Here is a 54,900-nt window from a genome sequence, read left to right as displayed (position 1 = left end):
AGTTCGCCAACGGTCTGGCCGCCTCGGCCGACGAGTCGTTCCTCGTCGTCGCGGAGACCGGTGCGTTCCGGCTCGTCCGCTACTGGCTCACCGGGCCGCGAGCGGGGCGGTCCGAGACCTTCGCCGACGACCTCCCCGGCCAGCCGGACAACCTCTGGCGCGCCCCGGACGGCCCGATCTGGGTGGCCCTGGCGGGCCCCCGCGTCGGCGCCCTGGAATACCTGCACCGCCGGGGCCCGGCCGTCCGGCGCGCCGCGGCCCGGATCGCCGTGCGCGCGCCCTTCAGGCCCCCGGGCACCACGGGTGTCCTCGCGGTCGACGACGACGGCACCGTCGTGCACCACCTGGAGAGCCGCCGGGCACGGTTCCGGATGGTGACCAGCGTCTGTGAGTCCGAGGGCCGGCTGATCCTCGGGAGCATCTGGGAACGGGGCCTCGCGGTCTGTGACCTTCCGGGCGCCACCGGCTGAGCGGAGCGCCCGGGGCCGGTCGGAGCGAGGGCCAGGCGTGCGCGGCCCGCGTGCCCGGCGTTACCCTGGTCACCGGCCGCGATCTTGCAGCGCGGCGCGGCGGTGGGGCCCGCCGTACCCGAACCGCGGCACGGATGCCGCCAACGGTCCCTGCTTGCGATGCCGTGCGCCCGCACCGGCCCGGCGAGTAGGAGCCCGGAAACCATGACAGTCCCGCATCCCGAGCGCGTCGGCGAGTCCGGCACCCCCGCACGCGCGCCCGCGCGCACGGCGTCCCCCTGGCACGGCCAGGGCCCGGTCGTCGCGGCGGTCTCCCTGGGCGGCGCCATCGGCGCCTCGGCCCGCTACGGCGCCGGACTGCTGTGGCCCACGCCGGACGGCGCCTTCCCCTGGACCACGTTCACGGTCAACGTCGTGGGCTGCGCCGTCATCGGCGCGTTCATGGTGCTGATCACCGACGTGCGGGCGGTGCACCGCCTCGCGCGTCCCTTCTTCGGCACCGGGGTCCTCGGCGGCTTCACCACCTTCTCCACGTACGCCGTCGACATCCGGAGGCTGGTCGGCACCGGCCACCCGGGCACCGGGCTCGGCTATCTCGCCGCGACCCTGTGCGCGGCGCTCGCGGCGGTGTGGCTCGGGACGACGACGGCCCGCCGCGCCCTGGCATGGAGGCGGCGATGACCAGGCTGACCGGCGCCGCCCTGAGGCTGACGGTTCTCATCGGCGAGAACGACACCTGGCACCGCAAACCGCTCTACGCGGAGATCGTGCACCGCGCCCACGCCGCGGGCCTCGCGGGTGCCAGCGTCTTCCGGGGCATCGAGGGCTTCGGCGCCTCCTCCCTCGTCCACACCTCGCGGCTGCTCTCGCTGAGCGAGGACCTGCCGGTCGCCGTGATCGTCGTGGACACCGAGGAGCGGGTCCGGGCGTTCCTGCCGGAGCTCGACGAACTCGTCACCGAGGGTCTGGTGGTCCTCGACCCCTGTGAGGTCATCCGCTACACGGGCCGCGGCGCGGCACCCGACGACGTCCCCGGCATGACCGGCGGCGACCCGTCCGGGGAAGGCGGGACGCCGCGGTGAACTGGCTGCTGGTGATCATCGGCGCCGCGGTCGGCGCACCCCTGCGGTACCTGACCGACCGGGCGGTACAGCGGAAGCACGATACGGTCTTCCCCTGGGGCACCCTCGTCGTGAACGTGACAGGGTGCCTGATCCTCGGTCTGCTGACCGGTGCCGTCTCGGCGGGGCAGGTGTCCGGACACCTGCAACTGCTGATCGGGACCGGTCTGTGCGGGGCGCTCACCACGTACTCGACGTTCTCGTACGAGACCCTGCGGCTGACCGAGACAGGGGCGGCGTTCTACGCTGCCGCCAACGTGATCGTGAGCGTGACGGCGGGCCTGGGCGCGGCGTTCGCCGGGGTCTCGTTTGCACAAGCTTTGTGGACCTAGGTGTCGGGCGTCCTCGTGGATACGTAACACTGTCTCCTGCACCGTCTACAGCACTGTCGACCAACTTTCAGAACTGGATCCCATGAGCGTCATCAACGTCGGTCAGGCCGTCGTCCTCGGAGTCGTCGAGGGGGTGACCGAATTCCTTCCCGTCTCCTCGACCGGCCACCTCAAGATCACTGAGGGCCTGATGGGAATCCCCGTCGACGACGACGCCGTCGTCGGCTTCTCCGCGGTCATCCAGGTCGGCGCGATCGCCGCCGTGCTCGTGTACTTCTTCAAGGACATCGTGCGGATCGTCTCGGCCTGGGGCCGTGGCCTGCGCGACAAGAACGAGCGCCAGAGCCACGACTACAAGTTCGCCTGGTGGGTCATCTACGCGACGATCCCGATCGTGGCCGTGGGCCTCGCGGCCAAGCCGCTCATCGAGGGTCCGCTGGCCTCCCTGTGGGTGGTCGCGGGCTCGTTGATCGCGGGCAGTGCCGTGATGTGGGCGGCCGACCAGATGGGCCGCCACAAGCGCGGTGAGGACGACGTCTCGTTCAAGGACGCGATGCTGGTCGGCAGCTCCCAGATCCTCGCCCTGCTCTTCCCCGGCTTCTCGCGTTCCGGCGCCACCATGTCCACGGGTCTCATCCTCGACCTGGACCGCGTCGCCGCCACCCGGCTCTCCTTCTTCCTCGGCATCCCGGCGCTCACGGGCGCGGGCATCTACGAGCTGAAGGACGCCCTGGGCACCGGTGTGGGCGCCGCTCCGCTGATCGCCGGCACCGTGGTGTCCTTCGTGGTCGCCTACGGCTCGATCGCCTGGCTGCTGAAGTTCGTCGCCAAGCACTCCTTCAACGCCTTCGTGATCTACCGGATCGTCATCGGCCTGCTGCTCTTCGGGCTGCTGGGCACGGGGGTCCTCGAGAGCTGACACCGCCCGCGGCGCCGGTACGAACCGGCTCCGGGCACGAACGGTCCGTTCACAGGGGGCGCGAAGCCGGATTCCGGCTCCGCGCCCCCTGTGCTGTTCCCCGCGCCCCGTCCGACCGGGACACCGGGCCCCGTCCGACCGGGACACCGCGCCCCGTCCGACCGGGACACCGGACCGCATCCGACCAGGACACCGGGCCGCTGGACGGGGCGGGCGGCACAATGGCGATCATGCCCGGGAAATCGCCGTACCCGTCCTCCCAGACCTTCCAGCCGATCCTGGAGCGCATCGCCACCGAGATCGCGCAGACCCCGGGACGCGGCAGGCCGGCCGACTACATCCCGGCGCTGGCCGCCTGCGATCCACGCCGCTTCGGCATGGCCGTCGCGGAGCTCGACGGCACCGTGTACGGCGTGGGGGACTGGCGGCAGCCGTTCTCCACGCAGTCCATCACCAAGGTCTTCACCCTCGCCCTGGACCTGGCCCGCGAGGGCGACGCCCTGTGGGAGCACGTCGGGCGGGAGCCCTCCGGCAACCCGTTCAACTCCCTGATCCAGCTCGAATACGAGAACGGCATCCCGCGCAACCCGTTCATCAACGCCGGAGCCCTCGTCGTCACCGACCGGCTGCAGACCAGGACCGGCGACGCGGCCGGCGTCCTGCTGGAGTTCCTGCGGGCCGAGAGCGGCAACGCGGAACTCACCTTCGACAGGGACATCGCCGCCTCCGAGACCGCGAACGGCGACCGCAACGCGGCACTCGGCCACTTCATGGCGTCGTACGGCAACATCGACAACCCGGTGCCGGTCCTGCTCGACCAGTACTTCCTGCAGTGCTCGATCGCCGCCTCCTGCGCCGATCTCGCCCTCGCCACCGGATTCCTGGCCCGGCACGGCATCCGGGCCGACGGCGGCCGGCTGCTCTCCCGGAGCCAGGCCAAGCAGATCAACGCGATCATGCTGACCTGTGGGACCTACGACGCCGCGGGCGACTTCGCCTACCGGGTCGGCCTCCCCGGCAAGAGCGGGGTGGGCGGCGGCATCATCGCCGTCGTGCCCGGCCGGTGCACCCTGTGCGTCTGGAGCCCGGGTCTCGACGAACGCGGCAACTCGGTCGCGGGTGTGGCGGCCCTGGACCGCTTCACGACCCTCACCGGCCTGTCGGTGTTCTGAGGCGCGCCCCACCATACGGAGGTCACGCACCCACCGGCCAGAGGTCACGCGCCCCACCACATGGAGGTCACGCTCCTGACCCCGCCCGGAGAGCGCCACGTCGCCTTCCGGCCACCCGGCGTCGACACACTTGCGGAGTGTCGGCCATGGCTTTCCCCGTCGATCTCCGCCGCTGCCAGGCTCTGGGCCTGGCGGGAACCGCGGTCCTCGCGCTGGGCGGCGAGACCGCGGGGGCCCTGCCCGCGCGGGATCTCCTCGCCCCCGGCTCCGGACGGGCCGTACTGGGCCTGGTCGGGGTGTACTTCGGCGTCGTCCTGCTGATAGCCGCCTGGGTGCTGCTGGGCACCGTCGTGCGCGGGCCCGAACCGCCGGCCCCGCGCTCCCTGCTGCTCGTTCTGGCCACCTGGGCGGCACCGCTGCTCCTCGCGCCCCCGCTGTTCAGCCGGGACGTCTACAGCTATCTCGCGCAGGGCGCCATGGTCGACGCCCACATCGACGTCTACTCCTACGGTCCCGCGCGGCTCGGCGGCCCGCTCGCCGACGAGGTGGCGCCCGTGTGGCGGTCGACGACGACCCCGTACGGCCCGGTCTTCCTCGCCGTCGCCCGCGGACTGTCGTCGCTGACCCGCGGGGAGCTACCGGCCGGACTCCTCGGCATGCGCGTGGTCGCCCTGCTCGGTGTGGCCCTGATGGCGGCGGCCCTGCCCCGCCTCGCCCGGCACAGCGGCGCCGATCCGGCCGCCGCGCTGTGGCTGGGCGCGCTGAACCCCCTGGTCCTGCTGCACCTGGTGGCCGGCGCGCACAACGACGCCATCATGCTCGGGCTCCTCGGTGTCGGCCTGGTGGCCGCGCGCGGCCGGTGGCCCCTCGCGGGCATCGTCCTGGTCACCCTCGCGGCCCTCGTCAAGGCGCCCGCCGCGCTCGGCCTGGTGGCGGTGATCGCGCTGCGCGGGCGCGGCCGGGGGCACCGGGGCATCGCGCGTGCCACGGCCACCACCGTCGTGGTCGCTCTCGCCACGACGGCGGCCGCGACGGCGGTGGCCGGTACGGGCTACGGCTGGATAGCCGCCCTGAAGACCCCCGTCTCACCGCACAACTGGTCACCCACCAGCGTCCTCGGTCGCGCCACCGGTGCCCTGCTCCACCAGCTCGGCAGCGGCCTCGCGCCGCTCGCGATGCCCGTCTGGCACGCCCTGGGACTCGCGGCGACCGTGGGGCTGCTGCTGTTCATATGGCTGCGGCTGCGCCCGCACCCGGTCTACGCGCTGGGCCTGAGCCTGGCCGCGGTGGCGGTGTTCGGTCCGGCGATCCGGCCGTGGTACGCGCTGTGGGGCCTGTTCCTCATCGCGGCGGCGGCGCCCACGGGTTCGGTGCGCGACCGGGTCGCGGCCGCCAGCGCGGTGCTCGCGCTCGCGGTGCTGCCCAGCGGGTCCCCCGCGGACGCCGGACAGGCGATCCTCGCCGTCTCCGGGGGCCTGCTCGCCCTCGTCGTGCTCTGGCAGGCCCACCAGGCGGCGCAGCCGCAGGCACCGGGACGGGAGCGGACGGCATGACCGACGACGCGGAGCACGGAACGCCCCCGGGCGGGACGAGAGATACGGGGGAGGCGAGCAGGACAGGGGAGACGAGCGGGGCGATCAGGACGAGGGCGATGAGCACGGGGAGCGCGAGGAGTACGAGGAGCACGGCGTCGGGCACGTCGGGTACATCGGGTACGTCGAGTAGGTCGGGTGCGCCGGGTGCGTCGAGAGCGAGAACGCCGGGCGCCGGGCGGGTTTCCGGTGGCATGGCGGCGCTGCTCGGCACAGACCGCCGGCGGCTCCTCCTCGTCCTCGCACTGGCCGTCGTCGTCGGCGTGTTCACGGCCACCGTGCCCCTGCTGCGCGACTGGTTCGACCTGCGCGTGTACTACGGGGCGGTCGACACCTGGGTCCACCACGGCGGCGGCATCTACGACTACCGGGTGCCGGGAACGCCGTACGGCTTCACCTACCCGCCGTTCGCGGCTCTCGGCATGCTGCCGATGGCCCTGATGGGGCTGCGCACGGCGATCGTCGTCGCCCTGCTGCTCAACCTCGCCGCCCTCACCCTGGTCACGGGCATCCTGGTCGGGCCCGAACTGCGCCGCTACCGCTGGTTCGGCTGTGCTCTGGCGGCCTGTCTGCTGGCCCTGTTCGAACCGGTCCGGGACACCTTCAGCTTCGGCCAGGTCAACCTGGTGCTGCTCGCCCTCGTCCTGAGCGACGCCTGGCTGCTGTCGCACGGGCGGGGCCGCTGGGCGGGCGTCGGGATCGGTCTGGCCGCGGCGGTCAAGCTCACCCCGGCGCTGTTCATCCTGATGCTGCTGCTCGGCCGCCGCCGGCGGGCCGCCGGTGTCGCCACGGCCGTCGCCGCGGCGGCCACCGCACTGGCGGCCTGGGCGGCGCCGGACGCCTCGCGCTTCTACTGGACCGACGCGCTGTGGGACACGACCCGCATCGGGCGTCTGGACTACGTCTCCAACCAGTCGCTTCAGGGGATGCTGGCACGGCTCGTGGCACCGCAGGAGCCGAGCAGGGCGCTGTGGGCGACGCTGGCCCTGCTGGTCCTGTGCCTCTGGGCGCGGCGGACCGCGCGTGCCCTCGCCGACGAGGACTGGACCGCCGCGTTCGCCCTGACCGGGCCGGCCGCCTGTCTCGTCAGCCCGATCACCTGGGTGCACCACCTCGTCTGGCTGCTGCCGTCCTTCGCCGTGCTGCTGCGGCGGCGCAGGCCGCGGGTCGCGGCGGCCCTGTACGCGGTCCTGTGCAGCAGCGTCGTGTGGCTGTGGTTCGACGACGCTTCGGGCCTCGACGGCTTCCTCGGCAGCAACACCTATACGTGGATCACGCTGGGGCTGCTGCTGTGGCTTCCGGTGGGTCAGCCGCGCCCTGCCCGGCCCGCCTTGAGCCGCAGGCCCAGCGCGACGCCCGCCGCTCCCAGCACGGCGGCACCGGCGATCGCGGCCGCGCCGGACCAGCCGAGTCCCTCGTCCTCGGGGGGCGCGGCGGCCATCGGCCGTGCGCTGTTCACGGGCCGGGCGGCGCCGGGCAGGGCGGTGGCCGCGGGCCGGGCCGCGCGACCGGGGCGCGCGGCGGACCCGGCGGGGGCGGAGGGTCCGGCCGCGGGGACGGCGCGTGTGTCGAGCAGCGTTCCGACGGGATCGACCCGGCCGGCCGCCGCGAAGCCCCAGTCGAGCAGCGAGCGCGCCTCCTCGTACACGGCCAGTCCGCCGCCCGCCTGAGGGTTCATCACCGTGACGACGAGGGTGCGGGTGCCGTGCTTGGCGGCGGCGACCAGGGTGTTGCCCGCGTTGGTGGTGTAGCCGTTCTTGACACCGATCAGACCGGGGTACCGTTCCACCCCGTTCGCGCCGGTGAGCAGCCGGTTGGTGTTCTGGATCCCGTACGTGGAGCTGCCCTCGCCGGGGAACATCGCCTCGGCGGTGGAGCAGTACCGGGCGAAGTCGGGGTTGCGCAGTCCGGCGCGTCCGAACACCGCCAGGTCGTACGCCGACGAGACCTGCCCGGGTGTGTCGTACCCGTCGGGCGAGATGACGTGCGTGTCGTTCGCGCCGAGGGAGCGGGCCTTGGCCTGCATCTGGGCGGCGGTGCTGGTCCAGCCGCCGTTCATCGAGGCGAGCACGTGCACGGCGTCGTTGCCGGAGTTGAGGAAGACACCGCGCCACAGGTCCGCCACGCGGTACGTGATGCCCTCCGCCACGCCGACCATGCTGCTGCCCGCGCCGATGCCCTCCAGTTCCCGCTCCCTGACGGTGTGCAGGGTGGTGCCGGGCAGCGTCGGCAGGACGGTGAGGGCGAACAGGGTCTTGAGGGTGCTCGCGGGCGGCAGCCGGCGGTGGGCGTTGTGCGCGCCGAGGACGTCGCCGGTGCGGGCGTCGGCCACCACCCAGGACAGCGCGGAGATGTCGGGGACCTCTGGTGCGTCGGCCCGGGGCCGTACCTGTGTGCCTTGCTGATAGAGCGTCGAAGGCGGCGGCGCGGCGGGGCGCGGCGCCCCGGGGCCCGCGTCGGTGAGCGCTGCGGCCGGGCTCTGCGCCGCTGCCAGCAGGCCGGCCGCGCAGACGGCGGAACAGGTCAGGGCGGCACGCGCGACCGCGGAGCGCGAAGCGACGGTCCGGAATGAGAATCCGATGGTCATACCGCAAACGTAGGAACGGACGTGAGACACGCCGGGGTGGCAGGGCCGAGTGGCGCCGTCGAGCACCCGGATGCCGCAGGCGTCGCGGGTCAGGACAGCAGCGTGGGCTGGATGCGGCGCAGGAAGGTCGCGTTGTCCGGTGTGGCGCGCAGCCGCTCCAGGAGCGTTTCCAGGCCGGTCTGCCCGTCCCGTGTCAGCAGGGCCCGGCGCAGCCCTCGTACGGCGGTCGACTCGGCCGCGGACAGCAGGAGTTCCTCGCGGCGGGTGCCGGAGGAGGTGATGTCGGCCGCGGGGAAGACCCGCCGGGCGGCCAGGGTCCGGTCCAGCCGGAACTCCATGTTGCCGGTGCCCTTGAGCTCCTCGAAGAAGAAGTCGTCGGCCCGGGAACCGGTCTCCACCAGGGCGGTGGCGAGGATGGTGAGCGAGCCGCCCTCCTCGGCGAGGCGCGCCGCGCCGAAGAGCCGCTTGGGGCCCTGGAGGGCGGCGGCGTCGACTCCGCCGCTGAGGGTGCGGCCGCCGGCGGCGGCCGCGTTGTTGTGAGCCCGGCACAGCCGGGTGAGCGAGTCGAGCAGGATCACGACGTCCTGGCCCGCTTCGACGAGCCGCTTGGCCCGCTCGACGACGAGTTCGGCGAGCGCGATGTGCTGCCTGGGCGTCTGGTCGAAGGTGGAGGCGTAGACCTCGCCGCGCACGGAGCGCCGCATGTCGGTGACTTCCTCGGGGCGTTCGTCGAGCAGCACCACCATCAGCCGGCACTCGGGGTGGTTGCCGGCCACGGCCGCGGCGATCTGCTGGAGCAGTACCGTCTTGCCGGTCTTGGGCGGGGCGACGATCAGCCCGCGCTGGCCCTTGCCGACGGGCGCGACCAGGTCCATGAGGCGTCCGGCCGGTCCGCTCGCCGGGTGTTCGAGCCGGAGGCGGTCACGCGGGTGCAGCGGGGTGAGGTCGCCGAAGTGCGGGCGGCGGCGCAGCTCTTCAAGTGTGCGGCCGTTGATGCGCTCGACCTCGGTGAGGGTCCGGGACCCGCCGCGGACACCGTCCACGGTGTCGCCCTTGCGCAGGCCGTGACGGCGGATCAGCGCGGGGGAGACCTGGAGATCGTCGGGTGCCGGAAGGAGGTTCGGGGAGCGCAGGTGCCCCTTCCCGTTGCCGTCGATGTCGAGGACACCGGTGGCGGTCCGGGTCTGGGGCCGCTGCTGTACCGGGGGGTGTTCGAGTGTGGTGGTCATGGGGTGTCCTCTCGGGGACGGGATCGCATGGGCATGCGTGAGAAAGGGGGGAGGCCGCGAAGGGAGGGCGCGGGGCGCGCCTCGGTGCGGCGGGAACATCACCTCGGACACGACGGGAGGGATCCCCGGGTCTGTGCGGGAGGCGGTGCGAGAAGCCGGTCCGCCCGTCGGAACCGACGGCGTCACAGCGAGAGAAAGGAACTGGCACCGGAGCCTGAAGACTGAGGCGTACACGAGTGCTGTTGGCAGACTACCACTGGTTGGATTGGTTCGGATGTGATCCGCGTCTCAGGGGGTCGCGGGTCGCGTGCGCGGCCGCCGCTGGGCCGGACCGGCGTTCCCGTGCTGGGGCCACCGCGGCCTGACCCACCCCCAGGGCTTCGCCGAGCTGCTGCGCACGGTGATCTGAGCAGGCACAATCGATCGTCGTACGACGCCGACGGGGTCGTACGACCGTCAACTCGGCCCAGCAGCAAGGAGAACACGGTGGACACCTCGTCCGGCACGCCGCACCGTCTGGACCCCGCGGGCGGCTGCCCGCACGCCGACAACCAGCGGCTGCTCGCCCGGGGAGCCGTCGCGACGGTGGAGCTGCCCGGCGCGGTGGAAGGCGCGGCCGTGCTCGGGCACGAGGCGCTGAAGGAGTTCCTCGCCCACCCGGACGTGGCCAAGGGCGCCCGGCACTTCACGGCCCTGGGCGAGGGACGGATAGCCGCCGGCTGGCCGCTCATGACCTTCGCCACCGTGCAGGGCATGACGACCGCCGACGGCGACGACCACCGGCGGCTGCGCTCCCTCGTCAGCAAGGCCTTCACCGTGCGACGGGTCGAGCAACTCCGCCCCCGCATCGAAGAGTTGACCGCAGGACTGCTCGACGGTCTGCACGCGGCGGCCGAGGAGGGCGGGGGAGTGGCCGACCTGCGCGAGCACTTCGCGCTCCCGCTGCCGATGGGCGTCATCGGTGAACTCCTCGGAGTCGACGCCGAGTACCTCGACCGGCTCCACCACCTGTCGAACCAGGTCGTCGCCACCGACATCGGCCCCGAGAAGGCCGTCGCCGCCAACCGCGAACTGGTGGCCGTGCTGAGCGCCGTCGCCGCCGCCCGCGCGGAGAACCCCGGCGACGACCTCACCAGCGCGCTGATCGCCGCCCGGGACGAGGAGGGCGACCGGCTCAGCCAGCAGGAACTCATCGGCACCCTGGTCCTCATGATCATCGCCGGGCACGAGACCACCCTGAACCTCATCACCAACGCCGTACGGGCGCTGTGCGGGCACCGGGACCAGCTCGCGTCCGTCCAAAGGGGCGAAGCGAGCTGGGGGGACGTCGTCGAGGAGACCCTGCGCTGGGACGCCCCCGTCAGCTACTTCCCCTTCCGCTACCCGGTGCGGGACCTGACCGTCGACGGGACCGTCATTCCCCGGGGCACGCCCGTCCTCGCCGGCTACTCGGCCGCGGGACGCGACCGGGCCGCCCACGGAGCGGACGCCGACCGCTTCGACATCACCCGCTCCCGGCGGCCCGGCGCCGTCCGCCACCTCTCCCTCGGGCACGGCGCCCATTACTGCCTCGGCGCCCCGCTCGCCCGGATGGAGGCCACCATCGCCCTGGAACGGCTGTTCACCCGCTTCCCCGACCTGGACCTCGCCGTGTCCGAGGCGGAGCTCACCCGGCACGCCAGCTTCGTCGGCAACAGCGTCCGGACCCTCCCCGTGCGGCCGGGAGCCTCCCGCGTCTGACGGCGCGCGCGAAATTATCTCGCCGCCTGTCGATTCGCCGGAGCGCCGTTCGTCGGTGGGGTGTAGGAAGCTCATGAGTACCAGGAGGAACCATGAAGTACATGCTGCTGGTCTGCGGCGACGACACCGCCGACGCCTCCGGGATGGCACCCGTCGAACCGTGGGTCGAGGAACTCGCCGAGCGCGGAGTCCGGCTGCACGGACACCGGCTCCGGCTGCCCGCCGACGCGGTCACCGTCCGGGTGCGCGACGGCGAAGTGCTGCGCACCGACGGGCCGTTCGCCGAGACGAAGGAGTACGTCGCCGGCTTCGACATCCTCGACTGCGCCGACATGGAGGAGGCGATCGAGGCCGCCGCGAAGCACCCCGTCGCGACGATCGGCGCCATGGAGATCCGCCCGTTCTGGGACGACGAGGACGCCGAAGGAGAGATCCGCCGCCTCGACGGACAGCTCACCGAGGCCCTGCGCGAACGTGACATCGACCGGGCGATGGCCTGCTACGCCCCCGACGTCGAGGTGTTCCACCCCGTGAGCGGCATGGAACAGAGCGGCGCCGACGCCCTGCGCAAGGCGGAGGAACAGTGGTTCGCGACGCTTGCCGGCCCCGCCGACCGCGAGGTGCTCGACTTCCGGCTGCGGATCGACGAGAGCGTCGCCTTCAGCCACGCCCTGGTGCGTCTGCGCGCCCCGCTCGTCGACGGCACCACACTCGACACCACCGCACGCGTCACCACGGGCTACCGCGCGGCCGGCGACCGCTGGCGGATCGTCCACCAGCACACGTCCGTGCCGTCCGCCGCGGGCCGCCCGCCGGCCGGGGAGACGCGGTCATGAAGTACGCCCTGTTCATCTGCACGCCGGTCGACGGCGAGGAACTCGGCCCCGAGGAGCTCGCCGACGACCCCCGGTTCACCTCGTACATCCAGGAGGTGCGCGAGCGCGGCATCGTGACCGGCGGCGCCCGGCTGAGGCCGGCCGCCGACGCCACCACCGTCCGCGTCCAGGGCGACGAAGTCCTGCTCAGCGACGGACCGTTCGTGGAATCGAAGGAGTACGTCGCGGGCATCGACATCATCGAGGTCGCCGACCTCGACGAGGCCATCGCCCTCGCGTCCCGGCATCCGGCGGCGCTGGGCGGCGGTTCGGTGGAGGTGCGGCCGCTCTGGGAGTGAACGACGGAGTCGAGGAGGCGGTCGCGGCCGCGTTCCGCGAGGAGTGGGGCCAGGTCGTCGCCACCCTGATCAGGGTGACCGGCGACTGGGACCTCGCCGAGGAGTGCGCCCAGGACGCCTTCGCCCAGGCGCTCGACCGGTGGCGGCGCGACGGAGTACCGCGCCGCCCCGGTGCCTGGCTGACCACGACCGCGCGCAACCGCGCCCTGGACGTGCTGCGCCGCGAGGCGGTCGGCGCGCAGAAGCTGCGGGAGGTGGCGGTGTCATCACGCGACGAAGGGACGTACGACCCGTACAACGCGTACAACCTGTACGAACCGGACTCCGACGACGGGAGCGAGGTCGGCGACGACCGGCTGCGGCTGATCTTCACCTGCTGCCATCCGGCGCTGGCCATCGAGGCCAGGGTGGCGCTCACCCTGCGCACCCTGGCCGGGCTGACCACGCCGGAGATCGCGCGCGCCTTCCTCGTCCCCGAGGCGACGATGGCGCAGCGGCTGGTGCGCGCCAAACGGAAGATCCGCAACGCGGGCATCCCCTACCGCGTACCGCCCGCGCACCTCCTTCCCGAACGCACCACCGGTGTCCTCGGCGTGCTCTATCTGCTCTTCAACGAGGGGTACGCCGCCTCGGCCGGGGCCGATCTCGTGCGCACGAACCTCTCCGCCGAGGCGATCCGGCTCGCCCGCGTCCTGGCCCGCCTGATGCCCGACGAGCCCGAAGTCCTCGGACTGCTCGCGCTGTTGCTGCTCCACGACGCCCGGAGCGGCACCCGGGTCGACGCCTGTGGCGACCTGGTCACGCTGGAGGACCAGGACCGTACCGCCTGGGACACGGCCGAGGCGGACGAGGGCGCCGCACTCCTGGAGACCGCCCTGCGCCGCGGGCGCCCCGGCCCCTACCAGATCCAGGGCGCGATCGCCGCCTGCCACACCACCGCCGCGACGGCCGGGGAGACCGACTGGGCCGACATCGCCGCCCTGTACGGCGAGCTCCGGCGCTTCGTGCCCTCCGCCGTGGTCCGGCTCAACCGGGCGGTCGCCGTGGGCATGTCCGAAGGCTCCGACGCCGGGCTCGCCCTGGTGGCCGAACTGGAGAAGGAAGGCGAACTGGACGCGTACCACCTGCTGCCCGCCACCCGCGCGGACCTGCTGCGCCGCGCCGGACGCACGGTGGAGGCCGCCGAGGCGTACGAAAGGGCCCTCGCACTGGTGGGGAACGCGGCCGAGCGGAGATTTCTGGAGAAGCGGCTCGCGGAGTGCCGATCGGCGTAGGGGCCCTGCGGTGGAGGTGCTTTCGTGCGGCGCTTCAGCCGGAAGCCCGCCCGGCTGGACCGCAGCCCCGGACCGAGGCACGGATCAGATCCGGACGCCGAACTGGAAGGGCATGTTGGCCATCGACTCGTTGCGGACGAACGCGCCGGTGTGCGGGGCGTGCAGCACCTGGCCGTTGCCCGCGTAGAGGCCGACGTGGTGCTGGTCGCCGTAGAAGATGACCAGGTCGCCGACCTGTAGATCACTCTGCGAGTAGATGCGGGTGCCCGCGTTGGCCTGGGCCTGCGAGGTGCGGGGTATGGTCACGTCGGCCTGGGCGTACGCCCAGGAGGTGAGGCCCGAGCAGTCGAAGGTGCTGGGGCCGGAGTGGGCGTACGCGTACGGTGATCCGATCACGCTCTGGGCGGCGGCGAACGCGGCGGCGGCGCGTCCCGAGGCGGCCTTGGTGGTGCCGAGGCCGACCCGCTCGTCGGCGCGGGTGGCCCGCTGCCGGTCCTGGGTGGCCAGTGCCGCCTTCTCCTGCGCCGTCAGCGTGTTCAGGAGCTTCTGCGCCGCGCCCAGCTTGCTCTGGACTTCCTTCTTCTTGCTCGCGAGCTCGGTCCGGGTGTCGGCGAGGTCCTTGAGCTTCACGGAGGCCTCGGCACGCTGCTGGGCGAGCGAACGCTGCTTCTCCTGGACCTTCTTGAGCGACTCGGCCTGCTGAGCGGTCAGTTGGTCCATGGCCGAGGCCTTGTCCAGGAAGTCGTCCGGGTTCGAGGAGAGGAAGAGCGCCACGGAGGGGTCGATCCCGCCGGTGCGGTACTGGGCACTGGCCATCGAGCCGAGGCCGTCGCGGAGCTGATTGAGCGCGTCCTGGCCGCGGGCGACGTTGTCCTGGAGAGCGCTGATCTGCTTCTGCAGCTTCTGCTGCTTCTCCTTGGCGCCGTCGAGCTTCTCCGTGGCCTGCTCAGCCTCTTCGTAGAGCTTGTCGACCTTGGTCTTGACCTCGTCCTTGTCGGGCTTCTCGGACGGCGCGGCATTGGCGACGTTGGCACTGAGGGCAACGGCGGCAGCGGCGGCTGTGGTGAGCACGGTGACACGGGTGCGGCTCGGCTGCTTGGGCCGACGGTGGGACGCCACGAAAGCGAGCTCCTTCTTTTTCGGCCGCCTGCCGAATACGCCGACGAGCGGTGATCCTTCACTGTCACCCCAGCGGGTGAACAACCGGGCAAAGGTTCGGGTGGCGACTGTAGTGACTCAGTCTTCAATAGAGCAAGTGGCGTTTTAATGCCGGATGTTGAGCGACAGAGACGAGTGACAGCTCCCTTCATGGTGTTGCCGGTGAGGTGGCAGGTGTTGATTTGGATTCGACCGGTCAAAGCGACCCTCTCGGCTGATGTGCGAAATCCCGGGCACTCGCGCCGCCGGTTGTTGAGCTTCGTCACGATGGCGTCGAGCTCGTCCTGGCTGAACGTCGACAGGTTTGTTCCTTTGAGCAGATACCGCCGGAGCAGCTTCTCGATCGGTCGGGCGTCGGTGATCTGTGAACGCCGCCGGCCTTTCACCGTGTGGCGCTTGTTCTTCCGGATCGGGCGGCCGGTTCGAACGCGCCTGCACAGTTCGCGGGGGACCACCTTCCAGAGGGTGGTGTGGATCGTCCGGTGGATCGTCTCGTGGGGATCTGCGTCCGCGGGGCGTCCCCGTGACGCAGACGCGGGTGCCCGGCGATCTGTACGGGCGACCACCCCTCCGGCAGCAGGGGCAGCTCCGTCTGCCTCCAACCGGCACCGTCGCTCCGGCCGGTTGGATCCGAGTCCGTCAAAGAGGATCTGGTTCAGCGGGAACCTTCGGCCGGTTGCCGGACACGTATAGGGCATGGAACTGAATGACGCTGGTCCCGCCGTACCGGTCGGAGGGATATCTGATCGAGAACTGTGGGCGAGGGCCGTCGACGGCGACCGGGAGGCGTTCGGTCGGATCTTCGACCGTCATGGGAAGACCGTCTACAACCACCTGTTCCGGCGGACGGCCGACTGGTCCGAGGCCGAAGACCTCACGTCGACCGTGTTCCTGCATGCCTGGCGTCGGCGATCGGAGACGGTGCTGGACCGCGACTCGGCCCTGCCGTGGTTGCTGGGCATCGCCGACCGCCTGCTGTCGAACACCAGGCGGCGGCTGAGGCGGGCCGAGGCGCTGCTGCGCCGGCTCGTCTCGCACGACGAGTCGGTGGGCGACCACGCGGACCGTGTCGCCGTCCTGGTCGACGACGAGCGTCGTATGTCGGAGATCCACCGGGCGCTGGCTCGGCTGCCGCGCCACGAACGCGAGGTCGTCGAGCTCTGCGTGTGGTCCGGCCTGGATCAGCAGGCGGCTGCGGCAGCGCTGGAGGTGGCGGTCGGGACCGTGAAGTCCAGACTGCACCGGGCGCGGCGGAGGCTGGGGGCCGACCTCGTCGGCAGATCCACGGTTCCGGCGTCATTCAGTTCGAGGAGTCCCGTCAACGCGGAAGAGGTCGCACGATGAATGACATGCCGGGCATTCCCGCGGCTCCTTCCGATCGTGATCTGCCGAACCACCGGCGGACCCGAGAGGAGCTACTGATGAAGATCGATCCAGAGGACAACCGTGCTTCGCTGCGACGCAGGTGGGCAGTGCCGCTGGGTGTTGCCACCGGCGTCACGGCGGTGAGCGTCGCGGCCGTGGCCGTCCTCAGCGGGGTAGGGGATGCCAAGCCGCTTCTCGCCGATCCCGCCGGAAACCCGACGGGTGTCGCCGCGCCATCGAGTCCGATCACGACGCGTGGCTCCACGTCGGCCGGAGCCGGGTCGGCGCCGTCATCGACTCGCACGACTTCCACCCCGGACGCGTTCGCCGTCACCAGCGTGACGACGACCCCGATCGACGCGGGGACCGTCGCCAGGATCCTGGCCTCCTGCCTGGGCTCGGATGCCTCGCGTTACCACGCGGTGGTCGCGGCCCGGGCTCCCGTCGCCTCGCGGGACGGGGACGGTGTGGTCATCGCCGTCAACTCCGCCGATCAATACGTGCAATGCGAGTCAAAGGGCGACAAGGGAAACAGCCTGGATTCCCCGCCCACGTTCATCAACAATCGCCTGTGGGGCACCGGTCGTACGATCGAGTATTTCGACTCCATTCGCGCATCCGTCGGCAAGGGGCGATATCTCATGTTGGGCGCCGGGCACTACACATCCGACGTTGCCAAGATAGCCATCAGCTACGGCGATAATCCGAAACAGTACCCGGCGGTCATGGCAGGCGGCGCGTTCGTCTACGCGGCGGCTCTCTCCGTCGACAATCCCGGCTCGCACTATGCGGGCCCGAGTCCCTACGTCCATGCCTACAACGCATCCGGTGAGGAGATCTACAACCAGGAGAAGGACCCGCAGTTCACCGGTAACCAGTAAATCGGCCGTTCGGTCGACCTTATCGCCGCCCGGCGAAGCCGAAGGACTACGCGCCGGTCTCGCCGGCGCTGAGGATGAGCTCGCCCAGATCGGCAGGCGTTCCCGCTCCTCAGCACCGTCCTGGGAGGTGTGGACAAGTGACAGGATCGAACAGTTGTGCCAGGCGGGCTGGTCAGTAGCCGCCGCTCTGGGACGACGACTGCTTGGTGATCTGCTTGCCATCGGTACCCAGCACATACCACTTGGCGCCGAAGGCGTCGATCCCCTGGCCGTTGGTCTGGCCGGCCTTCGTGTCGTCGGCGAACGTGTAGAGCGGGTGACCGTTGTACGTCACCTGCTTCGAGCCGTCGCTGCGCGTGATAGCCGAGAGAAGTTTGCTGTTGACGCCGCCCTTGGCGATCGTCTTTCCGTTCGCCTTCAACGGCGGCCAGGCCTTGGCGCAGTCCCCGTTGCACGTGGACTTGTTCTTCTGGTCGGACTGGAAGAGGTAGAGGGTGTGTCCCTTGCCGTTGACCAGGATCTTGCCGAGCGGTGTGGACTTGGTGGACACCGTCGCGGAGGACGACGTGCTCACGGCCGACGCCGCTGCGTGTGCACCGCTTGCCGGACTGTGGCTGTTGCCTTGGGCGTACGCGACGGTCGTCGCGGACAGGAGAAGCGCCGATCCAGTGGCGGCGATGAATCCTCTGGTGTGTCTGTTCACGAGAATCGCCTCGGAGAGTGTATTGCGGCCTCCGCTCGTGGGCGCGCGCCGCACATCTCCCAGTACACCCCGAAGCCGACGAGCTGGCCACAGCGTCGATGCGGGCAGACGCGGCTTCCCGGACCGGGGGAGGCGGGTTGCCTCCCTGACCCCTCTACCGTGCCGACGCCGTGAGGCCGGGCGACATGCGCCGCCGCGTGCGGGTCTTTCCGTGAGAGGCTCACCTCAAGGGGCCATGCAGCCAGCCGTGCGGTGTCAGTGGTTCTCCCGGCCCGGTGCGAAGAAACGGGCCCCGCTGAAGCTGGTGTCTCCGGCTCGGGTGGCTCGCACGGACATGTTGAGCTCCTCCGGTCCCGGACTACCGTCGCACTGGACCAGCCGGCCCAGGCCGTGCTCCTCGATGTGCCGGATCACCTCTGCGTCGACGGCCGAAGGCGGTCGGCCCCATGCGGACCGTCTCGCCTCCGTAGGAGGCCGTCCCCGGCATCCCGGACGTCTGGCCGGCCGGCCTTCGCCTGGGTGGCTGACCCGGCCCCGCCCGGCCGGGCGGGCTGGGCCGGGCGTCGGCTCAGCCGACGGCGCGCGGGGCCGGAACGGCGGGTCGGTCAGGATCCGCGCCGTGCGTCGGTGAGCTCGAACACGCCGTAGCCGAATCCCCGGGCGCTCACCGTGCCGGCGTCGATCCCGACGCCGTCCGCTTCCAGGGAGCGGAGGCCGGTGACCCACTCGACGGTACAACTCGCCTGTTCCCGGCGCGGGTTGACCACGACGAGATACCGGCCGCCCCGCACGTAGACGAACGGATAACCGGCGTGCACCACCTCGACCGAGCCGGCCGGCCCCAGCTCCGGTGTGCCGGTGCGCAACGCGACCAGGCGGCGTACGAGATGCAGGAGCGAGGTGTCGTCGGCCCGTTGGGCGGCGACCGTCGGGCGGTCCGGGGACGGGTCGAGAGGGAGGTAGAGGCGGTCGGAAGGGGCCGTGGAGAAACCGGCGTTGGGGCCCTCGTCCCACTGCATCGGCGTACGCGAGCCCGCGCGGTTGTAGCGCGGGCCCAGCACACTGCCCTCCTTCTCGGGCAGCCCCGGAACGTAGCGCATGCCGATCTCGTCGCCGTAGTAGATCGCCGGGAGGGTCGGCCAGGTGAGCTGGAAGACGAAGGCGACGGGCAGCTGACCGGCCGTGCGGGGGCCGCAGTTGAGCCGGGAGAAGTCGTGGTTGGCGGTCGGCAGCGCGATGAACCCCTGCTCGCCCAGCGCGCCGTCCGCATCGCGCCAGGCCTCCAGGAAGGGGCGCGGTGAGCCGCGGCCCTCGGCGTCGAAGAAGCAGTCGAGCGGGTCCCAGGCCTCGTTGACGGTGCCCTCGCCGTTGCTCCACAGCGAACGCAGGGCGAGACCGTCGGTGGGGCCGCCGAACTGGAGGAAGAAGTCCGCGTGGAATCCCGCCGGGACGGACACCTCGGGTTCTCCCCACTCCGAGAGCAGCACGGCCTGCGGGTGCGCGCCGTCCAGCCAGTGCCGCAACTCCGTCCAGACCGCGGCGGTCTCCCGCCTCTCCGGGTCGTCCTTCACGAGCGAGGCGGCCATGTCCACCCGGAAGCCGGCCAGTCCGAGGCCCAGCCAGTGGTCCATCACCGTGCGCAGCGCGGCGCGGTTGGCGCGCGGACCCGGTGCGTCGACCGGCAGGCGCCAGGGCTCGTCCGGACGGGCCCGCCCGTAGCCGAAGTTGAGGGCGGGCTGGAACGCGAAGAAGTTCGGCAGGTACGCCCCCGGGCGGGTTCCGGGGGAGGCGACGAATCCGTCCGGGAGACGGCCCTCGGGTGCCCAGATGTACCGGTCGTCGGCCGGATCGTCGATCGCGGCCCGGAACCAGGGGTGCTGGTCGGAGGTGTGGCCCGCCACGAGGTCGAGCAGGACGCGGATGCCGCGGCGGCCCGCTTCGTCGACGAGGCGGGCGAGGTCGTCGTGGGAGCCGTAGCGGGGTGCGACGCGCAGGTAGTCGGCGACGTCGTACCCGGCGTCGCCGAACGGGGACACGAAACAGGGGTTGAGCCAGACGGTGTTGACGCCCAGCCACGCGAGGTGGTCGAGGCGCTCGGTGATTCCGGCGAAGTCGCCGATGCCGTCACCGTTGGAGTCGGCGAACGACTGCGGATAGATCTGATAGAAGACGGCGTCGGCCAGCCAGGCGGGGGCGGGGCGGAACGAGGTCATGCCGGTGACGATAGATCAGCGCACGGGGCGTCCGCTGCCCCACGACCCGCCGTTCGGCCGCGGGTCGCTTGCCGCCAGGGATGCGGGGGTGCCTTGCTCTGGGCCGGGTGCTTCTCGGCCCCGGACCGGTGTGCCCCGGCCCTGGACGGGGTGTCTCACCCTGGGCCGGGTGAGCCCCAGGCCTGGAGGGGGGTGCCTTGCCCTGGCGGGGTGTTCCTCGGCCCCGGACCGCGTATGTCCCGGCCCCTGGACGGGGGTGCCTTGCTCTGGGCCGGGTGTGACCCAGGCCTGGAGGGGGGGGTGCCTTGCCCTGCCCGCGTGTACCCCGGCCCCAGGACGGGGTGCCTTGCTCTGGGCCGGGTGTGTCCCGGCCCAGGACCGGTGTGTCCCGGCCCAGGACGAGGGGCGCCTCGCCCTGGACGGTGTGCCCCGAACCCCAGACCGGGTGTGCCCCAGCCCCGGGGCCGGGGTGCCTCAGCCCCGGACGGGGGTGCACCGGTCGGGGGAGGGTGTCGTGGGTGCCGGGCGACTCGGCCGGCGATGACGTCATGGGTGACGGTGGCGGCACCGCGAGCGCGGGCGCCCCGCCCCCGCCCCCGCAGCCCCTAAGCTCGGCGAGATGTTCTCCCCGCAAGGTCCCACGCTCCGCGAACTGAGTGTGCAGGCGCTCTCGTCGATCGAGCACGGTTACGACCTGCTCGCGCCCAAGTTCGACCACACGCCGTTCCGGACCCCGGACGCGATCCTCGAAGCCGTGGGAAACGCCCTCGCGCCGATGGGGCCCTTCACCGCGGGACTCGACCTCTGCTGCGGCACCGGCGCGGGCGTGGATGTCCTGCGCGAGCTGTGCCGGGAGAGCGTCACCGGGGTCGACATCAGCACGGGCATGCTGGCGGTCGGGCGCTCGCGGCTCGGGGCCGGTGATCCGCCGTCCCCGGTGGCCGGTGATCCACCGTCGACGGCGGGCGGTGATCCACCGTCAACGGTGGGCGAGGGCCGGGGGCCGACGGTCGCCCTCGTGCGTGCCGACGCCCGCGCCCTGCCCTTCGGGCCCGCCTTCGACCTCGTCGTGAGCTTCGGCGCCTTCGGGCACTTTCTGCCGCACGAGTTGCCCGGCCTGTTCGCCGGCGTCCACCGCGTCCTCCGTCCGGGCGGACGTTTCGCCTTCCCGATCATGGCTCCGCCGCGGCCCGGCTCGCTCTGGTACTGGGTCATGCTGGGCTTCGACACGGTGATGCGGGTGCGCAACGCCGTCCGGCGTCCGACCTTCGTCATGTACTACCGCACCTTCCGGCTGGCCGACGTGAAGCGGGAGTTGGCGCGGGCCGGATTCCGGACGGAGCTTCACGCACTGGACGAGTTCGGCCGGCGACGGGACGGCAGCCCGCGGGCCCGGATGGTCGTGGCCACACGTGAGGACACCCCGGGAGGGCCCGCCGGCGCCGCGTGACACGGTGCGCCGACCCTCAGGTTCACGTGGCCGCGGGCAACGTGAACTCGTAGACCAGGGCGTCCTGTTGGGCGTCCACGGTCAGGTCGGTGATCTCCAGGGGGCGGTCGTACTGGTCGTGCACGCGCCGGGTGACCCGTACCGACTGCGGGAGCGTGGTGATCGCGTCCCGGTGATGCAGGGTCAGACCCGCCTTGCGCATCCAGTCGTAGGCGCGTGACAGCTGAGCCGAGGAGTGGCCGTTCGCGCGGTCGCGGTAGCGGGCGAGCTCCTCCACCTCGGTCACCGCGATGGCGGAAAACGATGTCACGGCCGAGCGCAGTCCGCTGCCGTCGGCCGCGGCGGACTCGTAGCGATGGACCAACGTGGCTCGCAGCGGGGCGAGTCCGAGGGCTTCGGCGTGGTCGGGTGAGGGAGTCTCCCAGGTCACGGTGGTCCGCCGGCACCCGTCGGGTTCGCCGGTGTGCGCGCCGACGGGGAAGTCGAGGGACGGGACGTGCTCGGCGCCGGTGCCGGACAGCGTGGCATGGCTGCCGCGCCGGTCGGTGGAGACCTGACCGTCGCGCCGCAACCTGTGCAGCGCCTGTCGTACGGTCTCCCGGCTGACGCCGAACCGGTTGGCCAACTCGCGTTCGCCCGGCAGTCGTTCCCCGGGCGGAATGATTCCGTCGCGCAGCTCGCCGAGCAGTTGTGCGGCGATCCGCGCGTACAGCGGTTCGTGGTCGGACGGATGGGTGGTGCGGGCCATGTCCGCGCCTCCTGCGTGGTGACAAATTGTAGCCGTGTGAGCTCGGTGCGCCACCACATCTAGCATTGGTCTAAACCATGAGGAAAGGGCGTCCGGGGACTTCGGCCGATTCCAGCCCGCGCCCCCGGTCGGCCCGGGCGGCGTTCCCGGCGCGCCGCCTTCGGCGCCGACGAGTGCCGACTGCCTTGGAACGACTGAGCCGTGCGGGCCCGCGCGGCCCCTGGGGCACCTCGGCGGGACACCGATTCCGGCACGGTGAGATCGCGAGACCCACCGAACCCGCCGTGTCCGAAAGTCCCCGGACCGAATGTCTCTCCGGGCCGTCTGGTCTGTCCGGGCCGTCTGGTCTGTCCGGTCTCTGCAGGTCCAACGGCCGGGCGCTGACGGTTCGTTCCCGGATCGAGTGTGACGATTCACCCCGCTCATCCCCCTGTCGGCGCACCCCTGGGCCGCCTCATACTCCAGGCTCCGGACCGGGCGGTGAGACGACTGTCCGTCGAGACGAGGGAGACGGTGCATGGTGAACGCGGGGCCGGCGGGGGCTGCGGGGACATGGGAACTGGGCGACCGGAAGGTCAACCGGGTCGGTTACGGGGCGATGCGGCTGACGGGCAACGGCATGGCCGGGAACTCGGACGGCCCGCCGATCGACCGCGACCTCGCGGTCCGCCTGCTGCGCCGGGCGGTCGACCAGGGCGTCAACCACATCGACACGGCCTCCTTCTACTTCTCCCCGCTGCGCTCGGCCAACGAGCTCATCAACCGCGCGCTGTCCTCCCGCCGGGACGACGTGGTCGTCGTCACCAAGGTCGGTCCGGGCCGTGACCCCTCCGGCGCGTGGCACGCCATGGTCCGCCCCGACCAACTGCGCGGTCAGGTGGAGGAGAACCTGCGGCAGCTGGGCCGGGACCATCTCGACGTGGTGAACCTGCGCAGGAACGGTCGTGACATGAACTCCGTGGCCGAGCACTTCGGGGCGCTCACCGAACTGCGCGAGGCGGGCCTGATCCGGCACCTGGGCCTCTCGAACGTGGGCCCCGAGCACGTCGCCGAGGCCCGGTCCATCGCCCCGGTCGTCTGCGTGCAGAACTCCTACGGGCTCGACGCGCGCGGCGCCGACGAGAGCGGTCTGGTGGATCTCTGCGGCGAGCTCGGCATCGCCTTCGTCCCCTTCTTCGCGGTCGCCGGGCTGCGTCGCGAGGGGGCCGCCGGGGAGGAGCGGGACGACCGGGTCCGGGAAGTCGCCCGCGCCCACGGCGCGACACCGGCTCAGGTGCGACTCGCCTGGACCCTCCACCGCGGGCCACACGTGCTGGCCATCCCCGGGACGGCCGATCCGGCCCACCTGGACGAGAACATCGCGGCGGCCACCCTGCGGCTGACCCCGGAGGAACAGGAAGTCCTGGGAGCACCGGCCGCCGACGGCTCGTGATCCCATGAGGCGCGGAGGCGCGGAGGCGCGGAGGCGCTGGGGTATTGGGGTGACGGCGTGCCGGGGTGCTGTCGTCGGGCCGTCCGAACAGTCCGGTGGCGAGAGAGCGTTGTCAGTGGTCCCCCCTACGGTCACGGAGACAGGGTTGGTTCGGGTGGATGCGGGGCGGCATGAGTTTTGATCTCGCGGTGTGGTTCGAGTCCGAGCGGATCTCGGTCTCCAGGGCCGCCGTCACGTACGAGCGGCTGTGCGGCGGCGACCTCGCGGGGGCGGGAGTCGTCGCGAGCGAGGCCGTGCCCGCGTTCCATCGGGAACTGACCGGGCGATTCCCCGAGCTGTCGGCCGGCGCGGCCGACGGTCCGGGGCCTGCGGGGTCGCCATGGACGGCGCGCCTCGACGTCTCCGCTGCCCATGTGATCATGCCCATGTCCTGGGGCCGGGCCGACGTGACGGCCCCCGAGGTGGTCACCCTCGCGGCCCGGCACGGACTCGTCTGCTTCGACCCGCAGGCGGACGTGCTGCACCTTCCGCCCGCGCTGCGCGGGACGGACGGACTGAGTCTTCAGCCCTGCGTCGGTCTGAAGGTGGAGGACGCAGACCTCGACGTGATCGAACGTGCCGTGCACCGGCTGTCCGAGGAGAACTGGTTCCTGATCCTGGAGAGGCGGAGTGGCCATTTCCTCCAGGTCGGTCACGGCCCGAACGCGGGCCTGGCCACGGGCGGGTTCGCCGTCGAACACCGGGACGGCGCCCCGGAACGCCACTACCGCTGTGTGCTGGACGAGAAGGACCAGGTGGCCACGCTCTTCGCCGACTACGCGTCGGGTGCGAGCGGGTGGAGCGTGGACGCGCGGTGGGACCGCCTCTTCTGACACGACCGTCCGACGGCCCCGGCTCCCACCGGTCCGTGGCCGTCCGTCTCGGTTCGTCGTCGCCTGTCCTCCCCCTGTCCTCCCCTGTCTCGACACTCCCGGCCCTGCCCTCTGTTTCGTGCCCCTGCCCCTCTGCCTCGATGTCCCGTCCCGCCCCGACGCGTCAGCGCCTATGGCGCTCGCCAGGGGAGTGCGGGTACCGACCCCGGGGTGCTGTGCCAGTAGTCCCGTGTCTCCACCGCGAGTCCCGCGGCGTCGAAGCGGACGAACACACAGCCCGCGAGGGTCGTGGGACGGCCGTCCTCCTGCGCGAGGACGTGGAACTCCGCGACCGCACGGCCGTCCTGGCCGACCAGCGGGTCGGAGAAGCGAACGTCGGTCGTGCTCTCGGACGCGAAGGACCAGCGCAGGTACGCGGCGAGCTCGTCCCGGCCGCGGTGGGGCTCCCGGAACGGCATGGACCGGTGGACGCATTCCTCCGCGTACAACTCCAGAATCGCGTCGACGTCATGGGCCGCCCAGGCCCGCTCCCACACCCGCACGAAACGCCGGGACGCGGTGATCGTGTCCATCACGGGCCTCAGACGCGCGCGGACAGCCAGCGCAACTGCGCGGCCTGCTGGTAAGGGCCGCCGCCCTCATGGTCGTTGAAGTCGTACACCTCGATCTCCTTCTCCTCGTTCGCCCAGGCGTTGAAGGCCGCGAAGACCGTCGACGGCGGGCAGGTCTGGTCCTCCAGGGCCACGGAGAACAGGGCGGGTGCCCGGCCCCGCGCGGCGAAGTGCACCCCGTCGAAGTAGGAGAGGGTGCGCTGCACCTGTTCCGTGCGGCCGCGATGGGTCTTGAGGTAGTTGCCGATCTCCCGGTACGGGGCACGGTCCGTGAGAACCGTGGCGCGCGGGAAGTCGCACAGGAACGGCACGTCGGGGGCGACCGCCGTCAGATCGGGCAGCAGACCGCCGACCGCGATGCTGATGCCGCCGCCCTGGCTTCCGCCCAGCACCGCGACGCGCGCCGCGTCGACGAGCGGGTGCGAGCGGGCCGCCTCCACCGCGCGCACCGCGTCCGTGAACAGCCGCCGGTAGTAGTAGGTCTCCGGGTCCTCGATCCCCCGTGTCATGAACCCCGGGAACGCGGGCGCGCTGCCCACCGGGTCCGGGGTGTCGCCCCCGCCCCACGCGCTCGCCTGGCCGCGGGTGTCCATCACGAAGTGCGCGAAGCCGGCCGACGCCCACAGCAGATGCGTGTGCGCGAGCCCGCGTCCGCCGCCGTACCCGATGAACTCGACGACCGTGGGCAGCGGGGAGTCCGCCTCCGCCGGAACGGTCAGCCAGCCCTTGATCGGATGCCCGCCGAACCCCGAGAACGTGACGTCGTGGACCGTGACGGTCCTCAGCCCGGTGTCGACCGGTTCGAAGCGGGCGGCGAGGTCGTGCGCGTGGGCTTCCTGGAGCGTCTTGGCCCAGAAGGAGTCGAAGTCCGCGGGCTCGGCCGACGCACTGCGATAGGTGCGAAGTTCGTCGAGCGGGAGGTCGAACAGGGCCATCAGGGACCACCTTTCGGCACACGGGCGCGGATGATCACACCGTACGTCCGCCCCCGGAGCCCCGCTACGACCGCGCCGGGAACGGAGGAGACTCCCCGCCGTCGGCCCGTCGGCCCGTCGGCCCGTCGGCCCGTCGACCCGTCAGGCCGTGCGCCGGGTCCAGTCCGGTTCCGTCCGCGCCCAGTCCTGCTCCCACTGGGCCAGCCGACGGCGTGCCAGAGCCCCGCGCACGCAGAGGTGCGCGACGAAGAGGACGGAGACGGTGCCCGCGGACGTGAAGACGCCCATGGCCAGGGCTTGTTGCAGGATCATCGAGGAACTCGGCGCCGGACGCACGATCCGTCCCCGCGCGTCGGTCCACACGTCGACGGGCGTACCGCGCCGCAGGCCCGGGGGCACACCCACCAGCCGGGTTTGCCGCGTCCCGTCCGGCTCCGTCCAGCGAACCCGCGCGGACGACGAACGCGGTCTGGCGCCCGGCCTCGACGGCATCGCCGTCGGCACGTCCTCCACCAGTACGGCACGGACGTGGTGCTGGGCGGCGCGCCGGGCCGCCGCGTGTGCCTGCGTACCGTCGTACGTCCACCACGCGGCCCCCGCCCCCACGAGCGGCGCGCCGACGAACAGCAGAACACAGACGGCAAGCGCCCACCACGCCTCGACGACGTCGGAACGGCGCCGCAGCGGATTGCGGCGCCAGCGCCAGCCGCGCACCCGGGTTCGCATGTCCCCTCCTCACTGCCGCGCGCCGCGCCGACGCCCGGACGATGCGGCACCCCGGCGTCTCGCGGCCCCGGCGTCGAACAGCCCGCCGACCGCGGCCGGTTCACCGCACCTGACACATCGCACCTGACGGACAGCACCTGACAGACAGCACCTGACACATCGCACCCGGCACTTCACACCTGACACACAGCACCCGGCACTTCGCACCTGACATACAGCACCCGGAACACGGCACCCGGAGGCGGCCGGTCCGGCGGTGGCCGGCGAGGTCCCGCAAGGCGTGCGTACGACTGATCCCCGCCCGCCGTGGAACCCGTACACGACCGCGTCGGCGAACAGGAGCCCCGATGGCGAGACAGGCCGTCCCCGCCCGCGACACCGGGCGCACACTCGACTTCCCCGCCCCCGGCCGGATACACCCGTCGGCCCGGATTCCCGGTGATGCCGGGCGCGAAAGGCTTCCCGGCACCCGCCGTCCACACCCCGAAAGGCATCGGTCATGAACACCGGCACCACCATCACCGCAGGAATCGACGGTTCGCGCGCCAGCCTGGACGCCGCCGACTGGGCGGCCCGCGAGGCCGAACGCCGCCGCCTCCCGCTGCGCCTGGTGCACGCGGGCACACCGCGGCGCGCCGTCGCGCGTGTTCCGGACGTCGACGTGCCCGCGGGTTGCGCCAGGTCGGCGCTCGACCGGGCGGCGATCCAACTGTCTTACGCGCACCCGGCGTTGGACATCCTCGCGCGCCACACCGAGGCGCCCGCCGTGCCCGCGCTGCTCGCCGCGGCCGCCGAGTCGCAGACTCTGGTCGTCGGCTCCCGCGGTCACACCGGCCACCCCGCTCCGGCAGGCTTCCTGGCAGGCTCCGTCGCCCTGGCCGTCGCGGCCGCCGCGGAGCGCCCCGTCGTTCTCGTCCGGGAGGGTGAACTCCCGCAGGACGAGAGGGCGTTCACCTCCGCCGACGTACCTCCGGGCACCGTGCCCTACCGTCCCGTGGTGCTCGGCCTCGATCTGGAGGACCCCGCCGACCAACTGGTCGCCCACGCGTTCGAGACCGCCGCCGTCCGCTCGGCACCGCTCCTCGTGGTGCACGCCTGGACCCCGGCCCCGGACGGCGATCCGGCCCCGGGCGAGCCGTCGGCCACCGTCGCGCCGCCCGGCGGCGCGCACGACCGGGAGACGGTCCGACGACGCGCCCTGAGCGACACGCTCCGGCCCTGGCGCGCCAGGTTCCCCGGCACCCCGGTCTCGGAAGAGGTCGTCCACGGCCATCCCGCGGACAGGCTGCTGAGGGCGTCCACCGGCTCGGGCCTGCTGATCGTCGGCCGCCGAGCGGGCGAGAGCCTGGGCCGCGCGGCACGCACCGTCATCCGCCAGGTGACCTGCCCGGTCGTCGTGGTGCCGCACGCCTGACGCCGTTCACGCGGCTTCCCGGACGTCCAAGGCCGAGAGCCGGAACCCGGACCGCTCGGGCCCGCGCCGGGCAGTGTCCGGCTCCCCGTAATGGTCCGGAGACGAGGCCGCCGGGAGGAACGGGTGACGGCCGATGAGTTTCTCCGTGATCCGCAGTCAGAGATCATGGCTGGTGCGCCTGGCCCGCGAGGGCGGCGAAGCGCGCACCGACCGAAACCGCCGAGAACCGGACACGAGACACCGAGGAACCTTCGATGCGTACCCTGATCAGCACCGCTTTCATCTCGCTCGACGGCGTCGTGGAGGCCCCGGGCGGCGAGCCCGGTTACCGGAACTCCGGGTGGACCTTCAAGGACATCGAGTTCCTCCCCGAGGCGTTCGAGATCAAGGGCCGGGAACAGCAGGAAGCCACCGCCATGCTGATGGGCCGGACCAGCTACGAGGTGTTCAGCCCCGTGTGGCCCGGCATGGAGGACTTCGCCGGCTACAAGGTGATGCCGAAGTACGTCGTCTCCACCACCCTCACCGAGGACGACCTGGTGTCCAACTGGGGCAGGACGACGATCCTGCGCTCGCTCGACGACGTCGCCGCGCTGAAGGAGACCGAGGGCGGCCCGATCATCGTCCACGGCAGCGCCTCCCTGAACCAGGCACTTTCGGACGCCGGCCTGATCGACCGTTACCACCTGCTGGTCTTTCCGCTCCTGCTCGGGGCGGGCAAGCGGCTCTTCAGCGCCACGGACAAGGACACCCAGAAGCTGAAGCTCGTCGAGCACGAGGTCTACGCCAACGGTCTGCAGAAGAACGTCTTCGACGTCGTCCGCTGACGAGGTTCCCGCACGCGCGTCCCCGAACGTGTCACTCGCCGGAGGGACCCGCTCCGTGGGCGTCGGGTTACCGCGTGACCGCAGGAAGACGTCGGCGACCCCTAGCCGAACCGCTCGATCCGAATCCGGTCCACCGGCTGCCCGGCCTCCACCAGCAGGCGCGAGGCGTGCTCGGCGAATCCGTTGGAGCCGCAGATATAGGCCTCCCACCCACCGTGCGGCTGTTCGGCCAGGAGGGGCGCCATATGTGCGGCGGTCATACGTCCGACGGGCACACCGTCCGGGGCCGCGCGGGTGAACACGGCCGTGGTCTCGTCGCCGTACTCCCGTGCGTAGATGAGTTCCTCGGGGCTGCGCGCGGAGACCAGGAGACGCAGCGGTACGTCGAGCCCCAGCGCGCGCTGGTGCCGCAGCATCGACATCAGCGGCACGACGCCGGAACCGGCGCCGACGAGGAGCGCCGGCCGGTCTCCGGGCCAGGCGAAGAAGCCGCTGAGCGGACCGCGTACCTCGATGGAGTCGCCGGGCCGGGCCACGGTGTGGAACCAGCCGGACACCTCGCCGCCCTCGACATGGTCCAGCGTCAGTTCGATGTGACCGGTGTCGTCGGGTGAGGACGCGATGGAGTAGTGGCGCTGCGCCACATACCCGTCCCCGGCGGTGAGCCGCAGCATCAGATGCTGGCCGGGCAGATGCCCCTCCCACGCGGGCACGGCGAACCGGAACGTCGCCGCGTGCGCGGTCTCGCGGCGGACCTCGGTGAGCGTGGCGGTCTGCCAGGTGGTGGCCGTGCTCGTGTTCACGGCGATGCGTCCGGGCACGGCGAACCGTGTCGGCGGTACGAAGGCCGTCGGCGGTACGAAGGTCGTGGTCTCAGTCACCGGAGTAACGCTGCTCTTCCCAGGGGTTGCCGCGGGCGTGGTAGCCGTTCTGTTCCCAGAATCCCGGCTCGTCGTGGTCGAGGATCCGAATCCCCGCGATCCACTTGGTGCTCTTCCAGAAGTACAGATGGGGCACGATCAGCCGGGCGGGTCCGCCGTGTTCGGCGGGAAGCGGCCGGCCGTCGTAGTCCCACACGATCCACGCGCGACCACCGGTGAGGTCGGCCAGCGGGAGGTTCGCGGTGTACCCGGTGTGCGCGTACGCGACCGCGTGGGTGGCGGCCGGGTCCGGTCGTACGGCGTCCAGGAGGGTGTCCAGGGACACGCCGCCGAAGCGCACCCCGAACTTCGACCAGCTCGTCACGCAGTGGATGTCGCCCTCGTACGACGAGGCGGGCAGTGCGTGCGCCTGCTCCCAGTCCCAGGTCCGCGGCTCGGCCACCAGGCCGTCGATCCGCAGGGTCCAGTCGGCGGGTGCCAGGTCCGGGGTCACCTCGGCGGACAGCACGGGCCAGTCGTCGCCGGCGTCGTACTGGCCGGGCGGCAGTCCGGCGTTGTGGACCCGCGGGCGGCCGGTGAAGCCTCGCGTGACGTTCATACGGGTGGTGCCTCCAGGACCGCAGGGACGACGGCCCGCCGATCCGGCGTGGCCGACGGGCGGCGGCCCCCGGATCGAGGGTGACGGGTGCAGGTACGGGCACGGGCGCGGACCGCTGGCCCGTGCACGCACCGCTTCTTGACCATTCAACGGTACGCGCCCATGGATCGTGCTTCGAGCCGGTACCCGGGCGCTGATCATTGCGTACGTATGAACTCTTCCGGAGCCCGGGAATAGCCGCGCCCCGATCCTCCTTGCTCCTGAAGCCGACTCCGGTGGTTCGTACACGCACCATGGGGGAGCGGTGTCACGGTGTGACCGGTGACCACAGCGAAGGAGAGTGAGGGAGCACATGACCGAGGCGTACGTCTCCACACGGTTCGAGGGCACGGAGACGCAGGAGACCCCCGGCGGCCGTCACCCTCTCGACAACCCGGCACTCGGTGCCCTCACCGGGCCTCACGCGCACTTCGCCGAACGGCGTGGACGTGTGCTGCGCTACCCCCTGGACGTGTCTCCGTGGCTGGCGCTGCCCGATGATCCCGGCGCCGCCGACTGGGCGGACCTGGCGGCCCTGGTGGGTCCCGGGGGCGACGCTCCGCTGGCCGGTTTCGACGGGCGGACCCCGGACGGCTGGGAGGTCGTCTTCAGCCTCGACGGAGTCCAGCTCGTGGACGACGGGCTGGACGCGGCGCCCGACGCCGAGGCGGTACGGCTCGGCCCGGCCGACGTGCCGGAGATGCTGGACCTGGTGGAACGGACCCAGCCGGGCCCCTTCGAGGCGCGCACGGTCGAGCTGGGGACGTACCTCGGGATCCGCCGCGACGGCGCCCTGGTCGCCATGGCCGGCGAGCGGCTCCACCCGCCGGGCTGGACCGAGATCAGCGCGGTCTGCACGGACCCGGGTCACCGCGGCGAGGGTCTGGCCACCCGTCTGATCCTGGCCGTCGCCCACGGCATCCGCGAGCGCGGGGAGACCCCGTTCCTGCACACCGCCGCGAGCAACACCGGCGCCATCCGCCTCTACGAGTCGCTGGGATTCCGGCTGCGCCGCAGGGTCCGCTTCATGGCCGCACGGGTGCCCGAACACCTGGGTGACGGCCGGACCGCGGGAGTGGGCTGACACCACAGGACGCCGGGTCAGCCGCTCCGCGGCCCTGATTCCGGCTTCCCCGTGCCGAGGACAGGGGCCGCGGCGTTGTAGCGCAGCAGATACATCGCGAAGCGGGCCAGGTCCTCCTCGGGCCAGCCCGCGAGCCGCTCGCGGAACGCCGTCCGGCGGCTGCGGGTCACCTGGGCGAGGATCTCCGTGCCCGCGGCGGTCGGATACAGCACCTGGACGCGGTGATCCCCGGGGTCCGTGCGCCGCCCGACCAGTCCGGCCCGCTCCAGCGCCGCCACCTGACGGCTCACCGTCGACTTGTCCAGCGCGTAGTGCGCGGCGAGGTCCGTGGCCCGGCAGCCGCCGACCTCCTCCAGATGGCCGAGCAGGGTGTACGAGACCAGGGACAGCTCGGGATGCATGCGCCCCGCCGAGGCACGGGCCCTGCGGGCGAAGACGGTCATCTCCCGCTGGATGATCTCCACCGCCGCCTCCGCGGCCACGCCGTCGCTCGCCGTCCCGGTGGTGACGGCGTCCTCGCCATACCCTTCGGATGCCATGACGGGACCTCCCTGAACTGCCCTGGTTGCATAGTACAACTTGGGACAGGAGGGGCGAGAGTCGCACATGCCGGCCCGAGCGGATCCCGTGGCGGACGACCGGTGGACGACCGGTGGACGACCGCCGCCTGGCGCCGTCCGTCAGCTGATCGTTCCTGTAGGGTGACCGTCCCGGCCGAGGACCGTCTCGGCCGACGCGTGGCAAAGGAGGTGAGACCCATTACCGCTGTGTCAGGTCGGGTGCTCTCGTCTCCAGGCAACGCGGTCGCCGTCTGACGGTGGCCGTGGGAGCGCCCTTCGGTTCGTCGAAAGGCCCTCGGCTTCATGCCTCCTCTCTCTCCTGACGTTCCCGACGCGGCAGACCCGATGGTCGCCGCGCTCCGCTCCGCCGGCTGTGTCTTCGCCGAGGACGAGGCGGAGCTGATCCGCTCCGCCGCCCGCACCCCGGACGAGGCCTCCGCGATGGTGGACCGGCGCGTCGCGGGACTGCCTCTCGAACACGTCCTCGGCTGGGCCGAGTTCCACGGTCTGCGCATCAGCCTCGATCAGGGCGTCTTCGTGCCGCGCCGCCGTACCGAGTTCCTCGTCGAGCAGGCCGTCGAGCTCGCGCGCGGCGCGTCCGTCGTGGTGGACCTGTGCTGCGGCTCGGGCGCGGTGGGCGCCGCGCTGGCTGTGTCCCTCGGCGGTCCCGAGCTGCACGCCGCCGACATCGACCCGGCGGCGGTGCGCTGCGCCCGACGCAATGTCGCGCCGTTCGCGGGCCGGGTCCACGAGGGGGACCTCTTCACGGCACTGCCCGCCACCCTGCGCGGCCGGGTCGACGTCCTGGCCGCCAACGTGCCGTACGTCCCGACCGACGAGGTCGGCCTGCTGCCCTCGGAGGCCCGGGACCACGAACCCCTGGTCGCCCTCGACGGCGGGGCCGACGGACTCGACCTCGCGCGCCGCGTCGCCGCCGAGGCGCCGCGCTGGCTCGCCCGCGGCGGCTGCGTCCTCGTCGAGACGAGCGAGCGCCAGGCGCCCACGGCCGTCGAGGCCTTCGCCCGCGCCGGACTGATCGCGCGCCTGGCCGTCTCCGAGGAGCGGTACGCCAACGTGGTGATCGGCGTGAAGCCCTGACCGGGCGGGCCGGACTCGGCGACATGCCGCGTTCGGCCCTCGGTCGGCCGATCGCGCCGCTTCGCGCGCCACACTCCGGCTGACGGCATGCATCAGAGGGAGGCCCGGACATGAGCAGCACCCCCCGGACGTTCGACACATGGGACATCAAGGAGTCGGGGCCCGCGGACGCGGGCACCCGGGTGCTGCTGCTGCCCGGCGGGATGTGCAGCACGGCGTTCTACGACGATCTGATGGCCGCACCGGCGCTCGCCTCCGCGCCGGTGCGGCTGGTGGCCGCGACCCTGCCGGGGCACGCGGGCACCACGCCGCCGCACGATCTCTCCATGGAGAACTACGCGGCGCTGGCGGGCGCCCTGGCCGCGGAGCGGGGCTGCGACGTCGTGGTCGGCCACAGCATCGGCGCCAACGTCGCCCTGGAGATGGCGGCCGGCGGGCTGTTCACCGGTCCCGTCGTCCTGCTCTCCCCGACGTTCTCGGCCTCCGACGAGGACAAGGCGCTCGCGATCGCCAACAGCCTCGGGCGGGTGCCCGGCATCGGGGCGCTGACCTGGTCCGGTCTGGTCAAACTGACGCCCCGCGTCATGGTGAGCCAACTGCCCACGGCCCGGCGTGAGGCGCTGACCGCCGAGTTCGAGAAGAACGACCCGGCGTTCTGCCGCCAGGTGATCCGGCACTATTTCGACTATCTGGACCGGTACCCGGACCTGGTGTCGCGGCTTCGCGACTCGGGTGTGCCCGCCTGGGTCGTGCGCGGCGACCGCGACGACGTCGGCCTGTCGGAGGACGAGCGCGCCGGGCTGGAAGCGGCCCCCGGCGTGACCCTGGTCTCGGTTCCCGACGCGGGCCACCTGGTGATGGTCGAGCAGCCGGACACGGTCGCCGAACTCGTGGCCCGGGTCGCCCTCGGCTGACCCCGCCTCGGGCACGCGCGGCGCGTTCCCTCGGCCCGCGCCCCCTTGTTCCTTCGGCCCGTGGCCTGCGCTCCCCGGCCCGCGCCCCGTGTTCTTGAGCCCGCGCCGCGTGCTCCTTCGGTGCGGGCCGGGGCTTCCCCGGACTTCCGCCGAGTGACCCTCCTCATTGTGCAACTAGTTGCATAACCTGCGGCCCGTCGTCTACAACAGACGTACGACACCGCGCACGGAGGGCCCGATGAGCCGTTACCCGCATCTGCTGAACCCGCTCGACCTGGGCTTCACCACCCTGCCCAACCGCGTGCTCATGGGCTCCATGCACGTGGGCCTGGAAGAGGCCGAGCGCGGCTTCGAGCGCATGGCGGAGTTCTACGCCGCCCGCGCGCGAGGCGGCGTGGGCCTGATCGTCACCGGCGGCATCGCGCCCAACGACGCCGGACGGCCCTACGAGGGCGGCGCCAAGCTGACCACCGAGGCCGAAGCCGAGAAGCATGCCGGGATCACCGCCGCGGTGCACCGCGAGGGCGGGAAGATCGCGATGCAGATCCTGCACTTCGGGCGGTACGCCTACCACAAGGACCTCGTCGCCCCCAGCGCGCTCCAGGCCCCGATCAGCCCGTTCGTGCCGAACGAGCTCAGCGACGCCGAGATCGAGCAGACCATCGACGACTACGCCCGCGCCGCCCGGCTCGCCCGGCAGGCCGGCTACGACGGCGTCGAGATCATGGGCTCCGAGGGCTACCTCATCAACGAGTTCATCGCCCTCCAGGCCAACCGGCGCGACGACCGCTGGGGCGGCTCGTACGAGAACCGGATGCGCTTCCCCGTCGAGATCGTCCGCCGGGTGCGCGAGGCCGTGGGCGACGACTTCATCGTCATCTACCGTCTGTCGATGCTCGACCTGGTGCCCGGCGGCTCGTCGCTGGACGAGGTCATCACGCTCGCGCGGGCCGTCGAGGCCGCCGGAGCGACGATCATCAACACCGGCATCGGCTGGCACGAGGCCCGTATCCCCACCATCGCGACCTCGGTGCCGCGCGGTGCGTACGCCTGGGTGACCAAGAAGGTCATGGGCTCCGTCTCGATCCCGCTGGTGACCACCAACCGCATCAACACCCCAGAGATCGCCGAGCAGTTGCTCGCCGACGGCCACGCCGACATGGTCTCGCTCGCCCGGCCCATGCTCGCCGACCCCGACTTCGTCGCCAAGGCCGAAGCGGGACGCCCGGAAGCCATCAACACCTGCATCGGGTGCAACCAGGCCTGCCTCGACCACACCTTCAGCGGCAAGATCACCTCTTGTCTGGTCAACCCGCGCGCCTGCCACGAGACGGAGCTCGTCCTCGCGCCGACCCGGCTGCGCAAGACCGTCGCCGTCGTGGGCGCCGGGCCCGCCGGACTCGCCTGCGCCGTCAGCGCCGCCGAACGCGGCCACGACGTCACGCTGTTCGACGCCGCGGCCGACATCGGCGGCCAGCTCAACGTGGCCCGCAAGGTCCCCGGCAAGCAGGAGTTCGACGAGACGATCCGCTACTTCCGCACGCAGCTCGAACTGCACGGTGTGGACGTCCGGTTGAACACGCCGGCCGCCGTGGAGACGCTGGAGACGTACGACGAGGTCGTCGTCGCCACCGGCGTCAGCCCGCGCACCCCGGAGATCCCGGGCGTCGACCACCCGAGCGTCGTCGGCTACCTCGACGTCCTGCGCGACGGAGCCCCCGTCGGCGACCGCGTCGCCGTCCTCGGCGCCGGCGGCATCGGGTTCGACGTCGCCGAGTTCCTCACCGACAGCGGCGACAAGGCGAGCGAGGACCCGGCGACGTACTTCCGCGGCTGGGGCGTCGACATGGACTACCGGACCCCCGGCGGTCTCGGCGCCCCCGAACGGCCCACCCCGCCGCGCACCGTGCACCTCCTCCAGCGCAAGGCCTCCAAGGTCGGCGCCGGACTCGGCAAGACGACCGGCTGGATCCACCGCACCGAACTCAAGCACCGGGGCGTCACCATGGTTCCGGGCGTCCAGTACGACCGGATCGACGACGCCGGACTGCACGTCACCGTCGACGGACACAGCCAGGTCCTGGAGGTCGACACCATCGTGCTGTGCACCGGACAGGAGCCCCGCCGCGACCTGTACGACGCGCTGCGCGCCACGGGCCGCGGTGTCCACCTCATCGGCGGCGCCGACGTGGCCGCCGAACTGGACGCCAAGCGGGCCATCAAGCAGGGCACGGAGCTGGCGGCGGCGCTCTGAGGTCCCCCCCCGCAAAGGGACTCGCCCGGGGGGCGCCCGGGCGAGTCCTCACCTGGTCGACGGCGGCGCCGGGCGGCCCGCGCGGCCGGGGTCCGTCCACCGGACGGGCCCCGGCCGCGCGATTTTCGCGGAGAAGCACAACCGTTTTGGTGTGTCGCGGGTCACATCAGGCAGGAGCAAACGTCTCCAAAGATCGCAAGGGGGAAATATGCGATTCAACCGTTCCGCCCTGATGGCCGGTGCCTTCGCCGCCCTGATGGTGGGGGCCACCACCGCCATGGCGGCGCCCGCCTCGGCCGCGGCCAACACCACGCCGCAGAAGGTCTGCGGCAGCGCCTACAAGACGGTGAACTCGGCGCCCGTCGGCTCTCTGGGCACCGTGTACCTGACGTACAACTCCTCGAACGGCAAGAACTGCGTCACCACCATCCGCAACAGCCCGGGTACCGCCGTGGAAATGGCCGCATGGGTCTACGTCTCCGACACCGGCCTGGGCGACGACGACTACGGGCTGTACACGTCGTACGCGGGACCGACGTACGTGTACGGCAAGGGCCACTGCGTCGACTGGGGCGGCCAGATCAAGAACGTGTACACCCAGGTGTCCGGCTCCAACTGCGGCGCCTTCAAGGAGCAGCGCGTCACCTTCACCCGCTGACCGGCCGCTCCACCCGGCCACCGGGCGCCACCCGGTGGCCGTACGGGGACGCCTGAGCCGACTCGCCCCGGCGGGACTCACCGAGTCCCGCCGGGGCGAGTGCTGTGCCGTGGGTCCGGCGGAGCGCGGCCGGCCACCGGGCGGCGCCCCGGACGCTCCCTAGGATGACCTCATGTCACTCCCGCACGCGATCCTCACCGCCCTGCTCGAGAAGCCCTCGTCCGGCCTCGAACTGACCCGGCGGTTCGACAAGTCGATCGGCTACTTCTGGTCGGCGACGCATCAGCAGATCTATCGCGAGCTGGGAAAACTGGAAGCCGAGGGGTACATCAGGGAGCTTCCCCCCGAGCAGCACGCCCGGGGCCAGAAGAAGAGCTACGAGGTCCTGCCCGCGGGCCGCGCCGAACTCGCCCGCTGGACCGCCGCCTCGCAGGACCCGAAGCCGCTGCGCGACACGATGCTGCTGCGCCTGCGCGCCGCGGCCGTCGTCGGCACCGAGGGCCTCGAAGCCGATCTACGCCGCCATCTCGCCCTGCACCGAAGCCAGTTGGCCGAGTACGAGCAGATCCAGGACCGGGACTTCCCGCCGGAGAAGAGCACGCCCGAGGACCGGCTGCGCCATCTCGTCCTGAGAGCCGGTATCGACCTGGAGACCTTCTGGACCCAGTGGCTGACCCACGCCCTGACCGAGTTCGAGAGCATGCGGGCAAGCGACTGAGCGCCGCCCGGATGCCCGGCCACGGCCGGCCCCCGGCACGGGGCGGTTGAACCGAGCTCGGAGTCGGCCGAACCCGGCACAGGGCGGTTGAACCGAGGCCCGCGACGGCCGAACCCGGTCAAGGCGGTTGAACAGAGGCCCGAGGCGGCCGAATCCGACCCGCGACGGCCGAACCCGGCTCAAGGCGGCCGTCCGTGACCGGAGTCGGTGGTACGGCCGCCCGTCGCGACGGGCCCCGGATCAGAGCCGGTGCGGCTTGGAGCGGCGGCGCAGGAACCAGCCCGCCGCCAACGTGCCGGCCACGACCAGGGCCCCGCCGCCGACGACCGTGGCCGTGCCGTAGTCCTTCACGGCCCCGCCGAGTCCGCCCATGACGCCGCGCGACGGCGACGGGGAGACCGTCGTCGAGATCGTGGGCGTCGCGGGTGCCGCGCTGGCCGCGACGACGATCGCCTGGGTCCCCGCCGTCGTGCCGTCCTGGCAGACGACGATCACCGTGAACGTTCCGGGGCTCACACCCGTCCAGGCGGCCGACTGATTGCTGCTCGTCCCGGTGAGCGGCATCTGGCGCCCCTGGGCGAAGTTCGTCTGCCCGCTGGAGAGCAGCGAGGCGTTGCCGAAGCTGCTTCCGTTGCTGGGGCAGGCGCTGGTGGTGACCGAGACCGAGGTGCCACTGGTGCTCACGGAGATCCCGGAACCCCATGCGACGGCCGCCGGGGCGGCCAGGGTGAGCGGAAGCGCAGCGGTGGCGGCCACGGTCAGGCCGGAGCGGAGAAGTCTCTGAGTGGTACGCATAGGAACTGCCCTCCAGCGGCACGGTTGGCGGTACATCCCATGCGCCGCCGAGGATTGGAAAGGCCCGTGCTGCCTCGGTGCGAGCCAATGCGCCCCGGCCGGGGCGCGCATGCGGACGGGGACCGGGCAGGTGACGAATTCCATCGTCCGGCGGACTATCGGCGCCTCCGGCGGCCCGCTTCCTCCGCGGGTTCACCGTCTCCGTCCCGGCCTGCGTCACCAGGTGCGGGAACGGGTGCGGGAACGGGCGGCGGTGCGAGGGGTACGTGTGGCTTCGTCGGAACGTACGGCGGTGCGGAACCGTACGGCGGTGCGGAACCGTACGGCGTCGCGGGTACGCCCGCGAGACCACCACCTCAGCACCGGCCGGCCGGTGCTGAGGTGGTGGTCAGCGGCCCGTCGTCACGGAGCGCTCCGCGGACAGCGCGCCCCACGTGCCGTCGGGCAGCTTCGCCCGGATCCGTACCCGGTGCGTCACGTCCGTCTCCCGGCCGATGTAGAAGCTGTGGGTGCAGGTGCCGCGGGGCGGGCTGCCGCCCCAGACGAGCGAGGTCACCTCACGCCCGTCGAGCTGGATCCGGTACTCCGTGACCACCCCGTCGACCTCGGGCGCCGTCCACGCCAGGTCGATGTAGTACGCCCCGTCGTGCCGGTGGGTCGTCGCCCGGAAGCCGGCCGGTGCCGTGCTCCGGTCGTCCGCGGGACCCGGCGCGGTGGTGATCCTCACGGAGTCGCTCGGCGCCGAGACGTTGTCCGCTGCGTCCCGGGCCCGCACGGTGAAGACGTAGGCCGTGCCCGGCCGCAGCCCGGTGACGACGGCGGCCGTCTGTGCGCCGCCCACACTGTGGATCTTCGAGGTGCCCTGGTAGATGTTGTACGACGCCACGCCCCGTGCGTCGGAGGACCTGGTCCAGGACAGCTGGACCGCCCGGCCGCCCACGGCCCTCCCGTGCGGGCCGCCGGGGCGGGTGGGCGCGGTGCGGTCGGCCGCGACCGCCGCCGGGGTGGTGGCCGAGACCGGCCGGCTGAGCGGGCCCGGGACCCCGTCCGCGTTCCGGGCCCGGACCCTGAAGACGTACACGGTGGACGGTTTGAGCCGGGTGATGTCCACCATGTGCTCCGAACCGGGCACTTCCTTGACCTTGGTGGTGCCGCGATACACCTCGTAGCGGGTGATCCTCGGGTCCTCGGTGGTCAGGTTCCACATGACGTGCACGCTGGTCGAGCTGCCCGCGGCGGCGGTCACGCCCGTCGCCGCGGCGGGCAGCCGTTCGCCCTGGCCGGACGTCGGGGCGCCCCATCCGCAGGAGGTGAGCGCGAGCAGTGCTCCGCACACCAGGGCGCGCGGGGCGGTGAGGGGAACGCGTCGCACGGGTCTGCCCTCCCTCGACGGGATTGGTCTGTACCTATAAGACACGGGTGACGCGGCCACATCAAGAGGGTGGACGTCGTTGACCGGACCGTCGCGGGGGTACGTATGCTGATCCCGACGCGGTGCGAACTCGCCCTACTGTCAGGGGAGTTCCTGCCCACGGCGCGGAACGCTGTCGTCGCTGATCCCGCGCCGACGCGCACGGCCGAGCGGCCGGAGCCGGGTCCGGCTCGCGCCGCTCGGCCGTGCGGCGCCCGCGCAGGCGGCCGTGCACCGTCCGGCCCCCTCCCGGTGGACGCGCTCTCGGAGGCCCACCAGATTGGGGCAGATGAGCGTCCATGTCCCCCAGGAGAGGGTCTCCCATCGTGCGTGTCCAGTCGCTGACGCTGGCCGCGGCCGCGGCGGCCGCCCTGCTCGCCGCGGCCCCGGCGGTGCTGTCCACGGCCCCCACCACGGGCCGCCCCGGAAGCACCGCCGCACCCGCCCGGGAGGGCTCCGTCCGAGCCGCCGACCTGCTGGCGAAACTCGGCGGCTGCACCCCCGTCTCGCACGGGCGATACCGCAGCGACGACGGTACCCGGGCCGACATCCCGGTCTGCGGCGTCCCGGGTGCGGTCTTCTGGACGGCCGACATGGACATCGACTGCGACGGCAGACCGGGGCCTCTGTGCAACAGCGACACCGACCCGCTCTTCTCCGAGTCCACGGCCTTCCAGCAGTCCGACGGCCGATATCTGAGCGCCGAGACGCTGCCCTACGTCGTCGTCCCCGCACCGAGCGACATCTGGAACTTCCGGGACCACGGCATCGGGCCCGGCTCGGTGGCGGTCGTGATCTACCGGGACCGCGTCCAGTACGCCGTCGTCGGTGACACCGGCCCGCAGGACATCATCGGCGAGGCCTCGTACGCGACGGCCGCGGGCCTCGGAATCCGCGCCGATCCCCGCGGCGGCGGTACTCCTGCCGGGGTCACCTACCTCGTGTTCAAGAAGGCCCGGGTGTCGCCCATCCAGGATCACGCCGCGGCGGTGGCGACGGGGGAGCGGCTGGCCCGGAGGCTCCTGGGCGACGGCTGAGAACGGCTCCGCCGTCGGACGGCCGCCCAGCCGTTGCCGATGGGCGGGATCACGCCGTTGACGTCGCTCACCGCGTCAGAGGCGAGCGACACGATCAAGGCGGCCCCCGTTCCACCGCCGCCCCGTCCTCACACGACCCGTCCTCACCCCGGCCGGTCCTCACAGCCGCTCGTCCTCACCCCGGCCGGTCCTCACGCCGGCCGCTCCTCACACCTTCCGGTCCTCACACCTTCCGGTAGGTGTACGCCTCCGCCGCCGCGGCCTCCACCGCCGCGAGGTCGGCGCCCGCCGAGGCCGTGACGACCGCGGCCACCGCCCCCTCGACGAAGGGGGCGTCCACCAGCCGTGTGCCGTCCGGGAGTTCGTCGCCCTCGGCGAGCAACGCCTTGACGGTGAGCACGGCGCTGCCCAGGTCGGTGAGCACGGCGACGCCGGCACCGCGGTCCACGGAGGCCGCGGCGGCGGCGATGACGTCCGCGCTGGTGCCGAGCCCCCCGTCCAGGGTGCCGCCCGCCGGCGCGACCGGAGCGAGCGTCCCGCCGCCGGCCAGGCCCGTCGCCAGCTCGGCGACGGACGCGGCGACGGCGGCGCTGTGCGAGACCAGCACGATGCCGACGCGTCGTTCCTCGGTGTCACTCACCTGCCGCCTCCACGAGTGCCGCGATCAGCAGGGCCGAGGACGTGGCACCCGGGTCCTGGTGCCCGATGCTCCGCGCGCCCAGATAACTCGCCCTGCCCTTGCGGGCCTGCAACGGTGTCGTCGCCAGGGCACCCTCCTCGGCGGCGGACTTCGCCGCGGCGAACGACTCGGCGAGCGCGTCGACCGCGGGCACCAGAGCGTCGATCATGGTCTTGTCGCCGGGCGCGGCTCCGCCCAGCGCCATGACCGCGTCGACGCCCGCACGCAGCGCCTCGGCGAACCGCTCGTCGGTGACCTCGGCGTCGTCCCCGAGCGCCTTGCCGGTCCGGCGCAGCAGCGTGCCGTACAGCGGCCCGGACGCGCCGCCGACCGTCGAGATCAACTGCCTCCCGGCGAGCGTGAGAACGGCACCGGGGGTGTCCGGGGCCTCCTTCTCCAGCGTGGCGGTCACGGCGGCGAATCCGCGCTGAAGATTGCTGCCGTGGTCGGCGTCACCGATGGGCGAGTCCAGGTCCGTGAGCCGCTCCGCCTCGCGGTCCACCGAGGCTGCGGTCGCCGTCATCCAACGGCGGAAGAAATCGGTGTCGAGCACAGAATCTCCTTGCGTGGTACGGAAGTCGAGCTGGTGGCCGGTCGCGGGCCCATGGGCCGGACGCCGTTCCCCGCACCGGGCCCAAGAGCCCGGTGCCGTTCCCGGCACGACGGCCGCTGTCACACGCCCCAGCGCAGCCCCGGTGTCTTCACGGGCGCGTCCCACAGCCGCAGCAGGTCCTCGTCCACCTCGCACAGGGTCACCGAGGCACCCGCCATGTCGAGGGAGGTGACGTAGTTGCCGACCAGGGTGCGCACCACGGGGATGCCGCGCTCGGCCAGCACCCTTTGCACCTCCGCGTTGAACCCGTACAGCTCCAGCAGCGGGGTGGCGCCCATGCCGTTGACGAGGAGCAGCACCGGATTGCGCGGCGCGAGATCGTCCAGAATGGCGTGCACCGAGAAGTCGGCGATCTCGCGCGAGGTCATCATCGCGCGCCGCTCCCGGCCCGGCTCGCCGTGGATGCCGACACCGAGTTCGAGCTCCCCGGCCGGCAGATCGAACGTCGGACTGCCCTTGGCCGGAGTCGTGCAGGCGCTGAGCGCGACACCGAAACTTCGGGAGTTCTCGTTGACCCGCCGGGCCAGCGCCTCGACCGCCTCCAGGGGCGCGCCCTCCTCGGCGGCGGCACCCGCGATCTTCTCCACGAACAGCGTCGCGCCCGTTCCGCGCCGCCCGGCCGTGTACAGACTGTCGGTGACGGCCACGTCGTCGTTGACGAGGACCTTGGCGATCCGGATGCCCTCGTCCTCGGCCAGCTCCGCCGCCATGTCGAAGTTGAGGACGTCGCCGGTGTAGTTCTTCACGATGAACAGCACGCCCGCGCCGCTGTCCACGGCCGCGGCGGCCCGCACCATCTGGTCGGGAACAGGCGACGTGAAGACCTCACCGGGGCACGCCGCCGACAGCATGCCGGGGCCCACGAATCCGCCGTGCAGCGGCTCGTGCCCGGACCCGCCGCCCGAGACGAGACCCACCCTTCCCGCGACCGGGGCGTCCCTGCGGACGATCACGCGGTTGTCGACGTCCACCGTCAGCTCCGGGTGGGCCGCCGCCATGCCCCGCAGCGCGTCCGCCACCACCGTCTCCGCCACGTTGATGAGCATCTTCATGGGAACCTCCTGGCGAGATCGACAAACGAGTTTTTGATCTGCGTTTTCCCTGGTCAAACCTGGTGTTGATCGGTCCTGTTCATGACGGTCCGGCAGTTCTGCGGGGACGGTCGGACGCGGGTCGGAGGGAGTGCTGTCATGTGCAGTATTGACCTTGCGGCAGCGAAGGTCACGCGCGCGGGCCGCCACGAGGCGACAGCGGCCGTCCTCGTAGCGGCGCGGCTGTCGACGAAGGGCTTTGACCGCTAGGCCTGCGACCGCCGTGCGCCATGCCTGTGACCGCCAGGGCTGTGACCACTCACAGGGCACGTTCCATGCAGACCAGGTCGTCCCGCTCGTCCCACGACTCGGTGACGGTGAATCCGAGCCGCTCGTAGAGGGCGATCGCGCCCGCGCGCCACTTCCACACCGACAGCCGCACCGCGCCGACGCCGCTTTCCGCTGCCTGCGCGAGCGCGGCGCCGACCAGGCTGGACGCGATGCCCGACCCCCGGAACTCCGGGTCCGTCCAAAGCCTCTTGACCTCGGACCGTCCGTCGGCGGGGGCGGTCACCACCAGGCAGCCCACCGCGCTGTCCCCGCTCAGCGCCAGGAGCACGACATCGTCGGCGAAGGCGGTCTGCGGATCCGCGACCTCCACCCGATAGCGGTCCGGCAAATCCTCCACACCGGCCACGGCCTCACCTTTCTCGGCCTGCGTCGTCAGATGGTAGGCCGCCAGCAGCTCGGCCGGCCCCGCCTCGGCGGAAGGGGTCTGGCCCGGCCAGCGGACGACGGCGACCTCGCGTTGATCAGACATGACGCGAGCATCGCACGAGGTCAGGACCCTGTGCCTCGGACTTCGGACCGCAAGGCGCACACCCTGCGGGGCTTCGGACCGTATTCACATCATCGGACAGCAAGCGCAGCGAGGACCAGGCCCGCCCGCGCTGGAGCTCGGAATCACGTGGCTCCTTCGGCAGCGGTGGCCCGGGCAGCACATGAGCCCGGCCGGGCATCGGTCATTCGTCAGGGCCGAGCGTCGTTCGTTCGTCAGGGCCGAGCGGAATCCGCAGCGCGCTGCGTCCCTGCCGCCACGCGGTCAACAGGTGGGCCGCCAGCCGGTCTTCGAGGAAGCCGGTGACCCGGACGCCGAAGGCGACGTCGGGCTCGAGTTCGGGTTCGCTCGCCAGCAGACCGCCGATGACGTCCCGGCGTACCACCTGCTCGTGGACGGCGTCGGCCTCGACGTGCTCGTCGTAGAAGCGCTGCGCCGCCTTGCCCGCCCCGACCCTGCGCAGGGCGGCGGCCAGGCGTCTGGACCCCGGTGAGGAGGTGACCTCCACCGCGGCGAAGTGTCCGACCAGAGCGCCCCGAAGGGCTCGGTGCAGGCCCAGCAGGGACATGAGATTGACCGTGGTGACCGCCTCCGTGGGGGCGGCGTCGACGTAGTGGCCGTAGTCCGTGCACAGGTCGAGGTCGGCCATCAGGTCCGCGAAGAGCCGGGCATGGATGTCCTCCTCGCGTCCGGCACCGAACTCGTCGAACTCGACCGCCACCATGGCCGCCTTGGCGCGGCCGTACAGGCGTGGGACGACCCAGACGTGGGGGTCGGCCTCCTTGAGGTGGTACAGGGAGCGCAGGGCGGCGTACTCCCGCAGCTGCCACAGTGCGCCGTCGCGTTCGAGGAAGTGACTGACACTGGCCTCGTCGTGTCCGACCGGTTCGAGCAGCAGGGCTTCGAGGGCGTCGTCGGCATGGGGATCAGCGGTCACCTCGTCGCGCAGGGCCTTCAGGAAACGCAGTTCCAGCGACCGGCGCAGGGCCAGCAGGCCGGGGTCCCACTCTCGTTCGTCGCTCACCTCGGCGAAGCCCCGGTAGTGGAGTTCGTACAGCGTGTAGAGCGCGAGCTGGACATCGTCTCCGTACGGATCGGCATCCTCCAGGCCGTGCGGGAGCGCGGGCAGCGGGGTGCCGTAGCGCAGCGTGGAGGCCAGAGACCGCGATATCTCGCCGCGTGGTGCCGGAAGGAGGGGGCCTCTCACGTCGTTTCCCGCTTCGTCCGACGGCGGTGGCTGGTGTCGCACCAGGGATAGGTCCGGCTGCGTCGGCAGGTGCAGATCGCCGCCCGGAAACGGCGGGAAGCCACGACCGTGCCGTCCTCCAGCACCACCTCGACCGGTCCCTCGACGAGAAGAGGGCCCTCACGGTCCACGGTGACGCGGCGCGGTCGCTCAGGATTGCCAGGCACGGATGACCACCAGCTCTTCACGGTCGTCGTTCTCGTCGGTGAGCAGGCCCTGGCGTCGCAGCCAGGTCCGGCGTGAGCTCAGCACAGGGCCGAAGGGGACGAAGGCGCGGTCGGTGACCGTCGCCTCGAACCCCGCGCGGGCGAGCCGCCGCAGCGTCGGCCGGGTTCCGCACAGGGCGGAGTGGACGAGCAGCAGTACGCCGCCCGCGCGCAGAGCGGTGGGCGCCTCGTCACAGACGCGGTTCACGAAGACCCGCCCGTCCGGCCCGGCGTCCCAGGCACGCTCCGGGGACCGGGACGGCAGCCGGAGCGCGGGGGAGGGGACGTAGGGCGGATTGCTCACCACCAGGTCGTACGTCCGTCCGTGTACGGCCTCTGTGAGGTCGCCGTGGCGAACGATGACGCGACGCCGTGCGAGGAGCGCGTTGAGGCGCGTGGTGAGAACGGCGCGCCAGTCGATGTCGACGGCCGTCACCCGCGCCCCCAGTCTCGCGGCCCGCAGGGCGAGGGCCCCGCTGCCGGTTCCCAGGTCGAGCACGTCGGTGGAGGGGCCCACGCGCTCCCGCGCCAGGGCGTGCATCAGGAGCTCGGTGTCCTGCTGAGGCGCGTACACGCCGGGCGGTGTGATGAGCGGGATCTCGCCGGACATCCCCATGAAGCACCTCCACATCTCGGCGTGTCTGATTCATGCCTATATGTGCGACTCTGTGGTCTGGGTGCCCCTCGAACGGAGGCCTACACGCGATCTTCGGAGCCGTCTTCGCGGGCGACCGGGCTCGTGTCCTCAGTCCAGTGGGCGCCGAGGCTTTCTCACCGCCCGGGGCGGGCCGGACTGGGGAGGGAGGAGGATCAGCGCCGTGGCGGGGAGGGCATCGCGCCGAGCGGTCGCCGTTCCACCATCAGGATGGTGTTCAGCCGGCGGCCGGGGGTCCCGGCAGGTCCTGGTTGTAGCGGCGGGCGGCCCGGTCGTTGAGCACGCTGCCCCAACCGCGCACCTTCTCCGTCACCGTACGGGCAGGACGGTCGATGCCGTGACCCTGCACCATGCCGCCGGCAGCGCCGTCGCCGGCCGGTGCTTTCGGGAGCAGCCGGGCGGCGAGCCCGCTCAGACGGGTGACCGTCGCGGGCGCCACACCGTGCGCCACCGACGCGGCGCGCGCCGCGGGCGTGAGGACCAGGCGGGTCCTGCGCCGTTCCAGAGCCCGCAGAACGCGCTCGGCCGCGCGCTCGGCGTCCATCGAGACGACGGGGGCGCCGGCCAGCGCGGAGAACCACGCGAACTCCTTGGAGGCGCGACCGCCGAATTCGGCCTGGAGGTGCGATCCGGTGCGCATCAGCCCGGGGTGAACCGTGGTCACGCTGACGTTCATGCCGGCCGTCTCGGCCCGCAATCCCTCACCCAGAGCGCCTACGGCGGCCTTGGCGCACGAGTAGGGCAGCAGGTGCGGGACGGCCAGCAGACCGCCGACCGAGCCGATGAGGCACAGACGGCCACCGGCGTCGCTGCGGCACAGCGGAGGCAGCGCGGCCATCGCCGTGTTCACCGTGCCGCCGAAGACGGCCGACATGGCGTCCTCGAAGGCCCCGCTGTCGATCGACGCCACCGGAGCGACCTGGATCACCCCCGCGTTGGCGATGACGACGTCCAGGCCGCCCTGCCGGCTGTCCGCCTGCTCGACCATGGCGCCGACCGCGGCCCGGTCGCGTACGTCGCACACGGCGGTGGACACCGTCGCGCCGGTCCGTTCCTCGACCCACGCGGCACCGCGCCGCAGCTCGTCCGCGTCCCGTGCCGCCATGGTCACCCGGCAGCCGCGCCGGGCCAGCCGCGCGGACAGCAACAGCCCCAGCCCCCGCGATCCACCCGTGACCAGGGCGGACAGGCCATGGAGATCCGACTGATGTGCGGTCGTTGCCATTTTCGTCCCCTCGCTCGTGGAAGGCGTTCCGAGTACCCGTGACGGGCACCGGCAGACAGACGACCGTGACGAGAGGCGGCGGCCGGCGTCCCGCCGGGCTCGCGGCGTCGTCCACGCCGGTCACGCCGGTCACGCCGTGAGGATTCACCCCGTGAGGATGCCGGGCAGCCCGAGAACGCCGGGGAGGGCGGTGCCGGCCAGGAGCCACTCCGTCACCGCTGACCAGCACCGGGGCGGTCCGGCGGGCATCGGCATCATCGTCGGCGAGAGGGGTACTTGCGCCTCACGCCACGCCCCCGAGCGAGGAAGCGAGAACGTCGTGAACGAGCGCCACCCGGATGGCCCTGGGGCCTGCGGCGGGCCGATACCGAAGCCCATACCGAGGGATCTGCCCGACCAGCAGGCCACACCCGACGAAGACCCGTGGGACGCCGTCGGCGTACCGAAGCAGTGGACCGCGGACGAGGGCCCCGAGGCGGAGAGATCCGGTGCGCGGGCCTCCGGGGACGAGACCCCGGACTCGGAGACTCCAGACTCGGAGACTCCAGACTCGGAGACTCCGGACTCGGAGACCCCCGACACGGAGACCCCCGACACGGACGAGGCCGGGACCGGGCGCAGAGGTGCCCCGCACTCCGGCAGCGTCCGCCCGGAACATCCCGTGCCCGACGAGCCGTCCGACTGACGCGTCGACGCGCCGTGGAAGCCCGGCCGGGTGACGCTGGGACAGCCCCTGACCGCAGCAAGAGCCCGGCCGTCCGAAAGGACCTGTGATGGGCGTGCGCACGTGGGCCGGCGAACGGCCCGTCCACCGTCAGCTGCCGCGGTCCTCGCCGCCGACACCGCGGTTCCCGCCTGGCACGGCGCCCACCGGGAACTTCCCTATCTGTTCACGGCGTCCGCGACGGCCGCCGCCTCGGGAATGGCGCTGCTCGTCGCGCCACCGCGCGAGAACGGCCCGGCCCGTTCTCGCGGGCGTCCTCGCGGCCGCGGCGGAGAGCGCGACGGCCGCGGCGGCCGAGCTACGCCTGGGCATGGTGGCCGGGACCTGGCCCGAAGGACGCGCGGGCACGTTCCTGCGGATCGCCCGGGTCCTGACCCTGAGCGGTGCCGCGAGCGCGGCCCTGGCCGGCGGACGCAGCCGACCGGCCGCCGTGCCGGGCGGGCTCGCGCTGCTCACGGGGTCGGCCCGCACCCGCTTCGAGGCCTTCGCGGCGGGCATCGCCTGCGCGAACGACCCGAAGTACACCGTCGTACCCCAGCGAAAAGGAGAGTGACCCGATGGTCACCGTGTCCCTCACCGGAGTGTCCAAGGAGGACGCCGCGACCGTGTTCGGCGTCCTGCGGACGGCGTTCCCGACCGACCGCCCCGCCGACGGCGTTCCTCAAGAGCAGCCGGGCGACCGTCCTCCCGTGTGGAGCGCGGACTTCGATCCGACCGAGGAACGCATCCCGACCGGTCCCACCCCTCTGGAGGGGTCGGTCAGCGCCACCTTGCAGGGCGGCTACGTCGCCGTGGACCGGCTGCGTGAGGCCCTGAGCGGCTCGTTCGCCGTGGAGGAACAGGGCACGGCGTCGGGAGACCAGGAGAAGGAGGTCGACCTGCGACTCCGGACGAAGGGATAGAGCGACAGGCGGCGGCGTCGGCGAGGCGCGAGAAGGCGCGGTGCCGCCACGGGGTTCCCCCGCAGAACGGGCCGGGGGATTCCTGGCCACCCCAGCGGCGCTCGGCGACGAGGAGGAGAGCGACATGGTGCAGATCGGGTACACGATGATGACGGAACAGGCCGGCCCACGTGAGCTCGTCGCTCATGTGGCCGGGGCCGAGCGCGCCGGCTTCGACTTCTCCGTCACGTCCGACCACTACTTCCCCTGGCTGGACTCCCAGGGACACGCCCCGTACGCGTGGAGCGTCCTCGGTGCCGCCGCGCAGGCCACCGAACGCATCCCCCTGATGACGTACGTGACGTGCCCGACGACCCGCTACCACCCCGCGGTCGTCGCGCAGAAGGCCGCCACCGTGCAACTCCTGTCCCAGGGACGCTTCCGCCTGGGTCTCGGCTCCGGCGAGAACCTCAACGAGCATGTGGTCGGCGGCGGATGGCCGGCCGCACACGTCCGACTGGAGATGCTCGAAGAGGCCGTGGAGATCATCCGCTCGCTCCTCGCGGGCGAGAACGTCAACCACCACGGAGCCCACTTCGACGTGGAGAACGCCAGACTGTGGGATCTGCCCGACCCGCCCCCACCGATCGGGGTCGCCGTCTCCGGTGGGCGCTCGTGCGAAGTCGCCGGACACCTCGCCGACTTGCTGATCGCCACCGAACCGAAGGCCGACCTGATCTCCGAGTTCGACCGGCACGGCGGCGCCGGCAAGCCCAAGGTGGGCCAGCTGCCCCTCTGTTACGACACGGACCGGGACGCGGCCGTCGCCCGCGCGCACGACCAGTTCCGCTGGTTCGGCGGCGGCTGGCCGGTCAACTCCGAACTGCCCGGCCCCGAAGGATTCGCCGGCGCGACCCAGTTCGTACGGCCCGAGGACGTGGCCGGGTCCATTCCCTGCGGGGACGACGTGGACTCCGTCGTCGACGCCGTACGGCCCTTCGTCGAAGCGGGGTTCACCGAGGTCGCGCTCGTCCAGATCGGCGGTGACCACCAGGAGCCGTACCTGCAATGGGCCGAGCGGAAGCTGCTTCCCGCCCTGCGTGACCTGTGAGAGGGAGAGGACACCAGCGATGACCACGAAACGCGCCGCCGTCTTCGATGTCGACGGAACACTCGTCGACACCAACCACCTGCATGTCGTCACCTGGTGGGAGGCGTTCCGCCAGGCCGGCCACCGCGTCCCCATGCGGGACATCCACCGGGCCGTGGGTCTGGGCAGCGGTGACCTGATCGAGCACCTGCTCGGCAAGGACCGCGACCCCGAGGACGACGAACAATGCGTCGCGGCCCACCACGCGCTCTACGCGACGTACTTCGACCGGTTGCCGGCGCTGGAGGCGGCCGGCGACCTGCTGCGCGCCCTAGCCGGCCGGGGCTGGGAGATCGTCCTCGCCACCTCGGCGAGCGGCGCGGAACTCTCCGCGCTCCGCCGCGCCATCGACGCGGACGACGTCATTCTCGGGGCGGCCAGCGCGGACGACGTCGACGAAGGCAAACCCGCACCCGACCCGGTCGAGCAGGCCAGAGAGCTCGCCGGAGTACCGAGCGAACGAGCGGTGTTCGTCGGCGACACGGTCTGGGACATGAAGGCCGCGGCGCGGGACGGGGTCACGGCCCTGGCGGTCCTGTCCGGCGGCATCCCGCGGGCGGACCTGGAGTCGGCCGGAGCTCACGCGGTGTACCGCGACCCCGCCGACCTCCTCGACCACCTGGACACCAGCGTCTTCGCGGACCGGGAATGACGGGGGCGAACGTACTCCGAGCCCGGCCCGCGCTCAGGCGGCCGCCCGGTCGAACGCGTGGATCAGGGCCTTGCGGAACGCCTTCAGGTCGTCCGGATTCCGGCTGGTGACAAGGGTGTTGGGGCCGGCGTCGCAGACCTTGACCTGCTCGTCCCCCAGTTCCCGCCAGCGTTGCGGATGTCGGAACGCCTGTACCTGGCTCGACTGCGTGGACACGAGTACCGCCGCTAGCGATCGGACGCGGAAGGCGCGGTCCGTTCCCCGGGCGGGGCTTCGGGGGAGGTCTCGTGCTGGTCCAGAGCCGCCAGGAGGTCGGCCACCGTCAGGCCCGAGTCGGCCGGGTGCCGCAGGCTGGTTCCGGGCTGGATGTGGTACAGGTTCGTGCGCCCTCGACGGGTGTGGTCCAGATAACCGTCCTGCTCCAGATCGGCAATGATCTTCTGGACGGCCCGCTCGGTGAGCCGGCACCGCGCGGCGATGTCGCGGATGCGCGTGCCTTGCGCCCCAGAGGCGATCGCGGCGAGGACTCGTGCGTGGTTGGTCAGAAAGGTCCAGCCGCTGTGACCCTCGGGTACTTCAGTCATCTCCCCAGAGTAGGGCCTTTCATTCACGCATTCAAAAGGGCGAAAGAAAGTTCATGTATCCCTTGACGTGTAACCGGGGCGAGGGTGAACCTGTATGCCATGCGAGACCATCCGCTTTCTCCCCCTGAGGGAAGCGGGGACGCAGTCGTCCACGGTGAACTGGCCCGCGGCGCCAGGGTGGGAGGCGCGTCACCCTTCCTCGAGACCGCCGTCTGTCCCGCTGGCTCACGGACGCTGGTCGCCGTCACCGGTGAGATCGACATCGACACCGCCCAGAGGCTGCGGGACAGCCTGAGCGCCGCCCTGGTGCGGTCTCGCGAGGGACTGGACCTCGACCTGGTGCGGGTCGACTTCTGCGACTGTTCCGGCCTCCGGGTCCTGTTGCGCCTTCGGAGTCTCGCTCTCGCCGAGGGCAAGACGGTCCGTATCGGCGCGGCTGGACACGCGGTCGGGCGGCTGCTCATGCTCACCGGTACGGCACCGCTGTTCGCGCCCTCCAACGGCGCCGGTCCGCACCCGGACGGGAAGAGTGAGAAGGATCTGCGCGCCGAGGTCATCGACCTGAAACGGGCGATGTGGAGCCGTCCGGTCATCGACCTCGCCCGCGGAGTCCTGATGGCCTCGTTCGGAGTGAATGACGAAGACGCCTGGAGCGTCCTGGTCGAGGTGTCCCAGCGCAGCAACACCAAACTTCGCCTGGTCGCCGAGAAGCTGGTCGCGGCGGTGACCGGCGATCCGCTGCCCGGCCCTCTGCGGCAGCAGATCTCCGAGGCGATCGCCAGGACGTCCGCCGATCCGCAGGGATCCGGTCACCACCGGCGCCGCGACTGGGTTCCCCCCGCCGTCAGAGCCGCCTCACTGGAGGGCCGCAAGTCGTCGGCGTGACCGCTCTCCGGTGAGTGCGGATGCCGCACTCACCGGTCTCCGTTCGGCGGGGCCCGCTACTTCCCCGCGCCGCGCACCCGCAGGCTGCCGCGGTCGCTCTCCTTCAGGCCACGCCCGATGATCAGGCGCTGGATCTGGTTGGTGCCCTCGAAGATCTGCATGACCTTGGCCTCGCGCATGTAGCGCTCGACCGGGAAGTCACGGGTGTACCCGGCGCCGCCCAGCACCTGGACCGCGTCGGTGGTGACCTTCATGGCGTTGTCGGTGGAGATCAGCTTGGCGATCGACGCCTCGGACTGGAACGGAAGTCCCTCGTCCTTGAGCCGGGCGGCGGCGAGCGTGGTGGCCCGGGAGACCTGTACCGCCGCGGCCATGTCGGCGAGGACGAAGGCCAGACCCTGGTGCTCGATGATGGGCCGGCCGAACGTCTCCCGCTCCCGGGAGTAGCGCAGCGCGTGGTCCAGCGCACCCTGGGCGAGGCCGGTGGCGACCGCCGCGATACCGAGCCGTCCGCAGTCCAGTCCGGCGAACGCGATCCTGAGCCCCTCGCCTTCCTCGCCGAGCCGGCGGCTCGCGGAGACCCGCACGTTCTCCAGGCGAACCGTGGCGGTGGCGGACCCGGTCAGGCCCATCTTCTGCTCCGGGGGATCGGCCACCACGCCGGGTGCGTCGGCCGGGACGAGGAAGCAGGAGATCGCGTGCGAGCCCTCGTCGGACGTACGGGCCATGACCGTGTAGAAGTCCGCGTACCCACCGTGGGTGGTCCAGGCCTTCGCGCCGTTGAGCACGTAGTCGTCGCCGTCCCGTACCGCCCGCGTGCGCATCGCGCTGGGGTCGGAACCGGCATGGGCCTCGGACAGACAGTAGGCGCCGAGCAGCTCGCCGCCGAGCATGCCCGGGAGCCACTCCTTCTTCTGGTCCTCGGTGCCGAACTCGGCGAGGGCGAAGCACGACAGCGCGTGCACCGAGACGCCCACCGCCACGCTCGCCCACACGGCGGCGATCTCCTCCAGCGCCTGGAGGTAGACCTCGTAGGGCTGCTCGCCCCCGCCGAACGCCTCGGGGTAGGGCAGGCTGAGCAGCCCGGCCCGTCCGAGGGTGCGGAAGACCTCCCGGGGAAAGCGTCCCTCGGCCTCGGCCTCGGCGACGCGCGGGGCGAGCTCCTTCTCGGCGAGCTCGCGGGTCAGAGCGATCAGGTCGACGGCTTCCGGCGTGGGGAGGGTGCGGGTCGCGGGCATGGCATGTCCTCGGTGGTGGCGGTTCGCTGGACGATATTGATACGCCAGGCGATACAACAGTATCGTTTTTGGTACCACCAGGCCATGTGGACCACTGACGGATCCACCGGTCGCCGGCCGGAGCGCGTGACGGGATGTGATGGGTGGGGGCCGGACCGCCGTGGCCTCCGCGGCGCACCGCTCGGCCTGGGGCTGACCGCGGTGAGGAATCCGGGCGTCAGGTGGTGCCCCGGACGCCGGGCTCAGGCCGACCGCCCCGGTGAGCCGGGAGCGGGCAGGGCCTGGGTCTGGGGCTCGGTCACGGCGAGGGCGATGGCGACGGTGCCGCGGAGGCGGGGAAAGGCCGCGCGGCCCGGCCCGGCGTTGATGCGGGCGCTCCCCGCGACGTCGCGGGGAGCGAAGCTGCGGGGAGGGAGGCCGTGGGCAGGGGTGCTGCTGGCAGGGAGGTCGTGGTAGCGGGGGTCAGGGCGAGACGGCGTGCACGATGAGCGAGGCCAGCTCGGCGTAGGCCTCGGCGTCGTTCAGTCCGGTGCGCGCGGCGACCTCGCCGCGCTGGATCTCCTGCATGGTCGCGGCCACGACCTCGCCCACGAACGCGGCATGCACGTCACGGAACGCCCCGGCGGCCACGCCGTCCGCGATCAGGTGCCGGATCCTTCCCGCGGCGAGGCGCGTGTTGGCCTCGTACACCTCGCGGGCCGGCTCGAACTGGGCCATGTCGTCGAGGAACTGCCGGGACAGCGGCCGCAGCTGCTCGGCGACCGCGTTCAGGTAGGCCACCACGCGCTCGGAGGGCGCGGAGGTGTCGGCCACCTGCTTCTCGACGGCCTGGGCGGCCTCGCGGAAGTAGTGCTTCACCGCCTCCCGGACCAACTCCTGCTTGCTGCCGGCGAGTTGGTACAGGGTCGTCTTCGAGCAGTGCAGCCGGTCGGTCAGCTCGTCGAGCGTGAACGCCGCGAAGCCCTCCGCCACCAGCAACGCGACCAGCCGTTCGAGCAGGTCGGTCTGGCGCGCGGTACGACGTGTGGACGGCATGATCTCAGCGTAACCGTTCCTCCATCACCGTGACCGTCCCCCCTCCCGGGGCGTGATCACAGGCCGGAAGGCCCGCCGTACTGGGTCGACGGCTTGCCCGGGGAGGCCCGGTGACGCCCGCCCGCCCGCCTGCTCGCCGTCCCGGCCGGGGGGGGGGGGGGGGGGGGGGGGGGGGGGGGGCGCGGGCCGCCCCCCCGGGGGGGGGGGGGGCGGCCCGGGGGGGGGGGGGGGGGGGGGGGGGGGGGGGGCGGGGGGGGGGGGGCGGC

General features: G+C 72.0%; 55 protein-coding genes and 3 pseudogenes (1 of these 58 only partly in view). 32 read left to right on the top strand and 26 right to left on the bottom strand.

What is annotated here, in order from left to right; all coding sequences use genetic code 11:
• The 8 genes from ACF07B_RS36785 to ACF07B_RS36750 form a co-directional block, all read left to right on the top strand.
• Window positions 1-470: the final stretch of an SMP-30/gluconolactonase/LRE family protein gene (locus ACF07B_RS36785; RefSeq protein ID WP_392182109.1), read on the top strand. Its footprint begins 511 nt before the window's first position; the window shows 470 of its 981 coding nt (coding positions 512-981); its start codon lies off the left edge, out of view; the stop codon is at window positions 468-470.
• A gap of 204 nt (window positions 471-674) precedes the next feature.
• Window positions 675-1,151, top strand: a complete 477-nt coding sequence (crcB, locus tag ACF07B_RS36780; protein ID WP_392182108.1) for a fluoride efflux transporter CrcB — start codon at window positions 675-677, stop codon at window positions 1,149-1,151.
• On the top strand, window positions 1,148-1,552 hold the full coding sequence (locus ACF07B_RS36775; protein ID WP_369484826.1) for a DUF190 domain-containing protein: 405 nt from the start codon (window positions 1,148-1,150) through the stop codon (window positions 1,550-1,552). The genes crcB (ACF07B_RS36780) and ACF07B_RS36775 overlap by 4 nt, the downstream gene beginning before the upstream one ends.
• Window positions 1,549-1,923 (top strand): fluoride efflux transporter CrcB, encoded by a 375-nt coding sequence (gene crcB / locus ACF07B_RS36770; protein ID WP_328455587.1) that lies wholly within the window; start codon window positions 1,549-1,551, stop codon window positions 1,921-1,923. The genes ACF07B_RS36775 and crcB (ACF07B_RS36770) overlap by 4 nt, the downstream gene beginning before the upstream one ends.
• Window positions 1,924-2,005: 82 nt before the next feature.
• Window positions 2,006-2,842 carry an undecaprenyl-diphosphate phosphatase gene (locus ACF07B_RS36765; RefSeq protein WP_392182107.1) on the top strand — a complete coding sequence of 279 codons (837 nt, stop codon included), beginning with the start codon at window positions 2,006-2,008 and terminating at the stop codon, window positions 2,840-2,842.
• Window positions 2,843-3,072: 230 nt separating this feature from the next.
• Window positions 3,073-4,014 carry a glutaminase gene (locus ACF07B_RS36760; RefSeq protein WP_392182106.1) on the top strand — a complete coding sequence of 314 codons (942 nt, stop codon included), beginning with the start codon at window positions 3,073-3,075 and terminating at the stop codon, window positions 4,012-4,014.
• Window positions 4,015-4,160: 146 nt separating this feature from the next.
• Window positions 4,161-5,567, top strand: a complete 1,407-nt coding sequence (gene mptB / locus ACF07B_RS36755) for a polyprenol phosphomannose-dependent alpha 1,6 mannosyltransferase MptB (protein ID WP_392182105.1) — start codon at window positions 4,161-4,163, stop codon at window positions 5,565-5,567.
• Window positions 5,568-5,800: 233 nt separating this feature from the next.
• Window positions 5,801-7,276, top strand: a complete 1,476-nt coding sequence (locus tag ACF07B_RS36750) for a glycosyltransferase 87 family protein (protein WP_392182104.1) — start codon at window positions 5,801-5,803, stop codon at window positions 7,274-7,276.
• Between the two features lie 59 nt (window positions 7,277-7,335).
• Here the strand turns inward: ACF07B_RS36750 and ACF07B_RS36745 are convergent.
• Together ACF07B_RS36745 and rho are read right to left on the bottom strand one after the other, a co-directional pair.
• Window positions 7,336-8,193, bottom strand: a pseudogene (locus ACF07B_RS36745) (D-alanyl-D-alanine carboxypeptidase family protein); the annotation flags it as partial.
• Window positions 8,194-8,282: 89 nt separating this feature from the next.
• A complete protein-coding gene (gene rho / locus ACF07B_RS36740) occupies window positions 8,283-9,422 on the bottom strand; it encodes a transcription termination factor Rho (protein ID WP_392182103.1) in 1,140 nt (379 codons plus the stop codon).
• A gap of 486 nt (window positions 9,423-9,908) precedes the next feature.
• Between rho and ACF07B_RS36735 the strand changes: the two genes are divergently transcribed.
• The 4 genes from ACF07B_RS36735 to ACF07B_RS36720 all read left to right on the top strand — a co-directional run bounded on the left by ACF07B_RS36735 (window position 9,909) and on the right by ACF07B_RS36720 (window position 13,610).
• Window positions 9,909-11,162, top strand: coding sequence for a cytochrome P450 (locus ACF07B_RS36735; RefSeq protein WP_392182102.1), 1,254 nt, complete (start codon window positions 9,909-9,911; stop codon window positions 11,160-11,162).
• Window positions 11,163-11,254: 92 nt separating this feature from the next.
• A complete protein-coding gene (locus ACF07B_RS36730) occupies window positions 11,255-11,998 on the top strand; it encodes a nuclear transport factor 2 family protein (RefSeq protein WP_369480046.1) in 744 nt (247 codons plus the stop codon).
• Window positions 11,995-12,336, top strand: a complete 342-nt coding sequence (locus ACF07B_RS36725) for a YciI family protein (RefSeq protein ID WP_362396778.1) — start codon at window positions 11,995-11,997, stop codon at window positions 12,334-12,336. Before ACF07B_RS36730 ends, ACF07B_RS36725 begins: the two co-directional genes overlap by 4 nt.
• On the top strand, window positions 12,327-13,610 hold the full coding sequence (locus tag ACF07B_RS36720) for an RNA polymerase sigma factor (protein ID WP_392182174.1): 1,284 nt from the start codon (window positions 12,327-12,329) through the stop codon (window positions 13,608-13,610). Before ACF07B_RS36725 ends, ACF07B_RS36720 begins: the two co-directional genes overlap by 10 nt.
• Before the next feature lie 84 nt (window positions 13,611-13,694).
• On the opposite strand, the gene ACF07B_RS36715 is transcribed toward ACF07B_RS36720, so the two are convergent.
• A complete protein-coding gene (locus ACF07B_RS36715) occupies window positions 13,695-14,729 on the bottom strand; it encodes an NlpC/P60 family protein (protein ID WP_392182101.1) in 1,035 nt (344 codons plus the stop codon).
• 735 nt (window positions 14,730-15,464) lie between these two features.
• Here ACF07B_RS36715 and ACF07B_RS36710 point away from each other — a divergent pair.
• Window positions 15,465-16,112 carry an RNA polymerase sigma factor gene (locus ACF07B_RS36710; RefSeq protein WP_328665042.1) on the top strand — a complete coding sequence of 216 codons (648 nt, stop codon included), beginning with the start codon at window positions 15,465-15,467 and terminating at the stop codon, window positions 16,110-16,112.
• Window positions 16,113-16,189: 77 nt separating this feature from the next.
• The gene (locus tag ACF07B_RS36705; RefSeq protein ID WP_392182100.1) at window positions 16,190-17,014 is read left to right on the top strand and encodes a hypothetical protein; all 825 of its coding nucleotides are present in this window, start codon (window positions 16,190-16,192) and stop codon (window positions 17,012-17,014) included.
• Window positions 17,015-17,186: 172 nt separating this feature from the next.
• Here the strand turns inward: ACF07B_RS36705 and ACF07B_RS36700 are convergent, their stop codons facing one another.
• Both ACF07B_RS36700 and ACF07B_RS36695 read right to left on the bottom strand, forming a co-directional pair.
• Window positions 17,187-17,588 (bottom strand): hypothetical protein, encoded by a 402-nt coding sequence (locus ACF07B_RS36700; RefSeq protein WP_326783293.1) that lies wholly within the window; start codon window positions 17,586-17,588, stop codon window positions 17,187-17,189.
• 734 nt (window positions 17,589-18,322) lie between these two features.
• Window positions 18,323-19,930: an alpha-amylase family glycosyl hydrolase gene (locus ACF07B_RS36695; RefSeq protein WP_392182099.1), complete on the bottom strand. Its 1,608-nt coding sequence runs from the start codon at window positions 19,928-19,930 to the stop codon at window positions 18,323-18,325.
• Window positions 19,931-20,549: 619 nt separating this feature from the next.
• Between ACF07B_RS36695 and ACF07B_RS36690 the strand changes: the two genes are divergently transcribed.
• Window positions 20,550-21,380 (top strand): class I SAM-dependent methyltransferase, encoded by an 831-nt coding sequence (locus ACF07B_RS36690; RefSeq protein WP_392182098.1) that lies wholly within the window; start codon window positions 20,550-20,552, stop codon window positions 21,378-21,380.
• A gap of 22 nt (window positions 21,381-21,402) precedes the next feature.
• Here ACF07B_RS36690 and ACF07B_RS36685 read toward each other — a convergent pair whose 3' ends face one another.
• Complete coding sequence (locus ACF07B_RS36685) at window positions 21,403-22,128, bottom strand: GntR family transcriptional regulator (protein WP_392182097.1); 726 nt, start codon at window positions 22,126-22,128, stop codon at window positions 21,403-21,405.
• 517 nt (window positions 22,129-22,645) lie between these two features.
• Here ACF07B_RS36685 and ACF07B_RS36680 point away from each other — a divergent pair.
• A complete protein-coding gene (locus ACF07B_RS36680; RefSeq protein WP_392182096.1) occupies window positions 22,646-23,560 on the top strand; it encodes an oxidoreductase in 915 nt (304 codons plus the stop codon).
• A gap of 170 nt (window positions 23,561-23,730) precedes the next feature.
• Window positions 23,731-24,432 carry a hypothetical protein gene (locus ACF07B_RS36675; protein ID WP_392182095.1) on the top strand — a complete coding sequence of 234 codons (702 nt, stop codon included), beginning with the start codon at window positions 23,731-23,733 and terminating at the stop codon, window positions 24,430-24,432.
• 170 nt (window positions 24,433-24,602) lie between these two features.
• Here the strand turns inward: ACF07B_RS36675 and ACF07B_RS36670 are convergent, their stop codons facing one another.
• The 3 genes from ACF07B_RS36670 to ACF07B_RS36660 all read right to left on the bottom strand — a co-directional run bounded on the left by ACF07B_RS36670 (window position 24,603) and on the right by ACF07B_RS36660 (window position 26,704).
• The gene (locus ACF07B_RS36670) at window positions 24,603-25,004 is read right to left on the bottom strand and encodes a nuclear transport factor 2 family protein (protein WP_392182094.1); all 402 of its coding nucleotides are present in this window, start codon (window positions 25,002-25,004) and stop codon (window positions 24,603-24,605) included.
• An 8-nt stretch (window positions 25,005-25,012) separates the two neighbouring features.
• Window positions 25,013-25,978 carry an acetylxylan esterase gene (locus tag ACF07B_RS36665; protein ID WP_392182093.1) on the bottom strand — a complete coding sequence of 322 codons (966 nt, stop codon included), beginning with the start codon at window positions 25,976-25,978 and terminating at the stop codon, window positions 25,013-25,015.
• Between the two features lie 141 nt (window positions 25,979-26,119).
• Window positions 26,120-26,704, bottom strand: a complete 585-nt coding sequence (locus tag ACF07B_RS36660) for a hypothetical protein (protein WP_392182092.1) — start codon at window positions 26,702-26,704, stop codon at window positions 26,120-26,122.
• A gap of 499 nt (window positions 26,705-27,203) precedes the next feature.
• Between ACF07B_RS36660 and ACF07B_RS36655 the strand changes: the two genes are divergently transcribed.
• Together ACF07B_RS36655 and ACF07B_RS36650 are read left to right on the top strand one after the other, a co-directional pair.
• Window positions 27,204-28,118 carry a universal stress protein gene (locus ACF07B_RS36655; protein WP_392182091.1) on the top strand — a complete coding sequence of 305 codons (915 nt, stop codon included), beginning with the start codon at window positions 27,204-27,206 and terminating at the stop codon, window positions 28,116-28,118.
• A 254-nt stretch (window positions 28,119-28,372) separates the two neighbouring features.
• Complete coding sequence (locus tag ACF07B_RS36650) at window positions 28,373-28,945, top strand: dihydrofolate reductase family protein (protein WP_369480058.1); 573 nt, start codon at window positions 28,373-28,375, stop codon at window positions 28,943-28,945.
• 101 nt (window positions 28,946-29,046) lie between these two features.
• Here the strand turns inward: ACF07B_RS36650 and ACF07B_RS36645 are convergent, their stop codons facing one another.
• Both ACF07B_RS36645 and ACF07B_RS36640 read right to left on the bottom strand, forming a co-directional pair.
• The gene (locus tag ACF07B_RS36645) at window positions 29,047-29,826 is read right to left on the bottom strand and encodes a ferredoxin reductase (protein WP_392182090.1); all 780 of its coding nucleotides are present in this window, start codon (window positions 29,824-29,826) and stop codon (window positions 29,047-29,049) included.
• A complete protein-coding gene (locus ACF07B_RS36640; RefSeq protein ID WP_384238905.1) occupies window positions 29,819-30,424 on the bottom strand; it encodes a sulfite oxidase-like oxidoreductase in 606 nt (201 codons plus the stop codon). The genes ACF07B_RS36645 and ACF07B_RS36640 overlap by 8 nt, the downstream gene beginning before the upstream one ends.
• 352 nt (window positions 30,425-30,776) lie before the next feature.
• Here ACF07B_RS36640 and ACF07B_RS36635 point away from each other — a divergent pair, with 352 nt between their 5' ends.
• Window positions 30,777-31,547: a GNAT family N-acetyltransferase gene (locus ACF07B_RS36635; RefSeq protein ID WP_392182089.1), complete on the top strand. Its 771-nt coding sequence runs from the start codon at window positions 30,777-30,779 to the stop codon at window positions 31,545-31,547.
• Window positions 31,548-31,564: 17 nt separating this feature from the next.
• Here ACF07B_RS36635 and ACF07B_RS36630 read toward each other — a convergent pair whose 3' ends face one another.
• Complete coding sequence (locus ACF07B_RS36630; RefSeq protein WP_392182088.1) at window positions 31,565-32,086, bottom strand: MarR family winged helix-turn-helix transcriptional regulator; 522 nt, start codon at window positions 32,084-32,086, stop codon at window positions 31,565-31,567.
• 324 nt (window positions 32,087-32,410) lie between these two features.
• Here ACF07B_RS36630 and ACF07B_RS36625 point away from each other — a divergent pair, with 324 nt between their 5' ends.
• The 5 genes from ACF07B_RS36625 to ACF07B_RS36605 all read left to right on the top strand — a co-directional run bounded on the left by ACF07B_RS36625 (window position 32,411) and on the right by ACF07B_RS36605 (window position 37,749).
• Complete coding sequence (locus tag ACF07B_RS36625) at window positions 32,411-33,205, top strand: putative protein N(5)-glutamine methyltransferase (protein ID WP_392182087.1); 795 nt, start codon at window positions 32,411-32,413, stop codon at window positions 33,203-33,205.
• Window positions 33,206-33,315: 110 nt separating this feature from the next.
• Window positions 33,316-34,119, top strand: coding sequence for an alpha/beta fold hydrolase (locus ACF07B_RS36620; RefSeq protein ID WP_369480063.1), 804 nt, complete (start codon window positions 33,316-33,318; stop codon window positions 34,117-34,119).
• Between the two features lie 238 nt (window positions 34,120-34,357).
• Complete coding sequence (locus ACF07B_RS36615) at window positions 34,358-36,373, top strand: FAD-dependent oxidoreductase (RefSeq protein ID WP_392182086.1); 2,016 nt, start codon at window positions 34,358-34,360, stop codon at window positions 36,371-36,373.
• 208 nt (window positions 36,374-36,581) lie between these two features.
• On the top strand, window positions 36,582-37,031 hold the full coding sequence (locus ACF07B_RS36610; RefSeq protein ID WP_326789464.1) for a spore-associated protein: 450 nt from the start codon (window positions 36,582-36,584) through the stop codon (window positions 37,029-37,031).
• Between the two features lie 172 nt (window positions 37,032-37,203).
• Window positions 37,204-37,749 carry a PadR family transcriptional regulator gene (locus tag ACF07B_RS36605; protein WP_392182085.1) on the top strand — a complete coding sequence of 182 codons (546 nt, stop codon included), beginning with the start codon at window positions 37,204-37,206 and terminating at the stop codon, window positions 37,747-37,749.
• A 240-nt stretch (window positions 37,750-37,989) separates the two neighbouring features.
• Here ACF07B_RS36605 and ACF07B_RS36600 read toward each other — a convergent pair whose 3' ends face one another.
• Both ACF07B_RS36600 and ACF07B_RS36595 read right to left on the bottom strand, forming a co-directional pair.
• Complete coding sequence (locus ACF07B_RS36600) at window positions 37,990-38,544, bottom strand: hypothetical protein (RefSeq protein WP_362396844.1); 555 nt, start codon at window positions 38,542-38,544, stop codon at window positions 37,990-37,992.
• A gap of 388 nt (window positions 38,545-38,932) precedes the next feature.
• On the bottom strand, window positions 38,933-39,916 hold the full coding sequence (locus tag ACF07B_RS36595) for a fibronectin type III domain-containing protein (protein ID WP_392182084.1): 984 nt from the start codon (window positions 39,914-39,916) through the stop codon (window positions 38,933-38,935).
• Window positions 39,917-40,281: 365 nt separating this feature from the next.
• Between ACF07B_RS36595 and ACF07B_RS36590 the strand changes: the two genes are divergently transcribed.
• A complete protein-coding gene (locus ACF07B_RS36590) occupies window positions 40,282-40,992 on the top strand; it encodes a glycoside hydrolase family 75 protein (protein ID WP_392182083.1) in 711 nt (236 codons plus the stop codon).
• A gap of 223 nt (window positions 40,993-41,215) precedes the next feature.
• Here the strand turns inward: ACF07B_RS36590 and ACF07B_RS36585 are convergent, their stop codons facing one another.
• From ACF07B_RS36585 to ACF07B_RS36550, 8 genes are all read right to left on the bottom strand, one after another.
• Complete coding sequence (locus tag ACF07B_RS36585; RefSeq protein WP_362396853.1) at window positions 41,216-41,632, bottom strand: PTS fructose transporter subunit IIA; 417 nt, start codon at window positions 41,630-41,632, stop codon at window positions 41,216-41,218.
• The gene (gene dhaL, locus ACF07B_RS36580) at window positions 41,625-42,224 is read right to left on the bottom strand and encodes a dihydroxyacetone kinase subunit DhaL (protein WP_369480068.1); all 600 of its coding nucleotides are present in this window, start codon (window positions 42,222-42,224) and stop codon (window positions 41,625-41,627) included. Before dhaL ends, ACF07B_RS36585 begins: the two co-directional genes overlap by 8 nt.
• A gap of 119 nt (window positions 42,225-42,343) precedes the next feature.
• Window positions 42,344-43,336 carry a dihydroxyacetone kinase subunit DhaK gene (gene dhaK, locus ACF07B_RS36575; RefSeq protein ID WP_392182082.1) on the bottom strand — a complete coding sequence of 331 codons (993 nt, stop codon included), beginning with the start codon at window positions 43,334-43,336 and terminating at the stop codon, window positions 42,344-42,346.
• 298 nt (window positions 43,337-43,634) lie between these two features.
• Entirely contained in the window at window positions 43,635-44,135 is a 501-nt protein-coding gene (locus ACF07B_RS36570) for a GNAT family N-acetyltransferase (protein WP_392182081.1), read from the bottom strand.
• 202 nt (window positions 44,136-44,337) lie between these two features.
• A complete protein-coding gene (locus tag ACF07B_RS36565) occupies window positions 44,338-45,360 on the bottom strand; it encodes an iron-containing redox enzyme family protein (RefSeq protein WP_392182080.1) in 1,023 nt (340 codons plus the stop codon).
• A complete protein-coding gene (locus ACF07B_RS36560) occupies window positions 45,357-45,566 on the bottom strand; it encodes a CDGSH iron-sulfur domain-containing protein (RefSeq protein WP_392182079.1) in 210 nt (69 codons plus the stop codon). Before ACF07B_RS36560 ends, ACF07B_RS36565 begins: the two co-directional genes overlap by 4 nt.
• Complete coding sequence (locus ACF07B_RS36555; protein ID WP_392182078.1) at window positions 45,550-46,221, bottom strand: HemK2/MTQ2 family protein methyltransferase; 672 nt, start codon at window positions 46,219-46,221, stop codon at window positions 45,550-45,552. The genes ACF07B_RS36560 and ACF07B_RS36555 overlap by 17 nt, the downstream gene beginning before the upstream one ends.
• Before the next feature lie 256 nt (window positions 46,222-46,477).
• On the bottom strand, window positions 46,478-47,485 hold the full coding sequence (locus ACF07B_RS36550; RefSeq protein ID WP_392182077.1) for an SDR family NAD(P)-dependent oxidoreductase: 1,008 nt from the start codon (window positions 47,483-47,485) through the stop codon (window positions 46,478-46,480).
• A gap of 319 nt (window positions 47,486-47,804) precedes the next feature.
• On the opposite strand from ACF07B_RS36550, the gene ACF07B_RS36545 reads away from it, so the two are divergent.
• From ACF07B_RS36545 to ACF07B_RS36525, 5 genes and pseudogenes are all read left to right on the top strand, one after another.
• Window positions 47,805-48,170 carry a hypothetical protein gene (locus ACF07B_RS36545; protein ID WP_392182076.1) on the top strand — a complete coding sequence of 122 codons (366 nt, stop codon included), beginning with the start codon at window positions 47,805-47,807 and terminating at the stop codon, window positions 48,168-48,170.
• A gap of 138 nt (window positions 48,171-48,308) precedes the next feature.
• Window positions 48,309-48,762, top strand: a pseudogene (locus ACF07B_RS36540) (polysulfide reductase); the annotation flags it as partial.
• 4 nt (window positions 48,763-48,766) lie between these two features.
• The gene (locus ACF07B_RS36535) at window positions 48,767-49,111 is read left to right on the top strand and encodes a hypothetical protein (RefSeq protein WP_392182075.1); all 345 of its coding nucleotides are present in this window, start codon (window positions 48,767-48,769) and stop codon (window positions 49,109-49,111) included.
• A 124-nt stretch (window positions 49,112-49,235) separates the two neighbouring features.
• Complete coding sequence (locus ACF07B_RS36530; RefSeq protein ID WP_392182173.1) at window positions 49,236-50,201, top strand: LLM class F420-dependent oxidoreductase; 966 nt, start codon at window positions 49,236-49,238, stop codon at window positions 50,199-50,201.
• A 19-nt stretch (window positions 50,202-50,220) separates the two neighbouring features.
• Entirely contained in the window at window positions 50,221-50,892 is a 672-nt protein-coding gene (locus ACF07B_RS36525; protein ID WP_392182074.1) for an HAD family hydrolase, read from the top strand.
• 33 nt (window positions 50,893-50,925) lie between these two features.
• Here ACF07B_RS36525 and ACF07B_RS36520 read toward each other — a convergent pair.
• Both ACF07B_RS36520 and ACF07B_RS36515 read right to left on the bottom strand, forming a co-directional pair.
• Window positions 50,926-51,080 (bottom strand): annotated as a pseudogene (locus ACF07B_RS36520) (protease); the annotation flags it as partial.
• A gap of 39 nt (window positions 51,081-51,119) precedes the next feature.
• The gene (locus ACF07B_RS36515) at window positions 51,120-51,476 is read right to left on the bottom strand and encodes a helix-turn-helix transcriptional regulator (protein WP_369480079.1); all 357 of its coding nucleotides are present in this window, start codon (window positions 51,474-51,476) and stop codon (window positions 51,120-51,122) included.
• A gap of 99 nt (window positions 51,477-51,575) precedes the next feature.
• On the opposite strand from ACF07B_RS36515, the gene ACF07B_RS36510 reads away from it, so the two are divergent.
• Window positions 51,576-52,361, top strand: coding sequence for an ANTAR domain-containing protein (locus ACF07B_RS36510; RefSeq protein WP_392182073.1), 786 nt, complete (start codon window positions 51,576-51,578; stop codon window positions 52,359-52,361).
• A gap of 56 nt (window positions 52,362-52,417) precedes the next feature.
• On the opposite strand, the gene ACF07B_RS36505 is transcribed toward ACF07B_RS36510, so the two are convergent.
• Together ACF07B_RS36505 and ACF07B_RS36500 are read right to left on the bottom strand one after the other, a co-directional pair.
• Complete coding sequence (locus ACF07B_RS36505) at window positions 52,418-53,599, bottom strand: acyl-CoA dehydrogenase family protein (protein ID WP_369480081.1); 1,182 nt, start codon at window positions 53,597-53,599, stop codon at window positions 52,418-52,420.
• A 462-nt stretch (window positions 53,600-54,061) separates the two neighbouring features.
• On the bottom strand, window positions 54,062-54,634 hold the full coding sequence (locus tag ACF07B_RS36500) for a TetR/AcrR family transcriptional regulator (protein ID WP_362393986.1): 573 nt from the start codon (window positions 54,632-54,634) through the stop codon (window positions 54,062-54,064).
• Window positions 54,635-54,900 lie beyond the last annotated feature (266 nt).

The sequence above is a fragment of the Streptomyces sp. NPDC015532 genome (genome assembly GCF_043078065.1).
In the GTDB taxonomy this organism is placed as follows: domain Bacteria; phylum Actinomycetota; class Actinomycetes; order Streptomycetales; family Streptomycetaceae; genus Streptomyces.
The sequence above is the reverse complement of the archived record's forward strand: the minus strand, read 5'-3'. Positions and strand labels throughout refer to the sequence as shown.

Coding starts and splice junctions, on each gene's coding strand:
- ACF07B_RS36625 (WP_392182087.1), top strand. CDS start 32,411: ATGCCTCCTCTCTCTCCTGACGTTCCCGACGCGGCAGACCCGATGGTC.
- ACF07B_RS36675 (WP_392182095.1), top strand. CDS start 23,731: ATGAGTTTTGATCTCGCGGTGTGGTTCGAGTCCGAGCGGATCTCGGTC.
- ACF07B_RS36550 (WP_392182077.1), bottom strand. CDS start 47,485: ATGGCAACGACCGCACATCAGTCGGATCTCCATGGCCTGTCCGCCCTG.
- ACF07B_RS36695 (WP_392182099.1), bottom strand. CDS start 19,930: ATGACCTCGTTCCGCCCCGCCCCCGCCTGGCTGGCCGACGCCGTCTTC.
- ACF07B_RS36710 (WP_328665042.1), top strand. CDS start 15,465: ATGGAACTGAATGACGCTGGTCCCGCCGTACCGGTCGGAGGGATATCT.
- ACF07B_RS36555 (WP_392182078.1), bottom strand. CDS start 46,221: ATGGGGATGTCCGGCGAGATCCCGCTCATCACACCGCCCGGCGTGTAC.
- ACF07B_RS36630 (WP_392182088.1), bottom strand. CDS start 32,086: ATGGCATCCGAAGGGTATGGCGAGGACGCCGTCACCACCGGGACGGCG.
- ACF07B_RS36605 (WP_392182085.1), top strand. CDS start 37,204: ATGTCACTCCCGCACGCGATCCTCACCGCCCTGCTCGAGAAGCCCTCG.
- ACF07B_RS36570 (WP_392182081.1), bottom strand. CDS start 44,135: ATGTCTGATCAACGCGAGGTCGCCGTCGTCCGCTGGCCGGGCCAGACC.
- ACF07B_RS36725 (WP_362396778.1), top strand. CDS start 11,995: ATGAAGTACGCCCTGTTCATCTGCACGCCGGTCGACGGCGAGGAACTC.
- ACF07B_RS36635 (WP_392182089.1), top strand. CDS start 30,777: ATGACCGAGGCGTACGTCTCCACACGGTTCGAGGGCACGGAGACGCAG.
- ACF07B_RS36775 (WP_369484826.1), top strand. CDS start 1,148: ATGACCAGGCTGACCGGCGCCGCCCTGAGGCTGACGGTTCTCATCGGC.
- ACF07B_RS36760 (WP_392182106.1), top strand. CDS start 3,073: ATGCCCGGGAAATCGCCGTACCCGTCCTCCCAGACCTTCCAGCCGATC.
- ACF07B_RS36750 (WP_392182104.1), top strand. CDS start 5,801: ATGGCGGCGCTGCTCGGCACAGACCGCCGGCGGCTCCTCCTCGTCCTC.
- ACF07B_RS36525 (WP_392182074.1), top strand. CDS start 50,221: ATGACCACGAAACGCGCCGCCGTCTTCGATGTCGACGGAACACTCGTC.
- ACF07B_RS36500 (WP_362393986.1), bottom strand. CDS start 54,634: ATGCCGTCCACACGTCGTACCGCGCGCCAGACCGACCTGCTCGAACGG.
- mptB (WP_392182105.1), top strand. CDS start 4,161: ATGGCTTTCCCCGTCGATCTCCGCCGCTGCCAGGCTCTGGGCCTGGCG.
- ACF07B_RS36660 (WP_392182092.1), bottom strand. CDS start 26,704: ATGCGAACCCGGGTGCGCGGCTGGCGCTGGCGCCGCAATCCGCTGCGG.
- ACF07B_RS36510 (WP_392182073.1), top strand. CDS start 51,576: ATGCGAGACCATCCGCTTTCTCCCCCTGAGGGAAGCGGGGACGCAGTC.
- ACF07B_RS36505 (WP_369480081.1), bottom strand. CDS start 53,599: ATGCCCGCGACCCGCACCCTCCCCACGCCGGAAGCCGTCGACCTGATC.
- ACF07B_RS36655 (WP_392182091.1), top strand. CDS start 27,204: ATGAACACCGGCACCACCATCACCGCAGGAATCGACGGTTCGCGCGCC.
- crcB (WP_392182108.1), top strand. CDS start 675: ATGACAGTCCCGCATCCCGAGCGCGTCGGCGAGTCCGGCACCCCCGCA.
- ACF07B_RS36610 (WP_326789464.1), top strand. CDS start 36,582: ATGCGATTCAACCGTTCCGCCCTGATGGCCGGTGCCTTCGCCGCCCTG.
- ACF07B_RS36650 (WP_369480058.1), top strand. CDS start 28,373: ATGCGTACCCTGATCAGCACCGCTTTCATCTCGCTCGACGGCGTCGTG.
- ACF07B_RS36640 (WP_384238905.1), bottom strand. CDS start 30,424: ATGAACGTCACGCGAGGCTTCACCGGCCGCCCGCGGGTCCACAACGCC.
- dhaK (WP_392182082.1), bottom strand. CDS start 43,336: ATGAAGATGCTCATCAACGTGGCGGAGACGGTGGTGGCGGACGCGCTG.
- ACF07B_RS36730 (WP_369480046.1), top strand. CDS start 11,255: ATGAAGTACATGCTGCTGGTCTGCGGCGACGACACCGCCGACGCCTCC.
- ACF07B_RS36690 (WP_392182098.1), top strand. CDS start 20,550: ATGTTCTCCCCGCAAGGTCCCACGCTCCGCGAACTGAGTGTGCAGGCG.
- ACF07B_RS36765 (WP_392182107.1), top strand. CDS start 2,006: ATGAGCGTCATCAACGTCGGTCAGGCCGTCGTCCTCGGAGTCGTCGAG.
- ACF07B_RS36705 (WP_392182100.1), top strand. CDS start 16,190: ATGAAGATCGATCCAGAGGACAACCGTGCTTCGCTGCGACGCAGGTGG.
- ACF07B_RS36680 (WP_392182096.1), top strand. CDS start 22,646: ATGGTGAACGCGGGGCCGGCGGGGGCTGCGGGGACATGGGAACTGGGC.
- ACF07B_RS36600 (WP_362396844.1), bottom strand. CDS start 38,544: ATGCGTACCACTCAGAGACTTCTCCGCTCCGGCCTGACCGTGGCCGCC.
- ACF07B_RS36530 (WP_392182173.1), top strand. CDS start 49,236: ATGGTGCAGATCGGGTACACGATGATGACGGAACAGGCCGGCCCACGT.
- ACF07B_RS36670 (WP_392182094.1), bottom strand. CDS start 25,004: ATGGACACGATCACCGCGTCCCGGCGTTTCGTGCGGGTGTGGGAGCGG.
- ACF07B_RS36620 (WP_369480063.1), top strand. CDS start 33,316: ATGAGCAGCACCCCCCGGACGTTCGACACATGGGACATCAAGGAGTCG.
- rho (WP_392182103.1), bottom strand. CDS start 9,422: ATGACCACCACACTCGAACACCCCCCGGTACAGCAGCGGCCCCAGACC.
- ACF07B_RS36665 (WP_392182093.1), bottom strand. CDS start 25,978: ATGGCCCTGTTCGACCTCCCGCTCGACGAACTTCGCACCTATCGCAGT.
- ACF07B_RS36685 (WP_392182097.1), bottom strand. CDS start 22,128: ATGGCCCGCACCACCCATCCGTCCGACCACGAACCGCTGTACGCGCGG.
- ACF07B_RS36515 (WP_369480079.1), bottom strand. CDS start 51,476: ATGACTGAAGTACCCGAGGGTCACAGCGGCTGGACCTTTCTGACCAAC.
- ACF07B_RS36615 (WP_392182086.1), top strand. CDS start 34,358: ATGAGCCGTTACCCGCATCTGCTGAACCCGCTCGACCTGGGCTTCACC.
- ACF07B_RS36535 (WP_392182075.1), top strand. CDS start 48,767: ATGGTCACCGTGTCCCTCACCGGAGTGTCCAAGGAGGACGCCGCGACC.